At 71.5% G+C, this 57,343-nt stretch carries 49 protein-coding genes (2 of these 49 running past the window's edge); 11 read left to right on the top strand and 38 right to left on the bottom strand.

The genetic code is table 11. The annotated features are described in order from the left end of the window. Together AC1DPN_RS06175 and AC1DPN_RS06170 are read right to left on the bottom strand one after the other, a co-directional pair. Positions 1-2,002: the 5' portion of an ABC transporter permease gene (locus AC1DPN_RS06175; RefSeq protein ID WP_477083813.1), read on the bottom strand. The gene continues 545 nt to the left of window position 1, outside the view; 2,002 of the gene's 2,547 nt are visible here — the first part of the coding sequence; its start codon is at positions 2,000-2,002; its stop codon lies off the left edge, out of view. Further along, positions 2,002-2,742, bottom strand: coding sequence for an ABC transporter ATP-binding protein (locus AC1DPN_RS06170; RefSeq protein WP_477083812.1), 741 nt, complete (start codon positions 2,740-2,742; stop codon positions 2,002-2,004). Before AC1DPN_RS06170 ends, AC1DPN_RS06175 begins: the two co-directional genes overlap by 1 nt. 233 nt (positions 2,743-2,975) lie before the next feature. Between AC1DPN_RS06170 and AC1DPN_RS06165 the strand changes: the two genes are divergently transcribed. From AC1DPN_RS06165 to AC1DPN_RS06145, 5 genes are all read left to right on the top strand, one after another. Further along, entirely contained in the window at positions 2,976-4,358 is a 1,383-nt protein-coding gene (locus AC1DPN_RS06165) for a DEAD/DEAH box helicase (RefSeq protein WP_477083811.1), read from the top strand. A 109-nt stretch (positions 4,359-4,467) separates the two neighbouring features. Continuing rightward, a complete protein-coding gene (locus AC1DPN_RS06160) occupies positions 4,468-5,070 on the top strand; it encodes a sulfite oxidase-like oxidoreductase (RefSeq protein ID WP_477083810.1) in 603 nt (200 codons plus the stop codon). Next, positions 5,063-5,818, top strand: coding sequence for a ferredoxin reductase (locus tag AC1DPN_RS06155; protein ID WP_477083809.1), 756 nt, complete (start codon positions 5,063-5,065; stop codon positions 5,816-5,818). The genes AC1DPN_RS06160 and AC1DPN_RS06155 overlap by 8 nt, the downstream gene beginning before the upstream one ends. A gap of 48 nt (positions 5,819-5,866) precedes the next feature. After that, positions 5,867-6,391, top strand: coding sequence for a hypothetical protein (locus AC1DPN_RS06150; RefSeq protein ID WP_477083808.1), 525 nt, complete (start codon positions 5,867-5,869; stop codon positions 6,389-6,391). After that, the gene (locus AC1DPN_RS06145; protein WP_477083807.1) at positions 6,388-6,576 is read left to right on the top strand and encodes a hypothetical protein; all 189 of its coding nucleotides are present in this window, start codon (positions 6,388-6,390) and stop codon (positions 6,574-6,576) included. The genes AC1DPN_RS06150 and AC1DPN_RS06145 overlap by 4 nt, the downstream gene beginning before the upstream one ends. Positions 6,577-6,640: 64 nt before the next feature. On the opposite strand, the gene AC1DPN_RS06140 is transcribed toward AC1DPN_RS06145, so the two are convergent. Both AC1DPN_RS06140 and AC1DPN_RS06135 read right to left on the bottom strand, forming a co-directional pair. Further along, entirely contained in the window at positions 6,641-9,304 is a 2,664-nt protein-coding gene (locus AC1DPN_RS06140) for a phosphoenolpyruvate carboxylase (protein ID WP_477083806.1), read from the bottom strand. A gap of 73 nt (positions 9,305-9,377) precedes the next feature. Then, the gene (locus AC1DPN_RS06135) at positions 9,378-10,232 is read right to left on the bottom strand and encodes an NAD-dependent epimerase/dehydratase family protein (RefSeq protein ID WP_477083805.1); all 855 of its coding nucleotides are present in this window, start codon (positions 10,230-10,232) and stop codon (positions 9,378-9,380) included. Between the two features lie 100 nt (positions 10,233-10,332). Between AC1DPN_RS06135 and AC1DPN_RS06130 the strand changes: the two genes are divergently transcribed. Next, complete coding sequence (locus AC1DPN_RS06130) at positions 10,333-10,704, top strand: winged helix-turn-helix transcriptional regulator (protein ID WP_477083804.1); 372 nt, start codon at positions 10,333-10,335, stop codon at positions 10,702-10,704. 170 nt (positions 10,705-10,874) lie between these two features. After that, positions 10,875-11,702, top strand: coding sequence for an alpha/beta fold hydrolase (locus tag AC1DPN_RS06125; protein ID WP_477083803.1), 828 nt, complete (start codon positions 10,875-10,877; stop codon positions 11,700-11,702). Positions 11,703-11,747: 45 nt separating this feature from the next. Here AC1DPN_RS06125 and AC1DPN_RS06120 read toward each other — a convergent pair whose 3' ends face one another. The 6 genes from AC1DPN_RS06120 to AC1DPN_RS06095 form a co-directional block, all read right to left on the bottom strand. Next, positions 11,748-12,110, bottom strand: a complete 363-nt coding sequence (locus AC1DPN_RS06120) for a DNA polymerase ligase N-terminal domain-containing protein (RefSeq protein ID WP_477083802.1) — start codon at positions 12,108-12,110, stop codon at positions 11,748-11,750. A gap of 2 nt (positions 12,111-12,112) precedes the next feature. Then, a complete protein-coding gene (locus AC1DPN_RS06115) occupies positions 12,113-12,760 on the bottom strand; it encodes a response regulator (RefSeq protein ID WP_477083801.1) in 648 nt (215 codons plus the stop codon). Next, positions 12,753-14,138 (bottom strand): sensor histidine kinase, encoded by a 1,386-nt coding sequence (locus AC1DPN_RS06110; protein WP_477083800.1) that lies wholly within the window; start codon positions 14,136-14,138, stop codon positions 12,753-12,755. The genes AC1DPN_RS06115 and AC1DPN_RS06110 overlap by 8 nt, the downstream gene beginning before the upstream one ends. 55 nt (positions 14,139-14,193) lie before the next feature. Further along, the gene (locus AC1DPN_RS06105) at positions 14,194-14,694 is read right to left on the bottom strand and encodes a hypothetical protein (RefSeq protein WP_477083799.1); all 501 of its coding nucleotides are present in this window, start codon (positions 14,692-14,694) and stop codon (positions 14,194-14,196) included. A 145-nt stretch (positions 14,695-14,839) separates the two neighbouring features. After that, positions 14,840-15,013, bottom strand: a complete 174-nt coding sequence (locus tag AC1DPN_RS06100; RefSeq protein WP_477083798.1) for a hypothetical protein — start codon at positions 15,011-15,013, stop codon at positions 14,840-14,842. Between the two features lie 128 nt (positions 15,014-15,141). Next, positions 15,142-16,629, bottom strand: coding sequence for a helix-turn-helix domain-containing protein (locus AC1DPN_RS06095; protein ID WP_477083797.1), 1,488 nt, complete (start codon positions 16,627-16,629; stop codon positions 15,142-15,144). A 130-nt stretch (positions 16,630-16,759) separates the two neighbouring features. Between AC1DPN_RS06095 and AC1DPN_RS06090 the strand changes: the two genes are divergently transcribed. After that, positions 16,760-18,625: a phosphoenolpyruvate carboxykinase (GTP) gene (locus AC1DPN_RS06090; protein WP_477083796.1), complete on the top strand. Its 1,866-nt coding sequence runs from the start codon at positions 16,760-16,762 to the stop codon at positions 18,623-18,625. Between the two features lie 76 nt (positions 18,626-18,701). Here AC1DPN_RS06090 and AC1DPN_RS06085 read toward each other — a convergent pair whose 3' ends face one another. The 9 genes from AC1DPN_RS06085 to AC1DPN_RS06045 form a co-directional block, all read right to left on the bottom strand. Further along, complete coding sequence (locus AC1DPN_RS06085; RefSeq protein WP_477083795.1) at positions 18,702-18,908, bottom strand: chemotaxis protein CheW; 207 nt, start codon at positions 18,906-18,908, stop codon at positions 18,702-18,704. 183 nt (positions 18,909-19,091) lie between these two features. After that, complete coding sequence (locus AC1DPN_RS06080) at positions 19,092-19,919, bottom strand: class II aldolase/adducin family protein (protein ID WP_477083794.1); 828 nt, start codon at positions 19,917-19,919, stop codon at positions 19,092-19,094. Between the two features lie 9 nt (positions 19,920-19,928). After that, positions 19,929-21,398: a rhamnulokinase gene (locus tag AC1DPN_RS06075; RefSeq protein ID WP_477083793.1), complete on the bottom strand. Its 1,470-nt coding sequence runs from the start codon at positions 21,396-21,398 to the stop codon at positions 19,929-19,931. Between the two features lie 28 nt (positions 21,399-21,426). Beyond that, positions 21,427-22,587 carry an L-rhamnose isomerase gene (gene rhaI / locus AC1DPN_RS06070; protein ID WP_477083792.1) on the bottom strand — a complete coding sequence of 387 codons (1,161 nt, stop codon included), beginning with the start codon at positions 22,585-22,587 and terminating at the stop codon, positions 21,427-21,429. 110 nt (positions 22,588-22,697) lie between these two features. Beyond that, positions 22,698-23,726 carry a LacI family DNA-binding transcriptional regulator gene (locus tag AC1DPN_RS06065; RefSeq protein ID WP_477083791.1) on the bottom strand — a complete coding sequence of 343 codons (1,029 nt, stop codon included), beginning with the start codon at positions 23,724-23,726 and terminating at the stop codon, positions 22,698-22,700. A gap of 25 nt (positions 23,727-23,751) precedes the next feature. Next, positions 23,752-24,963, bottom strand: coding sequence for an alpha-hydroxy acid oxidase (locus tag AC1DPN_RS06060; protein ID WP_477083790.1), 1,212 nt, complete (start codon positions 24,961-24,963; stop codon positions 23,752-23,754). 31 nt (positions 24,964-24,994) lie between these two features. After that, positions 24,995-27,031 (bottom strand): bifunctional aldolase/short-chain dehydrogenase, encoded by a 2,037-nt coding sequence (locus AC1DPN_RS06055; RefSeq protein ID WP_477083789.1) that lies wholly within the window; start codon positions 27,029-27,031, stop codon positions 24,995-24,997. Between the two features lie 140 nt (positions 27,032-27,171). Continuing rightward, on the bottom strand, positions 27,172-29,406 hold the full coding sequence (locus AC1DPN_RS06050) for a beta-glucosidase (protein WP_477083788.1): 2,235 nt from the start codon (positions 29,404-29,406) through the stop codon (positions 27,172-27,174). Positions 29,407-29,624: 218 nt separating this feature from the next. After that, complete coding sequence (locus AC1DPN_RS06045; RefSeq protein WP_477083787.1) at positions 29,625-32,276, bottom strand: alpha-L-rhamnosidase; 2,652 nt, start codon at positions 32,274-32,276, stop codon at positions 29,625-29,627. A 338-nt stretch (positions 32,277-32,614) separates the two neighbouring features. On the opposite strand from AC1DPN_RS06045, the gene AC1DPN_RS06040 reads away from it, so the two are divergent. Then, a complete protein-coding gene (locus AC1DPN_RS06040) occupies positions 32,615-33,667 on the top strand; it encodes a LacI family DNA-binding transcriptional regulator (protein WP_477083786.1) in 1,053 nt (350 codons plus the stop codon). On the opposite strand, the gene AC1DPN_RS06035 is transcribed toward AC1DPN_RS06040, so the two are convergent. The 4 genes from AC1DPN_RS06035 to AC1DPN_RS06020 all read right to left on the bottom strand — a co-directional run bounded on the left by AC1DPN_RS06035 (position 33,664) and on the right by AC1DPN_RS06020 (position 37,907). Further along, a complete protein-coding gene (locus tag AC1DPN_RS06035; RefSeq protein WP_477083785.1) occupies positions 33,664-34,641 on the bottom strand; it encodes a LacI family DNA-binding transcriptional regulator in 978 nt (325 codons plus the stop codon). The genes AC1DPN_RS06040 and AC1DPN_RS06035 overlap by 4 nt on opposite strands. A gap of 53 nt (positions 34,642-34,694) precedes the next feature. Beyond that, positions 34,695-35,591 (bottom strand): carbohydrate ABC transporter permease, encoded by an 897-nt coding sequence (locus tag AC1DPN_RS06030; protein WP_477083784.1) that lies wholly within the window; start codon positions 35,589-35,591, stop codon positions 34,695-34,697. A gap of 13 nt (positions 35,592-35,604) precedes the next feature. After that, positions 35,605-36,486 carry a carbohydrate ABC transporter permease gene (locus AC1DPN_RS06025; RefSeq protein ID WP_477083783.1) on the bottom strand — a complete coding sequence of 294 codons (882 nt, stop codon included), beginning with the start codon at positions 36,484-36,486 and terminating at the stop codon, positions 35,605-35,607. Between the two features lie 83 nt (positions 36,487-36,569). Further along, positions 36,570-37,907, bottom strand: a complete 1,338-nt coding sequence (locus AC1DPN_RS06020) for an ABC transporter substrate-binding protein (protein ID WP_477083782.1) — start codon at positions 37,905-37,907, stop codon at positions 36,570-36,572. 358 nt (positions 37,908-38,265) lie between these two features. Here AC1DPN_RS06020 and AC1DPN_RS06015 point away from each other — a divergent pair, with 358 nt between their 5' ends. Beyond that, a complete protein-coding gene (locus AC1DPN_RS06015; RefSeq protein WP_477083781.1) occupies positions 38,266-39,321 on the top strand; it encodes a family 43 glycosylhydrolase in 1,056 nt (351 codons plus the stop codon). A gap of 55 nt (positions 39,322-39,376) precedes the next feature. Here the strand turns inward: AC1DPN_RS06015 and AC1DPN_RS06010 are convergent, their stop codons facing one another. From AC1DPN_RS06010 to AC1DPN_RS05945, 14 genes are all read right to left on the bottom strand, one after another. Further along, positions 39,377-41,587, bottom strand: a complete 2,211-nt coding sequence (locus AC1DPN_RS06010) for a hypothetical protein (protein WP_477083780.1) — start codon at positions 41,585-41,587, stop codon at positions 39,377-39,379. 190 nt (positions 41,588-41,777) lie between these two features. Further along, positions 41,778-42,161, bottom strand: coding sequence for an L-rhamnose mutarotase (locus AC1DPN_RS06005; RefSeq protein WP_477083779.1), 384 nt, complete (start codon positions 42,159-42,161; stop codon positions 41,778-41,780). A 70-nt stretch (positions 42,162-42,231) separates the two neighbouring features. Then, positions 42,232-43,281, bottom strand: coding sequence for a rhamnose ABC transporter substrate-binding protein (rhaS, locus tag AC1DPN_RS06000; RefSeq protein ID WP_477083778.1), 1,050 nt, complete (start codon positions 43,279-43,281; stop codon positions 42,232-42,234). 30 nt (positions 43,282-43,311) lie between these two features. Next, positions 43,312-44,352: an ABC transporter permease gene (locus AC1DPN_RS05995; RefSeq protein ID WP_477083777.1), complete on the bottom strand. Its 1,041-nt coding sequence runs from the start codon at positions 44,350-44,352 to the stop codon at positions 43,312-43,314. Then, the gene (locus tag AC1DPN_RS05990) at positions 44,349-45,368 is read right to left on the bottom strand and encodes an ABC transporter permease (protein ID WP_477083867.1); all 1,020 of its coding nucleotides are present in this window, start codon (positions 45,366-45,368) and stop codon (positions 44,349-44,351) included. The genes AC1DPN_RS05995 and AC1DPN_RS05990 overlap by 4 nt, the downstream gene beginning before the upstream one ends. Continuing rightward, complete coding sequence (locus AC1DPN_RS05985) at positions 45,368-46,894, bottom strand: sugar ABC transporter ATP-binding protein (protein ID WP_477083776.1); 1,527 nt, start codon at positions 46,892-46,894, stop codon at positions 45,368-45,370. The genes AC1DPN_RS05990 and AC1DPN_RS05985 overlap by 1 nt, the downstream gene beginning before the upstream one ends. A gap of 218 nt (positions 46,895-47,112) precedes the next feature. Then, a complete protein-coding gene (locus AC1DPN_RS05980) occupies positions 47,113-48,054 on the bottom strand; it encodes an alpha/beta hydrolase fold domain-containing protein (protein ID WP_477083775.1) in 942 nt (313 codons plus the stop codon). After that, positions 48,051-49,295, bottom strand: coding sequence for a glycoside hydrolase family 1 protein (locus AC1DPN_RS05975; RefSeq protein ID WP_477083774.1), 1,245 nt, complete (start codon positions 49,293-49,295; stop codon positions 48,051-48,053). Before AC1DPN_RS05975 ends, AC1DPN_RS05980 begins: the two co-directional genes overlap by 4 nt. Continuing rightward, entirely contained in the window at positions 49,292-50,515 is a 1,224-nt protein-coding gene (locus AC1DPN_RS05970; protein ID WP_477083773.1) for a multidrug effflux MFS transporter, read from the bottom strand. Before AC1DPN_RS05970 ends, AC1DPN_RS05975 begins: the two co-directional genes overlap by 4 nt. Beyond that, positions 50,512-50,934, bottom strand: a complete 423-nt coding sequence (locus AC1DPN_RS05965) for a VOC family protein (protein WP_477083772.1) — start codon at positions 50,932-50,934, stop codon at positions 50,512-50,514. Before AC1DPN_RS05965 ends, AC1DPN_RS05970 begins: the two co-directional genes overlap by 4 nt. After that, positions 50,927-52,300, bottom strand: a complete 1,374-nt coding sequence (locus AC1DPN_RS05960) for an FAD-binding oxidoreductase (protein WP_477083771.1) — start codon at positions 52,298-52,300, stop codon at positions 50,927-50,929. Before AC1DPN_RS05960 ends, AC1DPN_RS05965 begins: the two co-directional genes overlap by 8 nt. Next, a complete protein-coding gene (locus AC1DPN_RS05955) occupies positions 52,297-53,067 on the bottom strand; it encodes an SDR family NAD(P)-dependent oxidoreductase (protein ID WP_477083770.1) in 771 nt (256 codons plus the stop codon). Before AC1DPN_RS05955 ends, AC1DPN_RS05960 begins: the two co-directional genes overlap by 4 nt. Beyond that, positions 53,064-54,305 (bottom strand): FAD-dependent oxidoreductase, encoded by a 1,242-nt coding sequence (locus AC1DPN_RS05950; RefSeq protein WP_477083769.1) that lies wholly within the window; start codon positions 54,303-54,305, stop codon positions 53,064-53,066. The genes AC1DPN_RS05955 and AC1DPN_RS05950 overlap by 4 nt, the downstream gene beginning before the upstream one ends. A gap of 95 nt (positions 54,306-54,400) precedes the next feature. Beyond that, positions 54,401-54,940: a VOC family protein gene (locus AC1DPN_RS05945; protein WP_477083768.1), complete on the bottom strand. Its 540-nt coding sequence runs from the start codon at positions 54,938-54,940 to the stop codon at positions 54,401-54,403. A gap of 48 nt (positions 54,941-54,988) precedes the next feature. Between AC1DPN_RS05945 and AC1DPN_RS05940 the strand changes: the two genes are divergently transcribed. Further along, complete coding sequence (locus AC1DPN_RS05940; protein ID WP_477083767.1) at positions 54,989-55,618, top strand: MBL fold metallo-hydrolase; 630 nt, start codon at positions 54,989-54,991, stop codon at positions 55,616-55,618. On the opposite strand, the gene AC1DPN_RS05935 is transcribed toward AC1DPN_RS05940, so the two are convergent. Further along, positions 55,593-57,343: the 3' portion of a family 78 glycoside hydrolase catalytic domain gene (locus tag AC1DPN_RS05935; RefSeq protein WP_477083766.1), read on the bottom strand. Its footprint extends 850 nt past the window's final position; only the last 1,751 of its 2,601 coding nucleotides appear in the window; the start codon falls outside the window, past its right edge; its stop codon occupies positions 55,593-55,595. The two genes, AC1DPN_RS05940 and AC1DPN_RS05935, sit on opposite strands and share 26 nt — an antisense overlap.

Below are 57,343 nucleotides of genomic sequence, written 5' to 3'. Positions count from 1 at the left end.
GCTGCTGGTCAGGAGGCACCAGAGCGTCGAGCACGGTCTGGCCGACGACGAGGGGCACGCCGAAAGCCGGCGAGTCGATGACGGCACCGATCTCGACGTCCTGCGACCCGCTCGGACCGGTCAGGGCGATCGTGTCGCCGACGGCCCACTCCTCGTCGTCCATGGTCGTGCGCTGGACGGCGACCCCACCGGTGGCCAGCGCCTCGTGGAACGACCCCTCGACGACCTCCGTGTCGATGCTGCGGCCGATCGCGTCGGGGTCGATCGCGGTGATCGCGAACGAGTTCCTGCCGACGAGCACCGAGGCACTCGCGAACGTGTCCGCGGCACGCACGTCGGGCAGGGCACGCACGTCCTCGATGGCCTGCTTCGGCACAGGACCCTGCGCCGCGCCGCGCAGGATGTAGTCGGTCGTCGCCTCCTGCGCGACGATCGCACTGGTCGACGCCTGCGTGGTCGCCGCGATCACGGCCGCGGCACCCACGAGCGCCATGCCGATCATCAGGGCGCCGGCGGTGTTCGCGGTACGGCGCGGGTTGCGGGTCACGTTGCCGCGGGCCAGCCGGCCCACCGGCCGCCACCGCACGAACGGCACGGCGAGCACGCGCAGCATCCCGCGCGCCAGCACCGGCGACGCGGCGAGCACGCCGATCACCACGGCACCCGCGCCGTACCCGAGCAGCGCGCCGGCATGGTCGCCGGTCGGGTCGAGCAGAGCGGCCGCCACCGCGGCGACCCCCGCCAGGACGAGGGCACAGCCCACGACCGCACGCCTGCGCAGCGACCGTTCCGGAACGGTCATCTCGTCGCGCAGCGCCTCGACCGGTGGGACCAGGGCCGCACGTCGGGCGGGCAGCGCCGCCGCGAGGACGCTCACAAGCGTCCCGACCAGGACGGACACGACGATGGTGAACCCGTCGACAGGAACCTGGCCCGTGAGCTGCATGCCGGCGGTGCCGAGCACGCCGCGCAGGACCACGACCAGCCCGAGCCCCGCCAGGACACCCAGCACGCTGCCGATCACGCCGACGATCGCCGCCTGCAGCACGATCGAGGTGAACACCTGTGCCGGCGACGCCCCGACGGCCCGCAGGAGCGCGAACTCGCGCATCCGCTGGCGCACCCACATGGAGAACGTGTTGGAGATGATGAAGGCGCCGACGAACAGCGAGATCCCGGCGAAGACCAGCAGGAACGTGGTGATGAAGCCGAGGACCTTCAGCACGCTGGCGATCGCCTCGTCGCGCATCGCGTCGCCCGTGATCACCTCGGCCCGTGGGTCGTCCTGCCCCACCACGGGGGTCAGCCGGTCCACGAGCTCCTGCTCGGAGATGCCGTCGTCGGCCAGCACCGAGATGGCCGGGACGGTGCCCTCGGGCGCGAAGGCCGCACGTGCGGTCGCCGGGTCGACGAAGACCACCGTCGCGCCCGCGAGCGCAGAACCGAGCCCGACCTCGCCGACCACGGTGACGGGACGGACCTCACCGCCGATCACGACGGTCGTCGCGTCGCCGAGCGCGAGCCCGGAGGCTTCCAGGGTCGTCGACTCGAGGGCGATCTCGTCGGCAGACGTCGGTGCGTGGCCGTCGACGAGGTCGACCGCTCGGCTGCGCGCGTCGTAGACGAACCCGAGGCTCGGTGCCTGGGTGCTCTGCACCGCGGTCCCGTCGGCGCCGACCAGCACCACCGGCCCGGACAGCTCGGGCAGCGCCGCCTCGACTCCGGGAACGTCCTCGAGCTGTGGGACGAGCGTGAGCGAGACCGGGTTGCGCGGCGTCCCGGCGACCACGTTCTGCTCGTCCACCCCTCCGACGACGTCGGCACCCCGGACGTAGGCGTCGCCGAGCGTGGTCGTCGCGACGATGTCCGAGAACGTCGAGCCGAGCATGGTCCGCAGCGCGAACGTGCCCGCGACGAACGCGACACCCAGCGCGACGGCGAGCACCGACAGGCAGAAGCGCACCAGGTGCGCCCGCACCCCGCGCAGCGCGACGCGGACCACTAGGGAGCCACCGGGCGAAGCGTGGCCAGCCGCTCGAGGACCGCCTCCGGGGTCGGATCGCGCAGCTCGCCGACCAGCCTGCCGTCCGCCAGGAACAGGACCCGGTGCGCGTAGCCGGCCGAGGTCGGGTCGTGCGTGACCATCACGACCGACTGCCCCAGCTCGTCGACGCTGCGGCGCAGGAAGCCGAGCACCTCACCGGACGCGGTGCTGTCGAGGTTTCCCGTCGGCTCGTCGGCGAAGACGACGGCAGGCCTGCTCACGAGGGCACGCGCGCACGCCACGCGCTGCTGCTGCCCGCCGGACAGCTCGCTCGGCTTGTGGTTCAGCCGGTCGCCCAGGCCGAGCGTCGCGACGACGACGTCCAGGTGAGCGCGGTCGACGGGCTTGCGGGCGATGTCGAGAGGCAGCGTGATGTTCTCGAGCGCCGTGAGCGTCGGCACGAGGTTGTACGCCTGGAAGATGAACCCGACGCGCGTGCGACGCAGCGCGGTCAACCGTCGCTCCGACATCGCGCTGACCGTCTCCCCGTCGACCACGACCGTGCCCGACGTGGGCTTGTCCAGACCGGCCAGGCAGTGCATGAGGGTCGACTTGCCCGAGCCCGACGGCCCCATGATCGCGGTCAGCTCGCCGCGCACCAGATCGACGTCGACACCGTCCAGCGCGCGTACCGCCGTCGGGCCCGATCCGTAGACCTTGCGCAGGTCACGTGCCGAGGCGATCACGGTGCTCGTCATGCCTGATCTTCCCCCCGACGTGCACGTATGGATTCGATGGTCCCTTGTGATGCTCACCACCGCGAGCCGGTTCCGATACACCTGTATGAGAGACTGAGGACACCACGGGCTGCGCGAACCTGCGCGCCCCGCGTCGTGGAGGTCCCCCGAGCACTCGCTCAGGTTGCTCTGGCGGCGGACCCCGACCACTTAGCCCGAGAGGCTCTACCTTGACTTCGTTCGCCACGCTTGGCGTGCCTGCTGCCCTGTCCTCCGCACTGACGGAGCAGGGCATCACAGCCCCCTTCCCCATCCAGACCGCCACCCTGCCCGACTCCCTGGCGGGCCGCGACGTCCTCGGCCGCGGCCGCACGGGCTCCGGCAAGACGCTCGCGTTCGCCCTCCCGCTGGTCACGCGCACTGCCGCGGCCGGCAAGGGCAAGGTCGCCCGCCGCCCCCGTGCGCTGGTGCTGGCCCCGACCCGCGAGCTAGCCACCCAGATCGACGCGACGATCGCGCCGCTGGCCAAGGTGCTCGGCCTGAACACCACCGTGATCTTCGGCGGCGTGTCCCAGGGTCGTCAGGTCTCCGCACTCAACGGCGGCGTCGACATCGTCGTCGCCTGCCCGGGGCGCCTCGAGGACCTGATGAAGCAGAAGCTCATCTCGCTCGAGGACGTCCAGATCACCGTGCTCGACGAGGCCGACCACATGGCCGACCTGGGCTTCCTGCCCGTCGTCAAGCGCATCCTCGACCAGACGCCCCCGCGCGGCCAGCGCCTGCTGTTCTCGGCCACGCTGGACAAGGGCGTCGACCAGCTGGTCAAGCGCTACCTGTCCAGCCCGGTCGAGCACTCCGTGGACAGCGCCGAGTCGCCCGTTGCCGCGATGACGCACCACCTGTTCGAGGTCCGCGACGCCGAGGCCAAGAAGGCCGTCGTGCACCACCTCGCCTCCGGCACGGGCCGTCGCGTGCTGTTCATGCGCACCAAGCACCAGGCCAAGAAGCTGGCCAAGCAGCTGACCATGGACGGCATCCCCGCCGTGGACCTGCACGGCAACCTCGCGCAGGCTGCGCGTGAGCGGAACCTCGAGGCGTTCTCGTCGGGCACCGTGCGCGTGCTGGTCGCCACCGACATCGCGGCCCGCGGCATCCACGTGGACGACATCGAGCTCGTCGTGCACGTCGACCCGCCGGCCGAGCACAAGGCGTACCTGCACCGCTCCGGCCGGACCGCGCGTGCCGGCTCCGGCGGCGACGTCGTCACGGTCATCCTGCCCGAGCAGCGCGGCGACGTCCGTCAGCTCACCCGCGCCGCCAAGATCACGGCCACCCCGAGGCCCGTGAACGCGGGCGACGCGACCCTGACCCGCCTGGTCGGCGAGCAGGCCGCACCGGTCCGCTACGTCGCACCGCCGGCCACCCAGCAGCAGTCCTCGGGCGGCGGCGGCGGAAGCCGGCGCGGCTCGGGCCGCGGCAACGGGTCGAGCCGCCAGGCGTCGGCTGCGGCCGGTGGCGCGGCGGCACCTGCGGGCGGCCAGCGTCGTCGTCGTGGCGGATCGGGCCGTGGCGGCTCCGGTGGCGGCTCGGGCGCGTCGTCGTCCGGCGGACCCCGCGTCGTCTACTCGCGCGGCTGACAGGCTCAGACCCAGCTCCGGGGGCCGGTCCGACTCGTCGGGCCGGCCTCTGGCGTATCCGCAGGTAGGGCCCGATGATGGGATCTTCCGACGTACCTGGGAGTCCTGCATGGCGATCATCTCCCGCGGTTTTCGCGGCAAGCGTGAGACCGACCCCCGCATCCCACCCGGCCAGTACCTGGAACGCGGGTTCCCCGTGCTCTCGGCCGGCCCGACGCCCCGCGCCGACCTGTCGACCTGGACGTTCTCGATCACGGCCGACGGCGGCACCCTGAAGACCTGGACGTGGTCGGAGCTCACGCACCTGCCGCACGAGGACGTGGTCAAGGACATCCACTGCGTCACCAAGTGGTCGAAGCTCGACTCGGTCTGGCGCGGCATCTCCCTGGACACGCTCCTGGCGGACGTGCCGATCGACCCGGAGCACGCCTACGTCATGGCGCACTGCGACGGCGGCTACACCACCAACGTGCCGCTCGTGGACCTGCAGGGTGGCAAGGCCTGGATCGCCTACCAGTACGACGGCGCGCCCCTGCCGCCCGAGCACGGTGGCCCGGCCCGCCTGCTCGTCCCGCACCTGTACTTCTGGAAGTCCGCCAAGTGGGTGCGCAGCCTGGAGCTTATGACCGAGAACACGTGGGGATTCTGGGAGCGGCTCGGCTACCACGAGTACGGCGACCCGTGGAAGGAACAGCGGTACTGGGGTGACTGACTCCTACGCACTCCCCTGGCTCGTGGGCACGCTCGCCGCCCGCACCACGGAGACCCCGACCGCCATGACCCTCGAGCTCGACGTACCCGGCTGGCGCGGCGCCATGGCGGGTCAGCACGTCGACGTGCGGCTCACCGCCGAGGACGGCTACTCGACGCAGCGGTCGTACTCGCTGGCCTCTGCCGGAACGATGCCTGCGGGCCCCGTGATGAACGAGCGGATCGCGCTCACGGTGCAGGTGGTCGAGGACGGCGAGGTCTCCCCGTACCTGACCGAGGACCTGCAGATCGGCGACGAGCTCGAGCTCCGCGGCCCCGTCGGGCACTGGTTCGTGTGGCAGTCGAACGACCCGCACCCTGTGCAGCTCATCGGCGGCGGCTCGGGCCTGGTCCCGCTCATGTCCATGCTGCGCACCCGTCGCGCCGTCGGGTCCGTGTCGCCGTTCCGGCTGCTCGTGTCGGTCCGCACGCCGCAGGACGCGCTCTACGCGGACGAGCTGGCCACGCTCGAACCGGACGTGGCGATCACCCGCGTCTACACGCGGACCGGTCCGTCGGACTGGGACGGTCCGGTCGGCCGCGTGAGCGCCGACATCCTGCGCGAGTCGTGCTTCCCACCGGAGGAGAACGCGCACGTCTTCGTCTGCGGTCCGACGCCGTTCGTCGAGGTCGTCGCCGACACGCTGGTCGACCTGGGCCACGACCCCGACCGCATCCGGACGGAGCGCTTCGGACCGACCGGTCCCTGACCGCGCGTCGCCCAGCACCCGACCACGGCCCCCGGCAGACTGAGGCCCATGTTCGGCTGGAGCACGCACCGTGACGTCACCGTCACCACTCTCCCGACCCCGGGCGCCGACGAGCTGGTGCTCGACGAGGCACGGCGCACGGAGGCGTCCGTGCTGGCCCTGCACTCGAACCTGGACCAGAAGGCCGGCGTCCTGCTGGGGTTCGCGGGCGTCCTGGTGACGCTGCTCGCCGGTACCAGCACCGTGCTGCCCGCCTGGGCACGGGTCGCGGCAGCGCTGGTCGCTACCCTCGCGGGGGTCAGCGCGGCGGTGCCGATCAGCGCACGCCCGCCGGGGCTCGTCGCGCCCGTCGCACTGCTCACCGAGGGCGTCGCGGAGCGCGAGCGCGCGGACGCCGTCTCCGTGGTCACCAACGCGATCGCGTTCCTCGTCGTGGACTCGATGGAGAAGCTGCGGACGAAGAACCGCTGGCTCCGCGCGGCGGCGGTGCTGCTGGGGGTGGCGGTCTTCGTCGTCCTGGTCGGGCTTATCGTGGTATCGGTCGAGGGAGGCACGAGATGGGCGGCGGTATGAGCAAGGACAAGCCGGTCGTGCGCAAGCTCGTCATCGACCCCAAGCTCTTCGCGCTGACGGGCGGCACCAAGCGCGACCGCGAGCGGCTCCAGGAGCGCGTCGACAAGGCCGAGCAGGACGGCCTGGTCACCGTCGTCGACCTCTCGACCTCCGCGCCGACCGTGAGCAAGCCTTCCCGCCGCTAGAGCGTCGCCAGAGACGCAGGACGGCCCGGCCGCCGGCCGAGCCGTCCTGTCGTTCGAGCAGGTCTCAGCCGGTGTTTTGCAGGCCGGCCGCGACACCGTTGACGCTCAGCAGGAGCAACCGTCGCAGGTCGTCCACCTGCTCGGGCTCCACACCCGTGCGCAGTGCGCGCAGCGCCCGCAGCTGCAGGAGCGAGAGCGCGTCGACGTACGGGCTGCGCAGCTGGACGGCGCGGCCCAGGATGCGCCGACGCGACAGGATCGCGTCGCTGTTGGTGATGAGCAGGACCCACTTGCGGGTCAACGACATCTCCTCGAGCACCTGGCCGGCCAGGTCGGCGCGGTCACCGAGAGCGAGGTAACGCTCGGCAATGCGCTGGTCCGTCTTGGCGAGCGACATCTCGACGTTGTCGATCATCGTCCCGAACAGCGGCCACTCCGCGTAGGCAGCCCGCAGCTCCTCGAGGTCGGCGACCTGCTCGAGCGCGGTGCCGAGGCCGTACCAGCCGGCCAGGTTGATGCGCGCCTGCGACCACGAGAACACCCACGGGATCGCGCGCAGGTCGTCGAGCGACTCGACCGACAGCCCGCGACGGGCCGGCCGCGAGCCGATCGGCAGCAGGCCGAGCTCCTCCAGAGGCGTGACCTCGGCGAACCACTGCGGGAAGCCCGGAGACTTCACCAGCTCGTGGAACCGCACGCGCGACACCTCGTCCAGGCGCGCAGCGAGTCCCGTGAACCGGTCCGTGGCGGCGGCGTTGCGCTTCTCGACCGACGGCGCACCGGCCAGCAGGGTCGCAGCGGCGACCTGCTCGATGTGCCGCGCGGCGATGGTGGGGTCGCCGTAGCGCGCGAAGATGACCTCACCCTGCTCGGTGAGCTTGAAGCGGCCGTCCACCGAGCCCGGGGGCTGGGCGAGGAGCGCACGGTTGGCGGGGCCGCCCCCGCGACCGAGCGCGCCGCCGCGGCCGTGGAACAAGGTCAGGACGATGTTGTTGCGGTGCGCCCACTCGGTGATGTGACGCTGCGCCGTGTCGAGCGTGAGCGTCGCGGAGACCGGCCCGACATCCTTGGACGAGTCGGAGTAGCCGAGCATGATCTCGACGCGGCGCCCGTTCTCGGCGAGCCGACGCTGCACCTGCGGGAACTCGAGCGCTGCCTCGAGGATGCCGACGCTCGCCTCCAGGTCCGCGAAGGTCTCGAACAGCGGGATGGCGTCGATGACCGGGGTGAAGTCCGACCCGGCGAACGCGAGCTCTGCCAGCTCGTAGACGGCCGACAGGTGCTCGGGCGACTGCGTGAACGAGACGATGTAGCGACGGGCCGCCTCCGGACCGAACCGGCGCTGGACCTCGCCGAGGGCGCGGAACGTGGCCAGAACCTCGAGCGTGCGCGGCTCCAGGTCGCCGTCGATGCCGTTCGTCGCGATGTCCGCGAGCGCCGCGGCGTGCACCTGCGAGTGCTGCCGGACCTCGAGCTCGGCCAGGTGGAACCCGAAGGTCTGCACCTGCCAGACGAGCCGCTGCAGGTCGCCGTACGCGGACCGTGTCGCGCCCGCCTCGGCCAGCGAGCGCTGCACGACGCCGAGGTCGGACTCGAACTCGTCGGCGCTCGCGTACGCCAGCGCGGACCGCACGCGCGTCGCTGCGAGTCGTTCGGCCAGGAAGTAGACGACCCGGCGGTGCGGCTCGTTGGGTGCGTCGATCGCGATGCGGCTGGAGAGCGGCTCTGAGAGCGCGACCTGAGCGGCCCAGAGCGCGGCGAGCTCCGCGGAGGCAGGGGTGTCGTCCGCGGAGAGCGTGAGGCCGCCCGCCGTCCGGCGGGTGGAGTCCTCGAGCTCGGTGAGCACCTTGTCCGACGACAGCTGCGCGGCCTGCAGGGTGATCTCGGCGGTGACGTTCGGGTTACCGTCCCGGTCGCCACCGATCCACGACCCGAGCCGCGCGAACGCGCGGACGGCCGGAGCGGTCGTGCCGGCGGCGTCGGCCAGGAGCCAGTCGTCCAGGCGCCGGTACACGTCCGGAAGGGTGTCCGCGAGGGTCGACTCGAAGACGCTCAGCACCGTGCGGACCTCGTCGAGGACCGTCGGCTTGGACTCGCGCAGCGGCGCCGTGCGCCACAGCGTGTCGATCTCCCCGAGCAGCTTCCGGTCGTTCTCCGCGAGCGACATCCCGCCGATGCTGCGCGAGTCGCGCTCCGCGACGAGCTCGGCGATCCGCCGGATGGACGCCGAGACCGCGCGCCGACGGGCCTCCGTGGGGTGCGCGGTCAGGACCGGGCGGAACTCCATGTCGGCGAGCCGCTGACGTGCGACGTCCTCGCCGACCTCCTGGGCCAGCTGCGCGACGGCCGCCGGCAGCGAGTCGTCAGGCGCGAGGTGGTGCGGCAGGAGGCTCGCCTCACGCTCGCGGAGAACCCGCACGCGGTGGTACTCCTCGGCCGTGTTGGCCAGGTGGAAGTAGCACGTGAACGCGCGGGCCACCTGCTCGGCACGCGTGAGCGTGAAGCCCGCCACGAGCTCCTCGGCCTGCGCGAGCGCCTCGGCGTCCGGCCCGTTGTGCGCGCGGATGGCGAGCTCGCGCAGACGCTCGACGTCGGCCAGCAGGTCGTCGCCGCCCGCCTCGCGCAGCACCCTGCCGAGGAACTCGCCCAGCACGCGGACGTCGTTGCGCAGCGGTTCGGGCACTTCGTGGTTGGCCAGGCCCTGCGGGGCGTCGCTCGGTGCAGTCACGGGCCAAAAGTAAGGCACGTTCGGCGATCCGTGCCCAGAGCGTCCAAGGCTGTTACATGCAGGACACGTCGCATCACGCCGAGAGCTCGCGCAGGAGACCGGGTCGGCTCGGCGCCCAGGCCCACCCCGTGGCGTCGGACGAGGCGTCGACCCGCTGGTCGAGCAGCAGAGCGTCGGCGAACCCCGCGCCGAGCCGGGCCCGCGACTCGGCAGCGGTCTCCGGCAGCAGCACACCCTCGGGCCCGACGACGGCGCGAGCGATCTCCCGGACGGTCGGGTTGTCGCTCGACGCCGCCAGCACGCGTCGACCGCGCGGGGCGTCCGTGAGGGCGAGGACGTAGGCGTCGGCGACGTCCTCGACGTGCACCGTGGTCCAGCGCTGCTCACCCGAGCCGACCAGCCGCAGCGCCCCGTCGGCAGTCCGCGAGCCTGCACCGAACACGCCGGCGACGATGCCGCGCCCCTGCCCGTACACGACACCGGGCGCCAGGATCGTCGCCCGGACGTCCGAGGCGAGCAGCCTCGCCTCGCGCTCGATGCGCCACGCGACGATGGCCGGCGGGTCCAGCGGTCCAGCCTCGTCGACCGCGCCGGCCCCCCAGATCCAGACGCCGCTGGTGTGCACGAAGGGCTTCTCCGTGCCCGCGAACGCCGTGATCACCGCGTCGATGACCGCGTCGTCGAACGCAGGGTTCTCCGAGTCACCCGTGGCTGCCGCGTGGATCGCCGCGTCGACGCCTTCGAGCTGCTCGACGAGCCACGGGGTGTCGGTCAGGTCGTGCACCACGGCCGTCGCCCCCGAGGCGCCCACCTGGTCGGCGGACGACGAGCTGCGGGTCACCGCGAGGACGTCGTGGCCCGCGGCGACGAGGGACGCCAGGACGTTCGAGCCGATATAGCCGGTGGCACCGGTGAGAAGGACGCGCATGTGAGCTCCCGCGGATCGTTGTGGTGACGTGTGTCGTCGCTGTGTCGTCGCCGATAGTATGAATTCGATACCAGTCACTTCAACGGAAGTCGGTCACCCCGTGGGAACCGTGCCCTACGACGTCCTCGACGTCGCGTGCCCCAGCCGGATGGTGCTCGCTCGCGTCGGCGAGAAGTGGACCGTGCGCATCCTGCTCTCGCTCGACCGCTCCGTGCTGCGGTTCTCGGAGTTGCGTGCACTGCTCACGGACATCACCCCGAAGGTGCTCACCGAGACGCTCCGGGCGCTCGAGCGCGATGGTCTGGTGTCGCGGCAGGCCTTCGCCGAGGTGCCGCCCCGCGTCGAGTACCGGCTGACTCCGCTCGGCACGTCCCTGCTCGACGCGCTGCAGACGATGCGCTCGTGGTCCGAGGCGAACGCGCCCCTGATCCTGGAGTCGCGGGCACGGGCCGACGCCGCTGCGGTCGTCTGACCCACCTCGGCAGGGGCGGAGCGTCCCAGCGCCTCGAGGGCACGACTACGCGGACCACGTGATTCGGACGGCCACCGTGCGTGCGGACGATGGAGGCGATCCGCAGGCGACCCGGCCGACATCCCGGTGCCGACGGCGACACCTGCCCTCACCCCACCCGAGGAGAAGCCATGCCACGCCGGACGCATCGGAGCCTGTTCGCCGCCATCGCGGCGATGTTCCTGGTCCTCGTCTCACTCGGCGGCGCCACCCTGCCCGCCACCGCGGACGGCCGGCACGGGCCGCCGACCAGCGCACCCAAGCCGACCGTCGTGATGGTGCACGGCGCGTTCGCCGACTCCAGCGGCTGGACGGCCGTGGGCACCGCGCTGCAGGCCGAGGGCTACCCCGTGCTCGCGTTCTCCAACCCGCTGCGCGGAGTGCAGTACGACAGCGCCTACCTGCGCGACTACCTCGGCACGATCAGCGGGCCCATCGTGCTCGTCGGCCACTCCTACGGAGGTGCCGTCATCACCAACGCCGCGACCGGCAACGCGAACGTCCGGTCGCTCGTGTACATCGCCGCGTACGCCCTCGACGAGGGCGAGTCCGTCGCGGCGGCGAACGGGCTCGGCGGCGGGCACACCGAGGTCACCGACCACCTCGTCATCCGCCCGTTCCCGGGCGCCAGCGAGGGAGACGCCGACGCGTACATCGACCCGGTGTGGTTCCCGCGGCTCTTCGCCCAGGACGTGCCGTCGTTCCTGGCCAGGTCCATGGCGGGCAGCCAACGGCCGGGCGCCTTCGCCTCGCTCGTGACCCCGTCGGGCGTCCCGGCGTGGAAGACGATCCCGAGCTGGTACATGGTGGCGTCGAACGACCGGATCATCCCGCCGGAGGCGGAGCGCGCCATGGCCGCCCGGGCCGGGGCCACGACCATCGAGGTGAAGAGCTCGCACGTCCCGATGATCAGCCAGCCCCTCAAGGTGGTCGCCCTCATCCGCGCCGCGGCGAGGTAGTCGTCCCACCGAGCAGGCTCCCTCGCCGGAGCCTGCTCGGTGAGGTCAGCGAGGTTGCTCCTTCGTGCGGCTGAGCAGGAGGCCGTCGCCCGTGGTGACGAGCGCGTAGCGGACCGGGGCGGACCGGCCGTGCAGCACGAACACGGTCCGGTGCTCGTCGCGGTCGACGAGCTCCCACCAGCCGATGTCGGCGATCAGCTTGGTGTCGTCCGTGTACGTCAGGTGGTCGAGCTCGTGGTCCGGCACCGCGATGGCGAGCCGCGGACGGCCGACCTCGGTGGGCAGCCCGCGCGGCACGGCCCACGACCGCAGGACTCCGTCCTCCTCGAGCCGCAGGTCGAAGTGCGGCCGGGGCACGCGGTGGTCGTGCAGGACGAACGCCGGGTGCCCGTCCTTCGGCGCCTTCACGGTCACCCCGCGGACGACGACGCGTCGCCCAGGTGCTTCTGACCCCACAGCGCCGCGCTCGTGCGGTCGTTGACACCGATCTGCCGGAACAGGTGGCCGGCGTGCACCTTCACGGTGCGCTCGCTGATGCCCAGCGACCTGGCGATCTGCTTGTTCGCCAGCCCCTGGCAGATGAGCTCCAGGACCTGCCGCTCACGCTGGCTGAGCCGGTCGACCGGCGACGCGGTCGCGGTCGGCAGCAGCGCCGTGGCCACCCGCGGGTCGAGCGGAGCGTGGCCCAGGGCGGCCGACCGGACGGCGGCGACGAGGTCTCGCGGGTCACAGTCCTTGAGCTGGTAGCCGATCGCCCCGGCAGCGAGTGCCTCCCCGACCCGACGCGTGTCCGAGAAGGAGGTCAGGACGACGACGCGGACCCCCGGCTGCGCGGCCACGATGCGCCGGGTCGCCTCGACACCGTCGAGCACCGGCATCGAGAGGTCCATGAGGACGACGTCGGGCTGGAGCTCCGCCGCGAGGGTGACCGCGGCCTCGCCGTCGGCCGCCTGACCGACGACGCGCATGCCGTCCGCGCCGTCCACGAGCGTCGCCAGGCCCGAGCGGAGCAGGTGGTGGTCGTCGACCAGCAGGACCGTGACGTCGTCGTCACTCATGCGCCCTCCCCTCCTCGACGGTCAGCCGCCACCGGCACCCCGCGCCCGGCGCGGAGCTGACCTCGAGCTGGGCACCGGCCGCCGACGCGAGGTCGGAGAGCAGCCGCAGGCCGAAGTGTCCCTCCGCCGGTGCGGCGAGCACCGCGTCCACGTCGAACCCCGCGCCGTCGTCCTGCACCTCGAGGACGACGGTTCCACCGTCGCGGTCCACGCGCACGACCACCTCGCTCGCCTGCGCGTGGGTGACCGCGTTGCGCAGCGTCTCGCGCGCCACCCCGTAGACGAGCTGCGACGTCTCGGACGTCAGTCCCGCCTCGACGTCGTCGGCGAGGTCGAGGCGGATGTCGACACCGCGTGCGGCGAGCCCACCCACCAGGTCCTGCAGCGCGGCGCCCAGGCCTGCGGTCCCCAGGCTCGCGGGATAGATGTCGACGAGCAGCGACCGCAGTCCCTTGATGCTCGCGCGGACCGTCTCGGCCGCTCCTCGTACGGGCTCGGCCAGCTCGGGTGCCGCGGACCGCTCCGCCCGATCGGCAACCCCCGCGAGCGCGAACGACGACGCGGCGAGCTCCTGGACCACGCCGTCGTGCAGCGTCGCAGCGATCCGGCGGCGCTCGTCGTCGGAGGCCTCGACCGCGTGCTGCAGCAGGACCTCACGCTGCTTCTGGGAGCGGCGGAGCCGGTCGAGCAGGGTCCAGAGCACGGGGAGCATGAGGACGAGCAGCAGCAGGAGGCTCGTCATCGTGATGCCGGCGAAGCCGCGCCACAGCGCGGTGGACCGCTCGGTGACAGCGTCGTACCGGCTGTACGTCTCGAACAGCAGCGGGGTGCCGTCGGGTGTCCAGACCGGCCGGTAGACCTCCAGGAGCTTGCCCTGCCCGCGCTCGTACACGTTCTCCGGCTTGTCGAGATCGCTCACCTCGGCCTCCGTGGACGGGTCCGTGAGGACGGCTCGCTCGTCGTCACCCAGGGCGAACCCCTGGCCCACGAGCCGCGGGTCGTCCGAGTAGACGATCGTGCCGTCGCCGTCCCAGATCTTCACCCGGACGACCGAGTCGCTGAGCACGCCCGCGCGCACCGCGTCGTCGACCGCCGCCAGCGCCGCAGCATCGCCGGTCGTGAGCCCGTCCTGCAGCACCGGCTGCACCACCGCGTCGGCGAGGAGGTCCGTGAGCCTGGCGGCGTCGTTGACCGACTCCTGCTCGGCGATGCGGCGGCTGGCCGACAGGCCCAGGACCGCCACGACCACCAGCACCAGCGCGGCCGCGGCGACCAGCCGTCCGAACACGCGCCACGGCCGGACCGGACGCAGCTCGGCACCTGCGCCCGACCCTCGCAGTCGGGTCAGCGTCGTCCACTGCGGACCGGGTGAGGGCACGGCGCCCACCCTATGCGGGTGGGCGCCGCCGTCCTCCTCGCCTGGTGCCCGCGGTTCAGTCGTCGCTGCCATGGCCACCGTGGTCGTCACCCGCGTCGTGCCCCGAACCGTCGTCCGACCCGCCGTGCGAGCTGTCGTCGTCGTGGCCCGAGTCGTCGCTCGTCGCCGACGGGGCAGGAGCCGGCGCCGGGGCCGGGGCGCTGCTGGGCTCGTCGCGGTCGTCGCCCTGCTCGACGCGGTCGTCACGGTCCACGAGGCCGCCGTGGTCGTCGACCGTGGTGCTCGTCGGCGAGGCGCTGGACGACGGCGAGGCGTCGGAGGTGGGCGAGGCGCTGGACGTCGGCGTCGGCGTCACGACGCCACCCTGCACCGCCCGGTCGTCGCCGACCTCCGTCCGGTCGTCCCGGTCGGTGGCACCACCGTTGTCGTCGACCACCGCCTGCGTCGGCGGAGCGACGGGGACGGTGGGGCTGAGGCTGCTGTTCCCGGCCAGGCCTACCGCCGCCGGCGCCGCGGCCACGAGCAGGGCGGCGGTGAACACGATCATGCGCTTCATCGGAACTCCTCGGTCTCCTGGGTGAGGACTCCTTTCTCCCCTGTCGCCGGTACGGCGCACCATCGGACCTTGGTACTAGTACCACCGCGTCCAGGGCGCGACGGTTGTCCGCGATGGGCGCTGCACCCGTCCGCGCGAGCTCGGCTCAGCCGCGTTCCTGGGAGTAGCAGGGCCCGGTGTCGCCGGCACCCATCCAGAACCTCGAGTTGTCGTAGACCAGGCGGACGCCGTGCGTCAGCTCGCACTCGCGCGCGAGTCGGCCGACGGGGTAGCGGGTCCGGCACTCACCGCAGTGCAACGGGGTGTCGTCCTGGGCCATGGCACACCTCCCACGGGGGTGGCGGCCAGCGGGGCGTCGGGCCGCTTGCGGTTCATGGTGAGACCTGGACGCACCTGATCGGCGCAAAGGTGAGACAGATCACGCCGGGTGCGAGGACGCCCTGAGCGTCATGCCTGGGGCTCCTGCGGGGCGTGCCGGTCGAGGAACCCGTACACCTCGCGCGCGTCCACACCGGGGAACGCCCCGGTGGGCAGCGCGCTGAACACCTGCTGGTGGATGCGCGCGCTCGGCCACGACGCGTCCTGCCAGCGGGCGGTCGCGGCGGCGCGCGGGCGGCGGCAGCACGCCTCGTCGGGGCACGTCGACTTGTGCCGGTCCGTCGTGTCGCGGCCGCGGAACCAGGTCGCCGACGAGAACGGCACGCCGATCGCGAGCGCCATCTGCCCGCCGGAGCCGGAGCCCGTCTGGGTCGAGCACCAGAACGTGCCGGCCGGGGTGTCGGTGTACTGGTAGGACTCCGACGATCGGTCACGCCGGGTGAGTGCTCGGCGCACACCCCAGCTGCGGCAGACGAGCTGGCCCTCGATCGCGCCCGTGACGTCGGTCGGCATCGGCAGCCCGTCGTTCGCGTACCCGCGGTAGATCGCTCCGTCACCGCCGATGCGCAGGAAGTGCACCGGGATCCCGAGATGCTGGGTGGCCAGGCTGGTGAAGCGCTGCGCCGCGGCCTCGTGCGTGACGCCGAACGCGTCGCGCATGTCCTCGATCGCCAGGTCCTTCTCGCGCTTGTGCTGCTGCAGGTGCTCGACCGCGGCCGACTCGGGCATGAGGCAGCAGGACGCGAAGTAGGTGATCTCCATCCTCTGGCGCAGGAAGTCGTCGTAGGACGTGGGCCGCTCGTGGCCGAGCACGCGGTGCGCGATCGCCTGCAGGGCCAGCGAGCGGAGCCCGTGGCCGCCGGGGATCGACGCGGGCGGCAGGTAGATGCGGCCGTTCGCCAGGTCGGTCACCGTGCGGGTCGAGCTCGGCAGGTCGTCGACGTAGAGGATCGAGAAGCCGAGCTGCTCGGCCATGCGGGACACGGCCCGGTGCGTGAGCGCCCCCGCGGTGTACCCGGCCTTGCGCGCCATGGACTCCGCGAGGCGCTCGATCTCGGGCAGGTAGTTGTCGCGCGCCTGACGCTCGAGGCGGATCTGCGTGTTGGCGCGGCGCGCCTCCTCCGGCGTCGCGACGGCCTCCAGGTCGCGCCGGGCGAGCTCGGCGTGCAGGCCGACGAGCTGTTCGAGCAGCGGCAGGGGCAGCGTGCGTCCCGGGCGGACGGTCGGGAGAGAGAGCCGCTCGAAGCCCGGAGACCGTTGCGCACGGTCGAGGGCGATCTCGAGCGCGGCCCGCCGCGACGGCGGCTCGGCGTCGAGCAGGTCGGCCACGGTCACGTCGAGCGCGTCGGCCAGGCCCCGCAGCAGCGTGAGACGCGGCTCCCGGCGCCCGTTCTCGATCAGCGACAGCAGGCTCGGGGTGACCCCGACGCGCTGGCCGAGGTCGTCGAGCGTGAGCCCCCGCGCCGTGCGCAGGTGCCGCACACGACGCCCCACCGTGAGCGCGTCGGGTTCGCCTTGCGCGGCTTCGTCGCCCGGCAGGCGACCTGAGATCGTCATGACGTGACTCTATGTCAAGAATCGCGATTCTTGTCGTGCGATTCGGCCCCGAGAACCCGACTGCTTGACGACACGATGGTCATATCGACGAGCGCGGCCACCGGAGGCCGTGCTGAAGGAGACCGCAGAGATGACCACCCTGTTCGATCCCGCCCCGCAGACCCGCACCGTCACGCTCGCCGACGTGACCGCGGTCGCCGTCACGGGTGACGTCCGCGCCTGGGTCGCCGCGGTCGCCGAGCTGACGCAGCCCGACGCGGTCGAGTGGTGCGACGGGTCGGACGCCGAGCGGACCGCGCTGATCGCCCAGATGGTGCGCACGGGCACGTTGCTCCCGCTGGACCCCACGCTCCGTCCGGGGAGCTACCTGGCCCGGTCCGACCCCGACGACGTCGCACGCATCGAGTCGCGGACGTTCGTGTGCCCGCGCGACGAGTCCGACGCGGGCCCGACCAACAACTGGCGCGAGCCCGGGGCCATGCGGGCCGAGCTCGACGGGGTGTTCGCCGGCAGCATGCGCGGACGGACCATGTACGTCGTGCCGTTCTCGATGGGGCCGGTCGGCGGGCCGATGTCGCGGGTCGGTGTGCAGGTGACGGACTCGCCGTACGTCGTCGTGAGCATGCACGTGATGACGCGCGTCGGGAGCGACGTGCTGCGCCTCGTCGAGGCAGGCGAGCCGTTCGTGCCGGCCGTGCACTCGGTCGGCGCACCCCTGGAACGCGGCGAGCACGACGTGCCGTGGCCGTGCAGCTCCACGAAGTACGTCTCCCACTTCCCGGACACGCGCGAGATCTGGTCCTACGGCTCGGGCTACGGCGGCAACGCGCTGCTCGGCAAGAAGTGCTTCGCGCTGCGCATCGCCTCGGTCATGGGTCGCGACGAGGGGTGGCTCGCCGAGCACATGCTGCTGGTCCGCCTCACCTCACCGCACGGGCGCCGCTACCACGTCGCCGCCGCGTTCCCCTCGGCGTGCGGCAAGACGAACCTCGCGATGCTGCGCCCGACGCTGCCCGGCTGGACGGTCGAGACGATCGGCGACGACATCGCCTGGCTGCGCCCGGGGGCCGACGGGGCGCTGCGTGCCATCAACCCCGAGGCCGGGTTCTTCGGGGTCGCGCCGGGCACCGGCACCTCCACCAACCCCGCGGCCATCGAGACGCTCAGCCACGACACGATCTTCACCAACGTCGCGCTCACGCCCGAAGGTGACGTCTGGTGGGAGGGCCTCACCGACGAGCCTCCCGCCCACCTCACCGACTGGCGGGGCCGCGCCTGGACCCCGTCGTCCGACGAGCCTGCCGCGCACCCCAACAGCCGGTTCACGGTCGCGGCAGCTCAGTGCCCGACGATCGCGGACGGCTGGGACGACCCCGAGGGCGTGGTGCTCGACGCGATCGTGTTCGGCGGCCGTCGGGCCACCAACGTGCCGCTCGTGGCCCAGGCCGAGAGCTGGGAGCACGGGGTGTTCATGGGCGCGACGATCTCGTCGGAGCGGACCGCGGCGGCCGAGGGACTGGTCGGCGAGCTGCGGCGCGACCCGTTCGCGATGCTGCCGTTCTGCGGCTACGACATGGCCGACCACTGGGCCCACTGGCTGCGGATCGGGGAACGGCTCGACCGCGACCGCCGGCCGCTCGTCTTCCAGGTCAACTGGTTCCGCAAGGACGACGACGGGCGCTTCCTGTGGCCCGGGTTCGGTGAGAACTCGCGGGTGCTCGCCTGGGTCGTCGACCAGGTCGACCGGGCGCGCGGGCTGCGCACCGACGTCGGCGCCGTGCCCAGCCCGGTGGGTCTGCTGCCGGCACCGGGCGCGCTGGACACGCGCGGGCTCGATCTCGACGACGAGACGCTCGCGCGGCTGTTCCACGTCGACCCCGACTCATGGCTGCTCGAGGCTGACCTGACCGAGGAGTTCTTCGCGACGTTCGGTGACCGCGTGCCGCCCGCACTGCACGACCGCCTCGCCCGGATGCGGGCTGCGCTCGAGCGCTGATCGGTCGTCGGCCCGGCTCAACGGCGAGCCGGGCCGATGACCAGCGGCCTCGTCGCCGCCCTGCGACCGAGGTGGGCTAGAGGATCACGCCGAGAGCTGCCGAGGCGAGCACGCCGATCGCGATCCAGGCGAGCATGCTGCCCAGGAGGTAGACGGCGTACGTGACGTGCTCGGCGGTCGTGCTGCCCCATCGCGGCGCGGGTGCCCAGCGGACGGTCTCGAAGAAACGGCTGGCGCGGGTCGAGAGCGACGGTGCCGGAGGTGCGTAGGTCGTGCTGGACATGGGGGCTCCTTGTGGGTGCAGACGAGTGCGCCGGGATCGCCGGCACCTCCCATGGTTCCACCGGGCGAACCCCCGAACCCGGGCCTTTGGGCCCCTTGTGGCCAACGGCACAGCTGTCGGTCACAACCCTCGTGCACGACCGTCGTCGACGGCCGTGCACGACCTCCGGGCGGACCGGCCGGGTCAGTGGACCCAGCGCGACGTGATGTCGAACTCGCGCGCGACCGCCCCGATCTCCTCCGGCTTCAACCCCTCGGCGCGTCCGCCGGCGACGAGGTCCATGTACTCGTACTTCGCGCCGGTCTCCGCGTACTCGATCCGGTCGACGGCACGTGTGACGGACAGGTCGGACCGCGCCATCACGCCGTGCTTGGACCAGAGCACGATCTCGAACTCCCGTAGTCCCTCGACGTTCGCCGCCATGAGCTCCGCAGAGCCCGGGATCATGAAGGCGAGCACCCCGATGCCTGCCGAGAGGGACACGATCGACTCCGGCTCCCAGCGCAGGATGCGGGTGTTCATCGACTCGGTGTCCTGGTACGCGGGCACGTGCGAGAGGTAGGTCAGGTTCATCGGCTGCGCATGGACGACGGCCTGGAACGTCACCCCGCGGAGCGCGACCTGGTCCTGGTGGACGGCGAGGTGCGAGTTGAACTCGCTGGTCAGCCGCTCGAACAGGCGGCGGGGCGACGTGTACATCGTGCCGGTCAGACCGCCCTCGTGGACGACGACAGCGCCGACGTTGGCCTCGGGGTCCTCGTGGATCTGACGGAGGCGCCGCCCCGAACCGGTGACGAGGATGGTGTGCCCCGCGAGCGCGGGCGCCGGGACGGGGAGCGTGATCTCCTCGGCGATCGGGAAGCGACGTCGCACCTCGATGTCCCAGCCGGCGTACACCGAAATGTTGCCGGCACCGGCCTCCGAGGCGTCGATCTCGCAGATGCGGTGACCGCCCGCGCCCATCGAGGTGAGCAGCTCGTCGAGCTCAGGGTGCACAACGGTGTCGAGCATCGTCCGTCCTCACTGTCGGGCCGCGGACAGGTCCGACAGCCGGGATTCGGCCTGTTCCCAGGCCTTCGGGTCTCCGGTGGGTTCCCACCGGAGCGGTTCGGTCGAGCGTCGGACGACGTCGCGGATCGCGGGCAGACCGCCGACGAGGTCCCCGGTGGCCCATGCCTGGACGAGGAGGTTCCCCATCGCGGTTCCCTCGGCAGGTCCCGCGAGCACGGGCAGCCCTACCGCGTCGGCCGTGAGCTGGCACAGCAGGGCGTTGCGGGACCCACCTCCGACGACGTGCACGACGTCGAGGTCGAGCCCGGCCAGCCCGACGACCTGACGCAGAGCGCGCCGGTAGGCCAGGGCGAGCGAGTCGAGGATGCAGCGGGTCACGGTCGCCTCGTCGTCGGGCACCGGCTGCCCGCTCGCCCGAGCGACCTCCGCGATGCGCTCGGGCATGTCCCCGGGGGCGGCGAACCTCGGGTCGTCGACGTCGACGACGGTCCGGAGGGCGGGGACGTCGGCTGCGGCTGCGAGGAGCGCGGTCAGGCCGGTGGTGGCGCCGCGGTCGTGCCACGTGCGCTGCGACTCGGTGAGCAGCCAGAGCCCGGCGACGTTCTTGAGGTAGCGCACCGTCCCGTCGATGCCGAGCTCGTTGGTCAGGTTCGCCGCCCGGGACTGCGGGGTCAGGACCGGCTCGCGCAGCTCGACGCCCACCAGCGACCACGTCCCCGACGAGATGTAGGCCGCTCGGCTCGGGTCGACCATCGGTACCGCCGCGACCGCCGACGCCGTGTCGTGCGACCCGACGGCCACGACCTTCGCTGCCCCCAGCCGCAGCTCCGGGCGCAGGGCACCGACCACGGCACCGGGTTCGACGACGTCCGCGAGCAGCCCGCGCACGTCGACCCCCGTGAGGCCCGTGAGGGTCCGCAGGACCTCGGGGCTCCACTGCCGCGACCGCACGTCGAGCATCCCGGTCGTCGACGCGTTGGTCACCTCGGTGACGTCCCGGCCGGACAGCCACGAGGTCAGGAGGTCGGGGATCAGCAGAAGTCGACGCGCCTGTCCGAGCCGTGCCTCCGCCATGAGCTGGAACACCGTGTTGAACGGCTGCACCTGGGCGCCGGTGACGGCGTAGTGCCGGGCGGCGGGCATCGCGTCGAAGAACCGGTCGGGCATGCCCTGGGTCCGTGGGTCGCGGTAGTGCACCGGGTCGCCGAGCAGCGCCCCGTCGGCGTCCAGCAGCCCGTAGTCCACGGCCCAGCTGTCGACGCCGACGGACGTCAGCGACCCCGAGCGACTTGCGGCGGCCAGGCCGGCGCGGACCTCGGACCAGAGCGCGTCGACGTCCCACCGGAGCCCCTCGCGATCGCCGACCTGCGCGGGCCCGTTCGTGAAGCGCGCGACCTCGACGGTCTCGAGCCGACCGTCCGCCAGGCGACCGGTGATGACGCGCCCGCTCGTGGCGCCGAGGTCGACTGCTGCGTACATGGGTTGGTCGTCGTTCGCCGGCGCGCGCCTAAGCGCCCCAGCCGGCTTGCGTCCCGCCGACGCGGTCGCCGGCGATGGCCTGCGCGTACCCGGAGGCCGCGTACGCCGCCATGGGGTCGGCCGGCAGGCCGCGCTCCTCGCGCCACTGCGCGAGCGCCGGACGCACGTCGGTGTAGAACGCGTCCATGAACAGCCCGTTCGCGCCGAGCACGTCCCCCTGCTCCTGAGCCACCGCGAGCGCCTCGCGGTCCACGAGCAGCGCCCGGGCGGTCATCTCCTGCACGTTGAGCACGGAGCGGATCTGGCCGGGGATCTTGTCCTCGATGTTGTGGCACTGGTCGAGCATGAAGCGCACCGGCGAGCCGGCCTCCAGCCCTCCCCCGCGCACGACCTCGTACAGGATCCGGAACAGCTGGAACGGGTCGGCGGCGCCGACGATCAGGTCGTCGTCCGCGTAGAACCGCGAGTTGAAGTCGAACGACCCGAGCCGACCCAGGCGCAGCAGCTGCGCGACGATGAACTCGATGTTGGTGCTCGGCGCGTGGTGCCCGGTGTCCAGGCAGACCATCGCCCGCTCCCCCAGCGCGGTCACGTGCGCGTACGAGGTGCCCCAGTCCGGCACGTCCATCGTGTAGAAGTACGGCTCGAAGATCTTGTACTCGAGCACCAGACGCTGCTTCTCGGACAGGCGCGCGTAGATCTTCTCGAGCGAGTCCGCCAGCCGGTCCTGCCGCCCCCGGATGTCACCCTGCCCCGGGTAGTTCGTGCCGTCGGGCAGCCAGATCTTCAGGTCCTGCGAGCCCGTCGCGTCCATGACGTCGATGCACGCGAAGTGGTGGTCGATCGCCTTCTGGCGGATGCGCGGGTCCACGTGGGTCAGGGACCCGAGCTTGTAGTCGTCGTCCTGGAACGTGTTCGAGTTGATCGTCCCCAGGCCCACGCCCAGCGAGTGCGCGTACTCCGACAGCGCGACGTAGTCGTCCACCAGGTCCCACGGGATGTGCAGCGCCACCGTCGGCGCCAGACCCGTCAGCTCGTGCACCTTCGCGGCGTCGGCCAGCTTCTCCTGGATCGTGCGTGGCGTGCCGGGTGTGGTGAACACCTTGAAGCGGGTCCCGGCGTTCCCGAAGGCCCACGACGGGAGCTCGATCGCCTGCGTGGCGAGCAGCTCAAGGGTGGCCTGGTCCATCGTGCGCATCTCTCGTGTCCCCTCGTTGGGCGCTGGATGAATCGTTTCATTCAACTAGGATGGTGTCAACCTGACCGACCGTCGGGGCCTGACCGGACGTCTGCGGCGTGCTACCGCCGCGGAGTGCTCGACGCCCGGACCACGAGTTCGGGCTGGAACACCGTGTGCCTCGCGTCCTCACCGTTCGCGCGGCGCATGAGCAGCTCGGCGGCCTCGAAGCCCATCTCGTGCGTCGGCTGACGCACCGACGTCAGCGGTTGCGCGAGCTCGGCCGCGATGTCGATGTCGTCGTACCCGACGATCGCCGTGCGGGTGAGCAGGTCCGTGCCGCCGGCACGCCGCAGGCACCGTTGCGCACCGACGGCCACCAGGTCGTTCACGCAGAACAGCGCCGCAGGCGCCGCCCCGTCGTGCGCCGCGATCCACGCGCCCAGGGCCCGGTCTCCCCCGGCAGCGTCGAGCGTGCTCAGCAGGACCTCCTCCACGACGTCGTCGGGGACCAGACCCGCGGCGCGCACCGCTCGGTCGACGCCCGCGCGCCGCGCCTCGCACTGGCGGATGGAGTGCGGCCCGTTCAGGAACACGATGCGTCGGTGTCCCTCGGCGAGAAGGTGGGCGGCCGCGAGCTCGCCGCCCGCCTCGTCGTCGACGGACACCGACGACATCCCGGGGACGTTCGACGGCGAGTCGAGCAGCACCACGGGCACCCCGCGCTGCTGGATCTCCGCCAGGTGCTCGGTGGAGTGGCTGGTCGGGACGACGAGCAGCCCGAGCACGCCGTGCTCCTCGAACAGCCGCAGGTATTTGTCCTCCCGCTCCGGGTCGTCGTCGGAGCTCGCCAGCATCAGCGTGTGGTCGTCGCGGGCGAGGCGGTCCTCGATGCCCCGCGCCACCTCGGTGAAGAACGGGTTGCGGATGTCCAGCAGGAGCGCGCCGACGGTGGTGATCGACCCCTGCCGCAGCTGCCTGGCCGAGCCGTTCCGGACGAACGACAGGCGGTGGATGGCGTCCTCGACCCGCTCGCGCGTGGCCGGCAGGACGCGGTCCGGCCGGTTCAGCACGTTGGACACCGTGCCGACGGAGACACCCGCCAGCTTCGCCACGTCGGTGACCGACGGACGGCGCGACGCGCTGGTCACCAGGGCACACTCCCTACCGGTGGTTTCACGGCAGGCGGACCTGCTGGGGGCCGAGCTCGTCGACGCTGGAGACGCCGAGCAGCGCCATGGTACGGCGGATCTCGCGCTCGAGGATCTGAACCGCCCGCTCCACCCCGCGCTCCCCGCCGGCCATGAGCCCGTACAGGTAGGCACGCCCGACGAGGGCCGCGTCCGCGCCCAGCGCGAGGGCCGCCACGACGTCGGCGCCGGACATGATGCCCGTGTCGACCCAGACCTGGGTGCGGTCGCCGACCGCCTCCGCGACGTCCGGCAGAAGCCGCAGCGGCACGGGTGCCCGGTCGAGCTGGCGTCCTCCGTGGTTGGACAGCACGACCGCGTCGGCCCCGGCATCGGTGACCCGTCGCGCGTCCTCGACCGTCTGGATCCCCTTGATGATCAGGGGCCCGTCCCACGACGCGCGGATCCACTCCAGGTCCGCGAGCGTCATCGTCGGGTCGAACAGCTTGTCCAGCAGGTCCGCGACGGTCCCCGACCACGAGCTCAGCGACGCGAACGTCAACGGCTCCGTGGTCAGCAGGTTCAACCACCACGCGGGGTGGGTGGCCGCGTCCAGGACGGTCTTGACCGTGAGGGCCGGCGGGATCGAGAAGCCGTTGCGGGCGTCACGCAGCCGGGCGCCCGCGACCGGGACGTCCACCGTGAGCATGAGCGCCTCGTAGCCCGCCGCCTTCGCGCGCGCCATGAGGTCCTCGCCTGCCGAGCGGTCCTTCCACACGTAGAGCTGGAACCACTTGCGGGCGTCGGGTCCCGCGGCGGCGACGTCCTCGATCGAGGTGGTGCCCATCGTCGAGAGCGCGTACGGGATGCCGTGGCGCTGGGCCACCCGGACCACGGCGCGCTCGCCCTCGTGGTTCATCATCCGCGTGAACCCGGTGGGCGCGAACGCGAAGGGCAGCGACGACCGGGTGCCGAGCATGTCCGTCGACGGGTCCACGTGCGAGACGTCGTGCAGGATCGACGGCTGGAACTCGAGCTGCCGGAACAGCGAGCGCGCGCGGCGCAGGCTGATCTCGGCCTCGGCGGCGCCGTCGGTGTAGTCGAACACCGAGCGCGGGGTCCGCTTGCGGGCCAGGCTGCGCAGGTCGTCGATGGTCAGCGCGTCGGCCAGCCGCCGGTCGGTGGCGTTCAGCACGATCGGCTTCGGCCGCATCAACGGCTTGAGCTCGGACCACGAGGGGATCTGACGGTGGGTCACGGTGGCGTCGTCTCTTCTCTCTTCGGTGCGCTCAGCGCAGGAACGCTGCGGCGACGCCGGAGTCGACCGGGACGTGCAGGCCGGTGGTCTGCACCAGGTCGGGGCCCGTCAGCGCGAAGACGGCCGCGGCTACGTGCTCGGGGAGAACCTCGCGCTTGAGGAGCGTGCGCTGGGCATAGTAGGCACCCAGCTCGGCCTCGGGCACGCCGTAGGTCGCGGCGCGCTGCGCACCCCAGCCCCCGGCGAAGATCCCGGACCCGCGCACCACGCCGTCCGGGTTGACGCCGTTGACCCGGATGCCGAACGCGCCCAGCTCTGCCGCGAGCAGACGCACCTGGTGCGCCTGGTCGGCCTTCGTCGCGGAGTACGCGATGTTGTTCGGCCCGGCGAACAGCGAGTTCTTCGAGGCGATGTAGACGATGTCACCGCCCATGTCCTGCGCGATCATGGCCCGCGCCGCCTCGCGCGCCACGAGGAACGACCCGCGCGCCATGACGTCGTGCTGCAGGTCCCAGTCGCGCGTCGTCGTCTCGAGCAGCGGCTTGGAGATGGACAGGCCCGCGTTGTTCACGACGAGGTCGACGCCCCCGAACGCGAGGACCGTCTCCTGGACCAGGCGCGCGATGTCCTCCTCTGAGGTGACGTCCGCCCGCACGGCGATCGCGACGTCCGGTCCGCCGAGGGCGGTGGCGACCTCGGAGGCACCCTCCAGGTTCAGGTCCGCGACGACGACGCACGCGCCCTCGGCCGCGAGGCGCTCGGCGATCGCGCGACCGATGCCCGAGCCCGCCCCTGTCACCAGCGCGACCCGCGTGGCCAGCGGCTTGGGCTTCGGCATGCGTGCGAGCTTGGCCTCCTCGAGCGCCCAGTACTCGATGCGGAACTTCTCCGACTCGTCGATCGGCACGTAGGTGCTGATCGCCTCGGCGCCCCGCATCACGTTGATCGCGTTGACGTAGAACTCGCCGGCCACGCGCGCAGTCTGCTTGTCCTTGCCGAACGAGAACATCCCCACGCCCGGGACCAGCACGATCGCGGGGTCCGCACCGCGGATCGCAGGGCTGTCGGGCGTCGCGTTCCGGTCGTAGTAGCCCTGGTAGTCGGCGCGGTAGAGCTCGTGCAGCTCCTTGAGCCGGCCCACGACGTCCTCGATCGGTGCGTCGGCCGGCAGGTCGACGACGAGCGGCTTGACCTTGGTGCGCAGGAAGTGGTCCGGGCACGACGTCCCCAGCTCGGCCAGCCGGCCCAGCTCCGCGCGGGACACGAAGTCCAGCACGACGTCCGAGTCCGTGTAGTGGCCGACCTGCGGCCGGTCGGTCGAGGCCAGGCCCCGGATGACGGGGGCGAGCTCGGCGGCTCGGGCGCGGCGCTCGTCGTCCGACAACGGGGTCACGACGACGTCACCGAACGGGTGCGGGCCGGCCGCGGTCCTCTCCGCGATGAACGCCTCGGCGGTCCGGATGATCTCGAGCGAGCGCTGCTCGGCCTCCTCCGACGTCGCGCCCCAGGCCGTGATGCCGTGCCCGCCGAGGATGCAGCCGATCGCCTGCGGGTTCGCGGTCTTGATCGCGGCGATGTCGAGCCCGAGCTGGAACCCCGGGCGACGCCAGGGCACCCACACGACCGAGTCACCGAAGACCTCGGCGGTCAGCGCCTCGCCGTCGGCCGCGGTAGCGAACGCGATGCCCGAGTCCGGGTGCAGGTGGTCGACGTGGGCCGCGTCGACCAGCGCGTGCATCGCGGTGTCGATCGACGGCGCCGCACCACCCTTGCCGTGCAGGCAGTAGTCGAACGCGGCGACCATCTCGTCCTCGCGGTCGACACCCGGGTAGACGTCGACGAGCGCGCGCAGCCGGTCGAGGCGCAGCACCGCGAGGTTCTTCTCCGTCAGGGTGCCGAGGTCCCCGCCCGAGCCCTTGACCCAGAGCAGGTCCACGTCGTCGCCGGTGACCGGGTCGGTCGCCGTTCCCTTGGCGGAGGTGTTGCCGCCCGCGTAGTTCGTCGTGCGGGGGTCCGCTCCGAGGCGGTTGGACCGGGCGACCAGGGCCTCGGCTGTGGGGCTCGACATCATCGTCTCCTTCGTGAATGAATCGATTCAGACGGTACCTGCGACCTCGGTCGAGGTCAAGCGCGCGGGTACATCGCGGGCCTCTGTCAGCACACGGGGAGCGCCCGCCCCGGGTGCGGGACGGGCGCTCCCCGTGCTGGTCAGCCGACCGTGAAGGTGCCCGTCAGCGCGGTGTCCTGCGCGGACGTCGCGACCTCGACCGTGTACGTGCCCGGTGCGATGGTCCAGGCGTGGCTCGCCGTGTCGTAGTACGACAGCGGCAGGTCGGCGCCCTGCGGGTCGATCGTGACCGTGACCTTCTCCCCGCGGCCCACCTTCGGGGAGACCTTGGCATAGCCGACGAGGCGCTTGGGCTCGCCGGTGGCCGACGGGAGCGTCAGGTACACCTGCGCCGTCTCCGTGCCGATCCTCGGACCCGTGTTGGTGACGAGGAACGACACGTCGACCGCCTTCGTGCCGTTGGTCTTCGCGGTGACCTTGAGGTTGTCGTACGCGAAGCCCGTGTAGGACAGGCCGTAGCCGAAGGGGAACAGCGGCTCGATGCTCTTGGCCGAGTACCACTTGTACCCGACGAGCAGGCCCTCGCTGTAGCCCACCTGACGGATCTCGCTCGTGCCCGCCGGACGCGTCGTCGTGCCGTTCGAGAACGTCCCCGGGTACTGCTGCGGCGTGCTGGTCGGCGTGTCGGCCAGCGACTTCGGGAACGTCATCGGGAGCCTGCCGACGAAGTCGTCGTCCCCGTAGAGCAGCCGCGCGAACGCCGTGCCCTGCTGCTCACCGGGGTACCAGGCCTCGATGACGCTCGCGACGCTGCCGAGCCACGGCATGGGCGTCGCGGTGCCGGTCTCGAGGATCGCCACGGTCTTCGGGTTGGCGGCCGCGACCGCCGCGATGAGGGCGTCGCCTCCGTTGTCCAGGTCGAGCGTCGTCCGGTCGGCGAACTCACCCTGCCTGGAGTAGCCGAACACGATGGCGACGTCGGCCGCCGCGGCCACGGTCGCCGCCGACGTGAGGTCGGCGCCGTTGTCGTACGTGACGGTCGCCCCGACCTGTGCCGCACGTGCCGTGATGGCGTCCAGGGGCGCGACCGGGTTGGGGCACGCGTTGCCGCTGCCACCGAACGGCCCGGCCGCCTGGGCGCACACGGTCCCGGCGCTGACGCCGTTCGTCGGTGTGTTGGACGCCGTCGGACCGATGATCGCGATCGTCTTCGTGGCCGCCGTCAGCGGGAGCACGTCGCCGTCGTTCTTCAGGAGCACGGACCCCTCGGACGCGATCTTCGCGGCGAGCGCCTTGTGCGCGTCCGTGGACGACGACGTCGACGGCGTGGCCGGCAGCGGGTGGTCGAAGAGGCCGGCCGCGATGTAGGCGCGCACGACCCGGAACGCGGCCTGGTCGATCTGCGCCACGGTCACCGATCCGTTGTCGATCGCCGCCGCGATGTTCGCCGGCGTGTAGAAGCGCGGACGGTTCAGCTCCTGGTCGAGGCCCGCCGCCAGCGACGCGCCCGTCGAGTGCACCGACCCGAAGTCGGACACGACGTACCCGTCGAAGCCGTCCTCGGACTTCAGGAGGTTGTTCAGGATCGGGCTCTCGCAGGCGTACACGCCGTTGACCTGGTTGTACGAGCACATCACGCCGCCCGGGTCCGACTTCCCGACGATGATGCGGAACGGCAGGTCGTACACCTCGCGCAGCGTCCGCCCGTCGATGTTCGACGAGGACGTCTGGCGGTCGAGCTCCTGCTCGTTGGCCACGTAGTGCTTGATGACGGCCATCACGGGCTGGCTGGGGTTGCCCTTCTGGATGCCGTTCGTGGTCGCTGCGGCCAGGTTCCCGGACAGGAGCGAGTCCTCGCCGAGGTACTCCGGCGTGCGTCCCGCGAGCGGGGTCCGGCTGGAGGAGACGCCCGGCCCGAGGATCACGTTCTTGCCGGAGCGGAAGGCCTCGTCCGCCTGGGCGGCGCCCTTGTCGTAGGCGAGCTGGTCGTCGAACGACGCCGCCAGGCCGATCTGGTCGGGGAAGATCGTGACGCCGGCCGAGCCCCGGACGTAGTCGGGACCGTCGGTGTACACGACCTTCGGCGTGCAGGGCACCTGGACGGGGTACGTGACGCCGTTGAACGTCGTCTGGGTGGGATTGTTGGCCGCCTGCTCGTCGAGCCAGCGGAGCTTCTGCTCGAGGGTGCTGGCCTTCAGGAGCAGGGTCGCGCGCTGGTCGGGCGTCTTCTTCGTGCTCATCCACGCGCACTGCGGGTCGGTGGCCGTCGGCGCTGCCTGTGCCGCCGCGACCGGAAGGGCCGCCCCGAGCGGCAGTGCGACCGCGAGAGCGGCCAGGAGGACGACGGACCTGCGGGCCTTGAGTCTGACGTGCATGCGTTTCTCCTCGTTGAGAGCGGCGGTTCTACCGTGGTCGACGAAACGATGTGAAGCGTTTCAATTGCGACGAATGTCACCCTGCCATCCGAGAGAAGACTCAGTCAATGCCTAGCGGAGAGCCAGAAATCGGACCGCGTCAGACCTTCTGAGGGCACGCCGGATTGAGGCGTTTCACGACGCCTGGAAGCCCCCACCGGGCCGGCCGTGCTCGTCCCTCAGCCGAGCGACAGATCGCTCACGAAGACGTGGCTGCCGTGCCCGACCTCGACAGGCGGCAGGCCCGGCAGGTCGACCACCGCGGTCGCGCCCACGGGAACGAGCGCCTCGACCTCGAGCTTGGACTCCTCGATGCGCCACGACACCGTGGCGAGCCCGTACGGCGTCACATGGCCCACCGTCGCCTGGTTGATCCCGCCACCGGGCCGAGGTGCGACCAGGAGGCGTCGGTACCCGGGCGCCGCGGGCGCGAGCCCGCCGACGCAGCGGTGCAGCCAGTCGGCGACGGCGCCGAGCGCGTAGTGGTTGAAGGACGTCATCCCGCCGGGGTTCACCGTGCCGTCCTCGAGGAGCGAGTCCCAGCGTTCCCACGTGGTGGTCGCGCCGCTGAGCACCTGGTAGAGCCAGGACGGCGACTCGGTCTGCAGCAGGAGCTGGTAGGCCTGGTCGAGGTGTCCCGTCGATGCCAGTGCGGGCGCGACCGCGGGCGTGCCGGCGAACCCCGTCGCGATCCGCCCGTCGGCCTCGTGGACCAGCGTGGCCAGGCGAGCGCCGGCGACCGCCGTCTCGTCCGGGTCCAGCAGCCCGAACTGGAGCGCCAGGGCGTATGCCGTCTGCGCGTCGTCGGTCATCAGCCCGCCGGGACGGACCCATCGCCGACGGAAGCCCGCGCGTACGCGCCCGGCGGCAGCGCCGTAGTGCGCTGACTCGGCGGGCCGTCCCAGGATCTCGGCCATCTCGCCGACCAGCCGGAGCGACTGGACCGCGTACGAGGTGGCGACGAGGTACTTGTCGGTGCGCGCCGCACCGGGATCCTCGGGCGGGGCCGCCGGGTCGAGCCAGTCGCCCAGCTGCAGGCCCGAGTCCCACACGTCGTCCGGGCCGATGAGCGACAGCACCTGGTCCACCCACGCCTGGGCGCTGGCGAAGCGCCGCCGCAGGATGCCGCGGTCCCCCGTGCGCTGGTACAGCACCCACGGGACGAGGACCGCCGCGTCGCCCCAGAGTGCGATCGGCTGAGCGTCGCCCCAGAAGCCGAGCGGCAGGTACGGGACGTAGTACGGCACGGTGCCGAGCCGCTCCTGCTCGAGGGCGAGATCGTCCAGCCAGCCGTCGAGCATGCCGGTGACATCCCCCAGGAAGGCGGCCGTGGGCGTGAACGCCGCGAGGTCGCCGGTCCAGCCCAGCCGTTCGTCGCGCTGCGGGCAGTCGGTCGGCACGTCGACGAAGTTCGACCGCATGCTCCACACGACGTTCTCGTGCAGCTTGCTGACCAGGGGGTTCGAGCACTCGAACCAGCCGACGCGCTCGAAGTCCGTGTGGTGCACGCGAGCGACCACGTCCTGCGGGTCGAGCTCGGCAGGCAGGCCGGTGACCTCGGCGTAGCGGAAGCCGTGCATCGTGAACCGCGGCTCCCAGGTCTGGTCGCCGTCGACGCACGTGTACGTGTCCTGCGAGATCGCGTCGCGCAGGGGTCGGGTGCACAGGCGCCCGTCCTGAAGGACCTCGGCGTGCCGCAGGACGATCGTCTGCCCGGCGCTGGCCCCTCGCAGGCTGATCCGCAGCCGCCCGGCGTGGTTCTGCCCGAAGTCGAACAACCACGTCCCGTCGTCGAACCGCTCGCTCTCGACCGGAACCAGCTCCTGCGTGCAGCGCACCGGCGGCCCGGTGGGCGCGACGAGCAGGTGCGGGTCGACGGGCTCGGCGGACACACGCGCCCACCGTGAGTCGTCGAATCCCGGGGCCGACCATCCCGCAGGCAGCGCGCGGGCGTCGTAGGTCTCCCCCTCGTAGAGGCCGCTGCCGAGGATCGGACCCTCGAGCGCGGTCCACGAGTCGTCGGAGACGACCGTCACGAGCGCGCCGTCGGCCGTGACGACCTCGAGCTGGGCGATGACGCCGATCCGGGTGCCGTAGACGTCGTAGGCGCCGCCGTCGAACCCGACCTTCCCGCGCCACCAACCGTCGCCGAGCCAGGCTCCGAGGACGTTCTCCCCCGCGGCGACCAGGCTCGTGACGTCGTAGGTCGTGTACTTGAGCCTGCTCGGGTACACGCTCCAGCCCGGCGTGAGGACGTCGTCGGCGACGGCCGAGCCGTTGAGCTCGGCCTCGACCAGTCCGTGCGCGCTCAGGTAGAGCCGCGCCTGGACGACCCGTGCCGGCAGCTCGAACCGGCGCCGCAGGAGCGGCAGCCGGTACAGACCGTCTGCCCGCCGCTCCTCGAGCGGCGCGAGCGTCACGGCCGCCGACCAGTCCTGGGCCGTCAGGAGTCCCGCCTCGACGACGACGGGTTCGCTCCAGTCGCTCTCGCCGAGCTCACCGACCACCTGGACGCGGACCTCGGCCCACTCGCGCGAGCGGAGCGCGGCGAACGGCCACGGCACGAGCACCTGCTCGGCGCTGGTCACGACGACCTCGAGGTCGTCCTCGACGACGTCGTGCAGACGGCGCGAGACACGGATGCGGTACCCGCTCTGCACCCAGTCCCCCGGCGCGCTCGGGATGGTCCAGGACAGTCGAGGGCTGGGCTCGCCGATCCCGAGGACGTCGCCGACGCGGTGGTGCTCGAACCTGAGCCTCGTGGGCGCCGCCGGGCCGTCCGTCGAGCCGCCGTCCACGTCCGCCTCGTCCACGCTGTGTGCCCTGCTCATTGCCCACCCTCTCGACCGCCGATGCCCGGGAGACGCGTCGATCGCCGGTGTCTCGTGAGAACCACCCGGACGAGCGTCGTCCAGCGCCCCGCCCGCCGTTGGGCCGACGTGCCGGTGCGCACCGCGCCCGACACCCGAGGACTGCTGCCTCCCGCTCGCCGGCAGCCGGCGAATGAAGCGTTTCAATCTGGTCGTACCTTGTCATCCCGGGGCGGCGGGGTCAACCGTGCCGCCCCGCCGGTCTGCACCTGTTCACTGACTCGCGGTCCCCCCTGTGAGACGCTCCAACATCGCGGGAGACTCAGCTGACCTGCCAGCACGTCGAGGAGACGCATCACATGACACGGCCCGGGCCGGCCACCGGCCAGCAGCGTCCGAGCGTCAACGACGTCGCGACGCTCGCAGGCGTCTCGCTGGGGACCGTCTCCAACGTCCTGAACCGGCCCGAGCGCGTCACCGAGGCGACGCGGGCCCGCGTCGAGCGGGCGATCGAGATGCTCGGCTACGTGCCCAACGCGGCCGCCCGCTCGCTCAAGCTCGGCACCGCGGCGACCATCGGCCTCATCGTGGGCGACCTGACGAACTCGCTGTTCGTCGACATCGCCCGCGGTGCCGAAGGGGGTGCCGAGGACGGTCGGCTCCACCTCATGCTGGCGAACAGCGACACCCGCATCGACCGGGAGCAGTCCTACCTGTCGGTGTTCGCGCAGGCGCGCGTCACCGGCATCCTCATGACGCTCAACGACGAGGCCCACTTCCGCACCATCGCGGCCTCGGCCCCGCGTTCGATCCCGCTCATCGTCCTGAACTACACCGCTCCGACGTCCCAGTTCTGCAGCGTGAACGTCGACAACGAGCTCGGCGGGTACCTCGCCGGACGGCACCTCGTCGAGACGGGCCGCAAGCGTCTGGTCTACGTCGGTGGCCCGTCGCAGCTGCAGGCCGTCGTCGACCGTGGTCGGGGCTTCGCGCGTGCGGTGGGAGAGTCCCCGGGTGTGACGGTGACGACCATGACGCCGGACTGGATCAACCGCGCCGACGGATGGGCGATCGGACGGACGCTCTCAGCCCAGGTGGAGTCCGGTGAGGTCGACGGGATCTTCGCCGCGTCCGACCTGCTCGCCGCGGGCATCGTCCAGGCGCTCAGCGTCTCGCCTCAGATCCGCATCCCGCACGACGTCGCGGTCGTCGGGTACGACAACAACCAGGCCGCGTGGGACAGCCCGATCCCGATCTCGACGATCGCGCAGCCCGGGGAGGACCTCGGCCGGCTGGCGGCGCTGCTGGTGCAGGAGGAGGCGGCGGAGAGCCCGGGGCACGTGCACGAGCACGTCGCGGTCGTCCTGCCCCCGCGCCTGATCGAGCGGCAGAGCTCCGCCCCGCAGCCCTAGGGCGTCGAGTCGCGAGCGGTGACGTGCAGCTCGCTCGGGAGCACGGGGAGCTCGAACGTCCTGCCGTTCGAGGCCGCCTCGATCGCGTCGGCCATCAGCACGACGAACTCCGACAGGTCCGCGCGCACCGACGTCAGCGCCGGCACCGCGCGAGCGGCCGCGTCGGAGTCGTCGGCGCCGATGACCGCGAGGTCGTCCGGGACCGCCAGCCCGGCGTCGTGCGCTCCGGCGAGGACGCAGACCGCGACGTCGTCGTTGAACGCACAGACCAGCGTCCCCGCGCCGTGCCGACGACGCCAGGCCGCAGCCTGAGCGGCCCACACGTCACGGTCGGCACCGAGCGTCGTCGACTCGACCACCGAGATGCCCCTCTGGCTGGCCTTCGACGCGAGCGCCGTCTCGCGCAGCCGGGACATCGCCCCGAGCCCCGGCTCCCCCGGCCCGACGTAGACCACACGGTCGCACCCGCGTGCCGCCGCAAAGTCGACCTGGGCGCGCGCGGCCGCCGAGATGTGGGCGTCGCGCCCCGGGAACACCGGCAGGACCGGCACCCGGAACCCCGCACCCAGGGCAGCGAACTCCGGGTCGTCGACCGTCGCCTGGGTCAGCACGACCGCCGGGGACAGGTGGCCGGCAGGGTCGAGCCCACGCGGATGCCCGGTCAGCTGGACGAGCCCGAGGTCGCGCGCCTCGAGCTCGCGCGCGATCGCGTCGATGACCAGCGCTCCCTGGACGCCGTGGCTGACGGGCGAGGACGCGAGCACGAGCACGAACCGCGCGCTCGCGCCGCGAAGCAGTCGCGCGGCGGCCGACGGCACGTAGCCGAGGGCCGCCGCGGCGTCGCGCACCCGCTGTGCGGTCGCCGGGCGGACGACTCCCCCGGGGTCACCGTTGAGCACGTTGCTGACCGTGCCGCGGGACACACGAGCCAGCCTGGCGACATCCATCGACGTCGGGCGGCTGTCGTCGTTCACGAGCGCGACCGTATCGCGACCGCATCTGCCTCACGGGACGGCACGGCCGGCGCTCAGCCCTTGACGGAACCCGCTGTCAGGCCCCGCATGATCCGCTGGTTGAGGACCAGGAAGATCGCCAGCATGCCGAACACGTTGATGCAGATCGCCGCGAACGTCGGCCCGTAGTCGATGGCCCCGTAGCGCCCCGTGAAGTTCAGGAGGCCCACCTGGATCGTCTGCAGGTTCGTGCTGTTGGTGAACGTCAGTGCGATCAGCAGGTCGTTCCAGATGAAGAAGAACTGGACGAGCGCGACCGTGAAGATCGCGTTGCGGACCATGGGGAACCCGATGGACCAGAACGACCTGAGGATCGACGCGCCGTCGAGAGTCGACGCCTCGAACATCTCCTTCGGGATCGCCCGGAAGAACGTGGCCATCATGAACACCGTCAGCGGGAGTCCGATGGCCGTGTAGGTGATGATCAGCGGCAGGAGCGTCCCCGTGAGGTGCGTCCGGAAGTAGATGGTGAAGAGGGGAAGCAGGATCATCTGCCCGGGCACCATGATTCCGGCCAGGAAGAGGAGCAGCACCGCCGCTCGCCCCTTGAACACCATGACCTCGAGCGCGAACCCGGCGGCGACTCCGAAGACCACGATGAAGAACAGCGCGGGAAAGACGGCCACGATGCTGTTGCGGACGAAGACGTCGAGGCCACCGGTCGTCCACGCCTCGACGTAGTTGGTGAAGCTCCACGACGAGGGCAGCGACCAGAACGGGTCGTTGAGGAACTCCTCCTGCGTCTTGAAGGAGCCGAGCGTCAGCCAGATCAGCGGGTAGACGACGACCACCAGCAGGATGGTCAGCACGATCGCTCGCGTGATGCGGCTCGCGCGCTTGCGTCTGCGTGCCGAGGCGGCCGACGGAGGAGCCGCGACGGTGCGGCCCGCGGTCAGGGTCTGAGAGGTCATGATCGGCTCACCCTCACTTCGTCAGATCTTGCCGCGTGGAGCGGAAGATGAAGACCGTCACGATCAGGCACAGGATGGTCAACATCAGGGCGATCGTGCTGCCGTAGCCGAAGTCGCCGTACGTGAACGACGTCTGGAACATGTACAGGGTCAGGGGCGTCGTCGCGTTCCCTGGGCCACCGTTGGTCAGGGCGACGACTGAGTCGAACACCTTGAGCGTGCCGTTGATGCTGAAGATCAGCGACGAGAGGAGCACCGGGAGGGACAACGGGATGATGATGTGCCGGATGAGGCGGAGCCCCTTGGCGCCGTCGACCCGTGCGCTCTCGATGAGCTCCTCGGGGATGTCGACCAGGCCGGCGTAGAGCAGCACGGCGTAGAAGCCCATGGACCGCCAGAGGTCCATCAGGATGATCACCCAGAACGACGCGCTGGGGTTCCCGAACCAGTCGATCGGCGCCACGCCGAACCACCCGAGGATCGAGTTGACAGGGCCCACGGTCGGTGCGGCCTCGAAGAACTTCCGGAACAGCAGCGAGACCGCGACGGTGGGAAGGATGACGGGGAAGAACACCATCGTCCGGACCAGCGACGACGCGTTGCGCAGCCAGAAGACGTACATCAGGGACAACCCGTAGCCGAGCGCGACCTGCAGGACGGTGAGCACGAGGGCGTACCGGAGCGTGTAGGAGACGGCGGTCCACGCGGCGGGGTCTTGGAAGAACGTCTTGAAGTTGTCGAGGCCGACGAACTCGAAGCCGGTGACGACGTTGCCCGAGTAGACGGTGTAGACCATCGACCAGACGATCGGGACCAGCATCACGAGCGTGTAGATCGCCAGTGCCGGGCCGAGCAGGATCGCTATCGCCCTGCGGTCACCCAGAACGCTTTTCATGGGAACTCCTTGTCGGAGCCGATGGAGACGCGCCGAGGGGTGCGGTCGGCGTGCACCGCACCCCTCGGACGACGATCTACCACTCAGCTGGCGTTGGCATCCTGCACGAGCTTCATGAACTCTTCGCCCGAGATCTGCCCGCTAATCAAGGGAACCGCGTTGTTCTGGCTGACCGTGGTGCCCTTGGCCGAGAACAGCGCCTCGAACCACAGCACGCTCTCCGTGGCGTCGGCCATGGTCTGCTGGACGCTCGTGGTCAGCTCCGGCAGGTCAGCCGGGGCGTCGGTGATCTTGAAGCCCGAGATGACGCCCTCGCTGTTCAGCACCGTGTCGCCGTAGTTCTCGGTGATGCAGCCGACCCAGTCCGCGTTCGTGGTGCCGAAGTCCTTGGCGCCGAACGCGATCGGGACGCCGACGTTGGCCGGGATCTGGTCGATGCTGCCCTTGCCGCCCTCGACGGCGGGGAACGGCATGAAGCCGATGTTCTCGGCGCCGATCTTGTTCTGCTCGGGGTCGTTGAAGTTCCCGAGCGCCCAGCTGCCCATGTAGAGCATCGCGGCGTCGCCCGTGAGGAACTGGTTCATCGCGCCGTTGTAGTCGATCGAGCTCGGGGCGGGCCCGTACGCCTTGAGCGTGCCCAGCTCGGCGACCGCGTCGGCGGCCTTGACGTACTCGGGGTCGGTGAGCTTCGCGTCACCGTCGGCGACCGCCTGGAGCGCGTCGGGGCCGAGGTCACGGAAGATGTAGGCGCCGACGAGCCGGGTGATGTTCCAGCCGTTGTCCTTGCCGGGGGTGGTCAGCGGCTGGACGCCCGCGTCGTTGAGCTGTCCGACGACGTCGATGAAGCCGTCCCACGTGTCCGGGACGTCGATGCCGTTGTCGGCGAAGATCTGCTTGTTGTACCAGATGCCCTCAATGTTGAACTCGGTGGGCAGCGCGTAGAAGCCGCCGTAGAGCGCCTCGATCGTCGAGCGGGCTGCCGGCAGGACGTCGTCCGCGACACCCTGCTCGTCGAGCACCGGAGCGAGGTCCTCGAGCTGCCCTGCCTCGATGAACTGCTTGTTCAGCGCGGGCGTGCCGGCCGCCATGATGACCTGCGGGAGCGCGCCCTGGCCCGCGAGCAGCTGGAGCTTCTGGTCGAACTGCGCTCCGGGCGAGGTCTGGTGGCTGTACGGCGCCGCTGTGTTCTCGGCGGTGCACTGGTCCTTGGACAGTGCGGCGAGCGTGGCGTCGATGGTCGTGTTCTCGGTCTGCCCGAGGAACTCGAACTTCGACGTGCCGGCACCGCCACCGCCCGAGGTGGCGCCGTCGGAGCTGTTGTCGGACGAGCTTCCGGAACAGGCGCTGAGTGCGAGGGCCGCGGCACCGGTCAGGGCAATGAACGAGACCAGGCGACGACTGCGCCGAGATGTCGTGTTCACACTTCCTCCTTGAAGTGACGTTCGCGATTGGAACGTTTCAATACGGATGTTAGTCACGTTTCAATGGCAGCGTCAACCGTGCCGGACGGCCAGTTTGGTAACAGTCCGGACTCGGTCCTGGAGCTCGTCAGCGGCGCCTCGCCTGTGCGCACCGACAGCATCTATGCAGGTCACAGCGTTTCCAGCAGCCCGGGCTCTCCCTTTCGCCTCAGTGCCACGACGCTCTCGAGCCAGCGGCTGCGTGATCCGACGGCGGTCGGCAGTACGGCGATCGCTTGAATCGTTTCGATTCGACACGGCTCGAGGTTGACACGTGTCAAAGCACTGCCCACACTGCTGGCATCGAGAAGGGACTCCCATGAGCGCAACGCGGCGCACCAGCATCACCCCAGGTCAGGTCTGGCTCGACACCGGGGGCAACCGGATCCACGCGCACGGCGGTTCGATCCTCACGGTCGACGGCGTCTACTACTGGTACGGCGAGAACAAGGAGAGGTCGACGCCCGGCAGCGGGATCTGGCACTGGGGAGTGCGCTGCTACTCCTCGACCGACCTCTACAACTGGGAGGACCGCGGCCTGATCATCCCGCCGGACCTCGACGACCCGACCTCACCGCTGCACCCGTCGCAATACACGGACCGCCCGCACATCGTCTACAACGCGCGGACCCAGCAGTACGTGTGCTGGATCAAGGTCATGACCATGGGCGAGCTCGCCCAGCGCTCGACCGTGCTGGTCGCCGACTCCCTGCTCGGGCCGTACCGGGTGGTCAACGAGTGGCTGCGGCCGCTGAGCATGCACGCCGGCGACTTCGACCTGGTCGTCGACCCCGAGGACGGCAAGGGGTACTACTACTTCGAGCGCGTCCACTCCGAGCTGATCTGCGCGGACCTCACCGACGACTACACCGACGTCACGGGCTACTACTCGACGCACTTCCCGCTCGAGCAGCCCCCGTACGTGCGGGAGGCGCCGGCGTACTTCCGACGAGACCGTCGCCACTACCTGCTCACGTCCGGGACCACCGGGTACTACCCCAACCCCTCCGAGGTGGCGACCGCGCCGTCGTACCACGGGCCGTGGCAGGTGCTCGGCGACCCGCACCCCACCGACCCGACGCGCACGTCCTTCCGGTCGCAGATCTCGTCCGTGTTCAAGCATCCGGGCAAGAAGGACCTGTACATCGCGCTCGGCGACCGCTGGCTCCCCCGCTACGAGGCCGACAGCACCGAGGCGATCGACGCGTTCGCCGCGCACTTCGGGCCCCAGGGCGAGGGCGGCACCGTGGCGATCCCCGAGTTCGCGCACGTCGACAGCTCGATCGCGGACTACGTCTGGCTCCCGATCCGGTTCGACGGCCCGATGGCCTACATCGACTGGCACGACGAGTGGCGCGTCGAGGACTACGACTGACGCACGAGGCCGCGCTGCCCACCCGGACGGGTGCGCAGCGCGGCCCCTCGAGGGCCTACTCGATGCAGAACCCGATGTCGACCGCCACGGTGCGCCCGGTCCAGGTCGAGTTCACGACCGCGCGGTCCGACACCGAGAGGCGCAGGACGTAGCCGCACGGGTCGAGGTTGGTCGTGTTGAGCGACCAGGTCGAGCCCACGGGTGCCTCCGAGATGCTCGAGAGCACGGACGTGGTCAGCGCCATCGACGGCAGCGGGAACGGCATGAGCGAGAAGCCCCAGGAGCCGAACCAGGTGTCGCGCGCGTCGTACGTACCGTGGATCGTGATGCCCTGCGTGAACTTCCCGCAGTTCTGCTGGGCGATCTGGCCCGGGTCGAAGGCCAGGTGTGCCGCGTTGGCCGGGTCGACCGACGCGGTGTTGAGCGTGTTGTCGAGCTGGAACCGCTGCGTGTCGACGATGCCGGACCCCGACACCTCGAGGCTCGTCACCCAGAGGTCGTCGCCGCTCGTGTCGATGTAGCCGAGCGTGCCCAGCGTGTTCGACGTCCAGACGGGCCAGGTGGTCCACCCAGCCGGGTCAGGGGTCACCCAGGACCCGTTGCCCATGTTGTCGACCACGAAGAACGGGGTCGTCAGCGGGGCGTCCGTGCCGCCGGCCGTCACGTTGCGCACCAGGAGCCGGTACGAGGTCCCGGCGAGCGCCGGGTCCGTCGGGCCGTGCACGGTGACACGACCGGCGAACGGGCATCCCCGCGTGTCGAGCACCGAGCCGTTGTAGGCGATGTGCGCGACCGGCTCGGTCACACCGGTGCTCGGGTCGATCTCGCCGGTGGCGACGCCACCCACGATCGTCAGTCGGGCGACGCCGTCGTACGGGCGGCCCGGCAGGACGTGCACGTGCGCGTCGAGGCGGTTCCCCCAGTGCGGGACGGCGTCCGGATCGACCTTCGACGGCGGCGTGTTCCAGGACAGCACCGCGCGGACGCGGTGCAGGCCGGGATCCTTGCACAGGCGTCGGTAGGCGGTCAGGTCGAGCGGCAGCACCGCCGCGTAGGACAGGCCCGTCCCCGGCATGGTGATGTAGTCGTGCGCCGTGACGGCGACGGTGCCGAGGTAGGTCGAGACGCAGTCGTCGTCGAAGTCCGCCCAGAACGCGACGTACTCGGTCGAGCCCGCGCTGCAGGGCGGCCCGGAGAACCCCGTCGGGCGCTTCACGCGATACGTGGCGACCAGCTGGGCCGCCGCGTCGTCGAGACCGAGGCACTCGAGCTCTTCGTAGGTCGTGTCGCCCTTGCCCTCGTCGAGGATGTCGAGCAGATCACCCCAGCTGACGTCGAGCTCCTTGTACGTGAGCGAGGTCTTGGCCAGGGAGATCGGCGAGACGTTGCCGCTCAGGGCGGCGCTCGCCTCCGCTGCCACCATGCGGTGCGGCGGCACGGGGTCCAGGGCGAGCTTCGCGATCGTGCGGTCGACGGCCTTCTGGGACAGGACCTTCAGCTTGTCCGGCGCGTACAGGCGGACGAGCTTGTCGAGCGAGAACGGCACCTGGGCCGCCGCCTTCGGCGGAAGCGGCTGCGGGTTGAGCGCCACCGGTCCGATCGGGTCGGGCTCGGGGATCGGGATCGGGAGCACCTCGTCGTCGACGAGCTGCTTGAGGACGTCCGGGTCGATCTTGAGGACCGGCTCGAGGAAGTCCAGGACGTCGTGCGGGAAGAACCACCGACGGGGCCGGATCTGGATCGTGTCCTCCTGGACCTCGCCCCAGACCGGGACGAAGCCCGGGTCCCCCGCGGTCGGCTCGTGCTCCCACGAGAGGATCGCGCGCACGCGTGGCAGGACCGGCGTGGCGCAGAACTTGCGCAACGGGGTCAGGACGACGCCGGCCACCAGGATGTACGGGTGGTCGGCGTCACCGGCACAGTCCTTGCCCTCGGGCACGTCGAAGACCCGCGCCGCGGCCGAGCCGGCATCGACCCAGCCGGCTCCGAAGTCGACGAAGAACCGGACCCACTCGGAGGACCCCGGCTCGCACGGGTCGCCCTTGTAGCCGAAGGACCGTCTGATGACGATCGTGGCCTCGAGCCGATCTCGCTCGGGGCTGTACGAGACGCAGCCGATCTCCTCGTAGGCGGTGTCCGACTGCTTGGCGTCGGACACCGGGAAGAGCTCGGCAAGGACCTTGTCCTGCAAGGTCCCGAAATGGTTCGGGTTCGCGGCGATGAGCTTCCGGAACGCGCGACGAGACAGCTCGACATCGGTAGGCATGTCATTCCCCCTGGCACAAAGCCGGACGCCTGGTGCACCCAGCACCTGAGTCACGCCGATGGGCGTGTCGCTTGGGCCGCCGTGCACGTGACGCCTCTGCGCTGCGCTGCGCGATGGCTCGACGAGAGCGACGATAGACCCGAAACGAATCCACCCAAAAGGGGTACTTGCGACTTTTAGCCCGCTGTGTTCACGAAGTGCCCCCAGAGGTCGGCCGTGGTTCATCTCGATGCTCCGGCAGGCCGGCGGAACGTAGCTGGTCCTCCAGGTGGAACACCTCCTCGAGGACGCGGAAGCCCTCGTCCGGGTTGCCGTCCGTGACGAAGAACTCGCTCATCTCGGCCTGCCAGCGAGGGTTCACGGCCGTGCGGGTCATCGCCTCCTGGGCGGCCGCGTAGTCGTCGGTCTCGAGGTAGCCGACGAGCAGCCCGTCGTCGGCGAGGAACAGGGAGTAGTCCCGCCAGCCGGTGTCCCGCAGCGCCTCGAGCATCTCGGGCCAGACGGCGGCGTGCCGAGACCGGTACTCGTCCAGACGGTCGGGCCGGACGCGGGAGACGAAGCACACGCGAGTCATGGGGTGCCCTTCTCGAAGAGTGCGGACGAGGGGGCCGGGCGCAGCCAGGCGCCCGGCCCCCCAGGAGACCTCAGAAGTCGAAGTCCCCGATGTTGTCCTTGTTGAACACGTACGGCTCACCGAGGAGCACGGTCGCGTCTGCGCCGACCGTGTACTCACCGAGGTCACCAGCCGTGAAGGTGTCGCCCTCCTTGCCGGTGATCGTGCCGTCGACGAGCGCACCCGCCGCGTACGCGGCGAGCGAGCCGAGCTCCTCCGGGTTCCACAGTGCGAAGGCCGTGACGGTGCCGTCCTCGACGTAGTCGCGCATGTCGTTCGGGGTCCCCAGACCCGTGAGCGCGACCGTGCCCTTGGCCGACGAGGTCGACAGGTAGCGGGCAGCAGCGGCGATGCCGACGGTCGTGGGCGAGATGATGCCCTTGAGGTCGGGGTACGACTGCAGCAGCGCCGCGGTCTTGTCGAACGACGTCTGGTCGTCGTCGTCGCCGTAGACCACGTCCACCAGCTCGATGTTCGGGTGGTTGTCCGCGAGGTCCGTCTTCATCATGTCGATCCAGGCGTTCTGGTTCGTCGCGTTGGCGGTCGCCGACAGGATCGCGATCTTCCCGGCGTCCCCGATCTGCTCGGAGATGAGGTCCACCTGGGCCTTGGCGATGCCCTCGGCGGTGGCCTGGTTGATGAACAGGTCGCGGCACTCCGCGTCGACGTCCGAGTCGAACGTGACGATCTTGATGCCCGCCGACTTGGCCGCGTCGAGCGAGCTGCACAGCGCCGACGGGTCGTTGGCGCTCAGCACGATCGCGCTGACCTTCTGCTGCGTGAGCGTGTTGATGAAGCTGACCTGGCCGTCGGCCGTGGCCTCGGTCGGGCCGACCTCCTTGAAGGTGCCGCCCATCGCCTCGACGGCTGCCTTGCCACCCTTGCTGGAGGTGTCGAAGTAGGGGTTGCCGAGGTTCTTGGGCAGGAACGTGATGGACAGGTCCCCGCTTCCGCCGGCCCCTTCGGACGAGCCGGCGGAGTCGGACGAGTCCGGCGAGCCCGACGTGCAGGCCGCGAGGACGAGGACAAGAGCGGTGGCCGCGGTCACCAGACCGGCCGAACGACGTGCGAACCACGTCATCGTGGTGCTCCTTTCGAGGTGGTGCACGGGTCAGTCGGCGGCGCCGACCGACGAGCGGGTGCCGGGGCGGCGCGTGGCCCCCCGGGCGCGGGCGACGAGGCCGGGACCGACCACCGTCGCGATGAGCAGGACGCCGGTGACGACGTTGATCACGTCGGACGACACGTCCGCGAGGCGCAGCGCGCTGCGCAGAGCCCCGATGAGCAGGACCCCGGCGATCACGCCGGGGAGGGCACCCCGGCCGCCGAAGATGGAGACGCCGCCGACGAGCACCGCGGCGATCACGGACAGCTCCAGGCCGACCGCGTTGTCACCTCGCGCCGAGCCGTACCGCAGCGTCCAGTAGACGCCCGCGAGCGCCGACATCACGCCGCTGGCGACGAAGAGCCAGAAGGTCAGGCGGTTGACCCGCGCCCCGGCGAACCGGGCGGCATCGGCGTTCAGCCCGGTCGCGTAGACGACCCGGCCCGTCGCCGTCGCGTGGAGCACGACCCCGAACGCCAGCGCGGCGACGACGAAGACGGCCATCACCACCGGTATGCCGCTCCCGGCGAAGCGCGCGCTGACCAGGTCCTGCGCACCCTGGGGGAAACCCGTGACGGCACGCGTGCCCAGGGTGCCGACGGCGAGCCCGCGGAACAGGGCGAGCGTGCCGATGGTGACCGCGAGCGACGGAAGACCGACGACCGTGACCAGGAACCCGTTGAGCGCGCCGCCGAGCGCGCCGACCACCAGCGCCGCCAGGGCGGCGAGGCCGAGCGGCCAGCCCTTCTCGTACAGCGAACCCACGAGCACGCTGCTCAGTCCGAGCATGCTGGCCACGGAGAGGTCGATGTGCGCCGCGATGATGATCAGGGTCATCGGCAGGGCGATGAGCAGGATCGGGAAGACGTCGAGGAACAGGAAGTACCAGGTGGTCGACGTCGCGAAGTTGTCGACCGTGAGAGACGCGACGATCACGACGCCGATGAGCAGCGCGATGATCGCGGCGTCACGGCCGAGCAGCAGCCTGGTGATGCGGTCCCGGGTCGAGGGTGCGGCGGGGACGGTGCGGACCTGGTCGACGGTCATGCCACACCTCCCGTCACGGTCGCGGCGGGCAACGGCCTGACCTTCGCGGCGACGTGCGTGGACCGCAGCCGCTTCGCCGTGCGAAGGGCGAGCACCCGGTCGAGGACGATCGCGCCGATGATCAGCACGCCGACCACCGCCTGCTGCCAGAAGTCGGGGATCCCGAGGATCGGCAGCGCACGGTCGATCGTCGCGAGCAGCACCGCCCCCAGTGCCGCGCCGGCGACCGTGCCGCTGCCGCCGAAGATCGCCACACCTCCGATCACCGCGGCCGCCACGGCCTGCAGCTCGAGGCCGGTCCCGGCGTTCGACGCGATGGTCGCGTACCGGGCGGCGAACAGGACGCCCGCGAGCCCGGCGAGCGTCCCCGACAGGACGAACGCGAAGAAGACGCGTCGCCCCACGGACAACCCGCTGAGCCGTGCCGCGTCGGGCTCGGAGCCGATCGCGTAGAACTCCCGCCCGGAGCGGGCGTAGCCGAGGTAGACGCCGACGGCGACGACGACCGCGAGAGCGATGATCGCCAGGACGGGGATGCCGAACCACCGGGCGGTACCGAGCGCCAGGAAGCGCGCAGGCATGTCGCCGGCGCTGATGCGGTCGCTCCCGGCCCAGATCACGGTGATCCCGCGGTACGCGTACAGCGTGCCCAGCGTGATGACCAGGGACGGCACGCCCGCGCTGGTCACCAGCGCGCCGTTGACCGCACCGAGCACAGCACCGAGCAGGATCCCCAGCGGGATCACGGCCACCATGGGAAGCCCCGCGACGAACATGGACCCGGTGGCGAACGCGACGAGGCCGAGCGTGCTGCTCACGGAGAGGTCGACGTTGCGCGTGATGATCACCGCGGCCTGACCGACCGCGAGCAGGACCAGGAGCGAGGGCGCCAGGAGCAGGTCGCGGAACCCGTCGGTGCTCACCAGGAAGGCGTCGTTCTTGGCCGTCGTGACGACGATGACCAGCACGAGCGCGAGCGCGATGCTCGTCTCGCGGCGCCGGAGCAGCCGGCCGATCACGCGGCGGCCCCCGTCGAACCCGTCGACCCGGTCGCCGCTGCCATCACGGTCTCCGCGTCGGCGTCCGCCCTGTCGAGCACGGCCGTGACGCGGCCCTCGTGCATGACCAGGACGCGGTCGCTCATGCCCAGGACCTCGGGCAGCTCCGAGGAGATCATCACGACCGCGACGCCCTCACCGGCCAGGCTGTCGAGCAGCTTGTGCACCTCGGCCTTGGTGCCGACGTCGATGCCGCGCGTCGGCTCGTCGATGATCAGCACCCGGGGCTTGGTCGACAACCACTTGGCCAGGACGACCTTCTGCTGGTTGCCACCGGACAGGGTGCCGGCGACGGTGTCGAGGTCGCGCGCCTTGACCTGCAGCGTCGCGGCCCACTCGTGCGCGACGCGGTACTCGGCCGAACTCGTGAGGATGCCTCCGCGGCTCAGCGAGCGCCGCAGGGTCAGCGCGATGTTCCGCGCGACCGACAGGTCGGTGTGCAGCCCCTGCTTGCGGCGGTCCTCCGGGACCAGGGCAAGGCCGCGTCGCATGGCCAGCTCGGGGTCGCCCGAGGCGAGCTCGCGGCCGTCGATGCGGACGGTCCCGGCGTCGTACGGGTCGATGCCGAAGACCGCGCGCACCACCTCGCTGCGCCCGGAGCCGACGAGCCCCGCGATGCCGAGGATCTCCCCGGCGCGCACGTGCAGGTCGATGCCGTCGAACGTGCCGGCCCGCGTCAGTCCCTCCACCTCGAGCACGACGTCGCCCGGGGTCCGGTCGGTGCGCGGGAACATCGTGTCGACGGAGCGCCCGACCATCTGCCGCACGATCGTCGCGACGTCGGTCTCCGCGGTGACCTGCGTGCTCACGTGCTCGCCGTCGCGCATCACCGTGATCCGGTCGCACAGCGCGAAGATCTCGTCGAACCGGTGCGAGATGAAGACCACTCCCGCGCCGCCGTCCCGCAGCTGCCGAGCCACCGCGAACAGGCGGTCCACCTCGACGCCGCTCAGAGCCGCCGTCGGCTCGTCCATGATCAGCACCTTCGCGTCGAGGCTGACGGCCTTGACGATCTCCACCAGCTGCTGGTCCGCGATCGACAGCCCCAGGGCCGGGCGGTCGGGGTCGATCTCGACGCCGAGCGTGGCCAGCAGCTCACGGGTGCGCTCGCGCATCGCCTTCCGGGAGACCAGCCCGCCACGGCCGGTGAGCAGGCGGCCCATGAAGACGTTCTCCGCCACGCTCAGGTCCGGGAACAGCGTCGGCTCCTGGTAGATCACGGCGATCCCGGCGTCGCGGGCGTCGGCCGGCGTGCGGGGCGTCATCGGCTGACCGCGCAGGAGCATCTCCCCCGACGTCGGCTGGTAGACGCCCGCGAGGAGCTTGACCAGCGTCGACTTGCCCGCGCCGTTCTCGCCGACGAGCGCGTGGATCTCGCCCGGCCGGACCTCGAGCTCTGCGCGCGCCAGGGCGATCACCGGGCCGAAGTGCTTGACCAGGTTGTGCACCGCGAGCAGCGGCTCGGCTGCGGCTACCGCGGTCACGGAGCACACCGCCAGCGGGACATCGACAACGACATGCGGGGCCTCTCCATTGAGGGTGAATCGATTCAAAGAAATATAGCCGCGCTGGGCCGATCGATGCAACCACAAGGGGCGAACGTCCTGAATCGTTACATTCGATGTCGGACCGCGGCTCACCGCGTGAGGCACGCGCACCGGCCGGACGCCTAGCGGGGCGTCCGGCCGGAGGGGTCCGGAGGTCAGGACGTGCGCTGCAGCAGGTCGCTCATCACCGCGAGCGTGGCCGTGGCGGCCGGCAGCCCCGGCATGTTCAGGTGCCCGTGCGGCACACCCGCGACGTCGTCCTCGACCACGTCGACGCCGGCCGCGCGGAGGTCGGCCAGCAGCCGCTCCCCCGACGGACGCAGGTCGTCGTACTCGCACAGCGACACGAGCGTCGTCGGCAGGCCGTCCAGGCGTCCCATGCCCGGGAACGCGTAGGGGACGTCGCACGGGTTCGGGCCGAGGTAGTTGCTGTTCAGGAACCGCGTGGACTCGTCGGTGAACCGGAGGGCCGCGGGCAGGCTCGCCATCCGCTCGGCGTGCTCCGCGGGGCCGGTCGGGACCGGGTCGTGCGCGACGGGGTACGCCAGCAGCACCGCGCGCGGGACCACCCCGCCCTCGTCGCGCAGCCGCTCGGCCACGCCGAGCGCCAGGTTGGCCCCCGCGCTCGCGCCGCCGATCGCCCACGGCGACCCGTCGGGCACCAGGCCGGCCGTGGCCGCCCACGTGAAGGCGGCGTGCACGTCGTCGTGCGGCACCGGGAAGTGGATGCCGCCGTGGCACAGCCGGTAGTCCACCGAGACGACCGTCGCTCCCGTACGGCTCGCGAGCTCGCGCGCCACGACGTCGGCCTCCGGCATGTCGAGGTGGCCCCCGACGAATGCCCCGCCGTGCATCCAGACGAGCCCGCGGTCCGTCGCCGGGCGGTCCGCGGGTCGGTAGACGCGGACGGGGACCGGTCCGTGGGGGCCGGGTGCCTCGTGCGCCTCGACCAGCGCCGCGGGGATCGTGTACCCGTCGATCGGCGCGAAGAAGGCCTCGAACCGGGCCATGTCCTGCGGCGACGGCGCCCCGCCGCCGAGGTCCGGGAGCCCGTCGAGCAGCGACAGACGGTCCGCGAGCACCGCGACGAGCGTCATGACTGCACCCCGTTCGCTCGAGCGATCGCCGCGTAGACGCCGGCGCTGGGCTTGGCGGTGCGGACGAACGTCTCGCGGTCGACCGAGTGCAGGCCGAGCTGCTGTCCGTACCCGAAGATCCACTCGAAGTTGTCCATGAGCGTCCAGTGCAGGTAGCCCAGGACCGGGACGCCGTCGTCGATCGCGTCGAGCAGGCCCACCAGGGACGGCTCGATGAAGGCCGCGCGGTAGGTGTCGTCCTGCGTCGACATCCCGTGCTCGGTGACCAGCACCGGGATGCCCGCGACCTCGTAGGCGTAGCGCACCGCGCCGGCCAGGGAGAGCGGCTCGACCGCGGAGCCCATGTCGTTCACCGGCGTTCCCTCGGGCAGCGGCGCGGGGCCGTCGCCGTCGTAGACGATCCGCTCGTAGTTCTGCACCCCGACGAAGTCGTCCTCGCGGGCGAGCTCGAGCCATCGCGCGTAGACCTCCGCCCGCTTGCGGTCGCGCACCGAGGCGTCGTCACCGGCGACGAGGTCGTCGACGATCGCCAGGCTCATGCCCACGGGCAGGTCGGGCCGACGCGCCTTGATCGCGTCCCGCGCGGCGCGGTGTCCGGCCGCCATGCCGTCGGCCATCGCGTCCATCTCCTCGGGGAGCATGACGTTGCCCAGCCGGTACCGCGGCACGTCGGCGGCCTCGCTCGCCGCGACGAGCGTCGCGCGCTCGAGCTCGCGGATGACCTCGGGCAGCCCGATCCAGGTGAGGAGCCGTGCGAGGTTCGGCTCGTTCATCGTGACCCCGTAGGCGATGCGGTCACCGAACGCCGCCATGACGCGGTCGCAGTAGCGCGCGAACACCCGGGGCGCGTCCGCGTCGAGCCAGCCGCCGCGGGCGGCGAACCAGTGCGGCGACGTGAAGTGGTTGAACGTGACGACGGGAGCCAGGCCGAGCTCGACGCACCGGTCGACGATCGCCTCGTAGTGGGCCAGAGCGTCGTCGGAGAACTCGCCCTCGACGGGCTCGACCCTCGCCCACTCGACCGAGAACCGGTAGGCGTTCAGGCCCATCCCGGCCACGAGGTCGAGGTCACCACGCCACAGCTCGTAGCCCTTGCAGCCCGGGCCGGACGGCTCGCGGAACACCGTCGGGGTCACGTTCTCGGCGAACCAGGTGTCGCTCGTCGAGTTGTCGCCCTCGTTCTGGTGGCCGGCGGTCGCCACGCCCCAGGTGAAGCCGTCGGGGAACTCGCGCGTGGTCATGTGGTCCTCCTCGTGTCGGACGGGTAGGGATCTGTGCTGTCGATGGGTGTGGGGCGGCGAAGGATCCGCAGGAGCAGGGGGCCGGCGAGTGCGCTCACGGCGACGACCACGACGAGCGACCATGGCGAGCCGCCCGCACCCGCGAGCGGCGACGCGATCGCGCCGACGGTGAACTGGCAGATGCCGAGCACCCCGGACGCGGCGCCCGAGCGGTCCTCCGCGGCTGCCATGCCCAAGGTGGTGGCCGCGGGGATCACCAGACCGAGGCTCGCGACGGCCAGGAACAGGCCCGCCATCACGAGCGGCAGGCTGTGCAGGCCCACCCCGAACCCCAGGACGACGGCGCCGGCACCCGAGGTGACGTGCCCGGTCGTGAGCAGCCGACGCGAGCCGACCCTGCCCACCAGGTGCCTGCTCAGGTTGGACGCGACGAAGATGCCGACGGCGTTGAGCGCGAAGACGAGGCTGTACTGCTGCGGCGACAGGCCGAACGAGTCCTGCAGGACGAACGACGACGCCCCGATGTAGCCGAACAGAATGCCGCCGAACGCCGCGGTGACCGCGAGGTAGGCGAGGAACGTACGGATCCGCAGCACCGACCCCAGCCCGCCCACCACCGCGCGCAGGTGCGGCGGGATCCGGCGTTCCACGGGCAGCGTCTCGGGCAGGGCGCGCCAGCTGATGAGGGTGAGCAGCGTCGCCGCGACGGCGAGCACCACGAACATGCCGCGCCAGCTCATGACGTGCGCGAGCAGGCCGCCCGCGACCGGAGCGACGACCGGGGCGATCGCGGTCACCGCGCTCAGGGTGGCGAACGCGCGGGCCGCAGCGGCGCCGGGGTAGGCATCGGCGACCACAGCCCGCGTGACCACGATGCAGGCCGCGGTGGCGAACCCGGCCACCACCCGCAGCCCGAGCAGGACCCCGATCGACGGCGCGAGCGCGCTCAGGACGTGGGCGACCGCGTAGCCCAGCCCGCCGAGCAGGAGCGGTCCGCGTCGCCCGACCGCGTCGCTCAACGGTCCGATGACGACCTGGCCGATCGCGATGCCGACGAGCACGGCCGAGACGGTGCCCGCGGCGGCAGCGCTGGACGTGCCGAGGTCGGCGCCCAGCTGGGGCAGCACCGGCAGGTAGACATCGGTGGTGAACACGACGAGCGACGTGAAGGCGGCGAGCAGCGGGACGAGGTGCCGCGGGACCGGGACCGCCGACGTCACAGGGTCCCGCCCGAGCGGTCGAGCAGCTCGACGAGGTTGCCCTCGGGGTCGGCGACGAACGCCATGCGCACACCGGGCTCGGGCGACTGCTGCGGCTCCATGACGGCGCGGGCGCCGAGGGCCAGAAGGCGGTCGAACGTCGACTCCAGGCCGTCCACGTCGAACGCCACGTGCCCGAACCCGTGCGTCAGGGCTGCCTCGGCAGGGTTCGCGGCGCGCAGCCCGGGCCGCGACCGAGCCCGGTGCAGGAGCTCCAGGCGGTCGCCGTGCTCGGGGTGGACCAGCATGACGATGTCCAGGTCGATCGCGTCGACTCGCGTCCGGAGCTCGGGGACGTAGCCGAATGCGCCGACGTACCAGTCTGCCGCCGCGGCGAGGTCGGCGACGTTGAGCCCGACGTGGTCGAGACGCTCAGCCATGGACGTTCAGCCCCGCGGTGTCGACGGTCAGGTACGACGCGATCCGGCCCGTCGGGTCGCGCTCGGCCCGGACCGCCTCGAGCCGGTCGTAGTGCTCGGACGTGAGGAACCGGTCCTGGCGGCGCGTGAAGTCGGTGTCGCCGAGGTACACACCGACCCCGCCCGCCCGAGCGATGGCCGCCGTCCGGTCGTGCACCCGCGCGCGGTAGTGGTCGTCGTCAGCCGCGTCCTGGTAGATCAGGTACGTCGCGACGTAGACGTCGCCCTCGACCGAGAACGCCATGTCGGGCAGCGGTCGGGTCGGCGCCCAGCCGTACCAGATCGAGAACGAGTGGTCGGTGTCGAGCTCGCGCCAGATGTCCAGCAGCAGGGGTGCCAGCACGTCGGCCGGCGCGTTCGTCCAGGTGCAGTCGACCGCGTACCGGTAGCCCTCCGGGTTCTGGCCGGTCTGCGCGATGCTCTCGTCTGCCACCGACGTGGGCCAGGTGACATGACCGAGCTCGCGGCCGAGAACCGGGCAGTCGCCCAGGGCCGAGAGCAGCGCGACCGCCTCCTCGTCGGAGTCGGCCATGCACGTGGAGTGCAGCAGCAGGAGCGTGCCGCCCGGGTGCTCGACGCCGTCGTACAAGGGCACGTCGGGCAGCCGGGTCGCTGCCATGACCGGTTCGACGCGACGGTCCAGCCTGGGCAGCACCCCGTGCAGCCAGTGCACGACCGCCTCGGCGTCGTCGAGCCGGAACGTCCAGGTGTCCTGCCACATCACGGGCGGCTGCGGGTAGGTCTGCAGGTGGAACCGCGTGACGACGCCGGGGAATCCGGGACCGGCGCCGCGCGCGGCCCAGTACAGGTCGCTGTTCTGCTCGGCGTCGGCTCGCACGTGCTCGCCGTCGGCGGTGACGACGTCGACCGCGACGATGCTCTCGCACGCCCAGCCGCGCGCCCGACCGTTCCAGCCCTGGCCACCCTGCAGCAGGAAGCCGCCGATGCCGACGGTCGCGCAGTGGCCGACGGGGAACGCGCGGCCGCGCTCGGTGAGGAACGGAGCCAGCTCGAGCGCGCCCGTGGTCGCCGGGCCGGCCGCGACGACGCCGGTCGACTCGTCGTAGTCGATCGACCGGAGCGCGCCGAGGTCGATCAGCAGCACGTCGTCGCGCACGCTCCACGCCGCCCACGAGTGCCCGCCCGAGCGGACGCTGATCCCCCAGCCCCGCTCGACAGCGAGCCGCACGCCCTCGACGACGTCGTCCTCGTCGGCAGCCTCGAGGACCGCAGCAGGAAACCGGTCAGGCCGACGCGCATTGAACACCCGGCCGACCCGTGCTTCCTCGTAGCCCGCGTCGCCCCGCAGGACGAGGCTGCCCTTCATCCGACGACCGCCGCGCCGCCGTCGACCGGGATGTTCGCCCCCGAGACGTGCGACGACTCGTCTCCGGCCAGGAACAGCACGGCGTTCGCGACGTCCTCCGGCTGACCCCACCGGCGCAGCGGCACCCGGGACAGGATCTGCTCGGCGGGGCTGTCCGGGCCGTGCAGGAACGGGCTGGTCTGCGGGGTCTCGGTCATCGCCGGGCTGACCGCGTTCACGCGGATCCCGTGCGGGCCGCCCTCGACCACCAGCTGCGACGTGAGCGCGAGCACCCCGCCCTTGGCGGCGCCGTGCGCGTTCTGCGGCTCGAACCACGCGCCACGCGACCCGCTGATCGAGCCGATGTTGACGATCGACCCGCCTCCGCGCGCCACCAGGTGCGGCCACGCGGCGCGCGTCACGAGGAACACGATGTCGAGCTCGTTGCGGATCGTGAACGACCAGTCGGCGTACGAGAGCTGGTCGATCGCGCCGAACCGGATCGCCGACGCGTTGTTGACCAGGACGTCGATGCCGCCGGCGAGCGCGACCGCCTCCGTGACCCACGCATCGGCGCCCTCCTCGGTGGCCAGGTCGACCGGAGCGACCGCGTCCATCCGTCCGCCCGCCGCCCGGACGAGGTCCACCGTCTCCTGCGACGGACCGGGGTGCAGGTCGCAACCGACCACGTGCGCACCCTCCCGCGCGCACAGCAGCGCCGTGGCCCGGCCGATGCCGCCGCCCGTTCCGGTGACGAGGACGGCCCGGCCGGCGAGCCGCCCGGTCATCCCGCCTGCCGATCCTCGGTCGCCTCGGCGAGCGCCCCGCCGCCGAAGTTCTTGTCGTGGTCCACGGTCATGCGCAGGATCGGGTAGGCCGTCTCGCGCATCGTCGCCTCGTAGGCGCCGATCGCCTCGGTCAGGCTCGCCTCGCCGCGTGCGACACGGTCCAGCTGGTCGACGAGGACCGCGGCGTCGTTGAGCGCGAGGTTGGCACCCATGCCGAGCGTCGGGAGCATGCCGTGCGCCGCGTCGCCGATGATCGTCACGCGCGACGGCTCCCAGCTCTGCGCCGGCTCGAGGAAGCCGAACGGGATCGCGAACATCGACGCCGGGTCCAGGCCCGCGACGAGCGCGACGGCCGCGGGGTGCCAGCCGTCGATCGCGGTGAGCATCGAGTCGCGCAGGTCGAGCGCCGTCTGCTGGGTCCACTCGCCGGCCGGCGGGACCTCGGTTCCCGGGGCGAGGCTGCAGCTGATCATCGCGTAGGCGGGCACCGGGTCGAGCGTGATGTCCGGGGCGAGCTCGGCGGCGGCCTCGTCGGCGGGCTGCCTGGGCCGGAAGTTCGCGACGAGCAGGCGGGAGCCCTTGCGGTCCACGGCGATGAGGACGCCCTGGTCGAGGATGTCGGGGAGCTCGGCGTCGAGCTCGGGTGTGAGGAGCGTCCGGCCGTAGACCCCGATGCCGCGGATGCCCGTCGGGATGACCGGGACCTCGGGCAGGAGCTGGCGGCGGACCGCGGAGCGGATGCCGTCGGCGCCGATCAGCACGTCCCCGCGGGCGACGCTCCCGTCGGCGAGGGTCACGGTGACGCCGTCGGAGTCCTGGGCGTAGGAGACGACGGGCGCACCGGTGCGCATCGAGTCGCCGAGTCGGCCGGACAGGATCTGGCGCAGCGTCCGACGGTGCACGCCGGTGTGGGGCACCGGGCCGTCGTTCGGCGGGCCCATGTGCGGCTGCGAGCTCAGCTCGTTGAGCTGGTTGTCGAGCACGATCGACTCGGGGCGGTCGTAGGACTGGCGCGAGGTCTGCTGGTAGAGCGCGAAGAGGTCGTCCGGGAGGCAGCGGCGCAGCGCCTCGCCGCCGATCGCGTTGAAGTGCAGGTAGTAGCCCTGCTTACGGTCCAGATCGGCATCACGCTCGAACACCTCGACCGTGTGGCCGGACTTCAGCAGCCCCTGTGCGGTGGCGAGGCCGGCGAGACCTCCACCGGCGATCAGGACATGCAACGGTCGAGGATCGGTCACGGCAGCACTCCTTTGTGCGGATGTCCAACTTTCGTCCTGTGAAAGCGACTTTCGTGAATAGCGTATATCGCGGACGGACAGGAATCCAGCGCTCGTCAGCCCCGGATCGGCCGTCGGCGGTCGCGCCCGTCCCAGTCTGCTGCGAGCGCGGCGAGCCGACCGTGCATGCCGAGGATCGGCGCGCCGGCGCGGTGCACCTCGATGGGGTGGGGGAACAGCGCTCCCCCGTCGTGCCACGCGACGGCGACAGCCCCGGAGGACGCCGTGTGCAGGAGCCGGCACCCCTGCGCCTCGAGCCGGGCCGACTCGACGGCGAGGTCGTCGGCCACCCAGCTCACGTGCCCGAGGCCGCCCTTCCCGAGCCCGTACGCGTGCGCCAGCCACGGGTCGACCGTGTGCACGACGGCGAGCTCGATCACCATCGGCCCCCACGCGGCGAACGCGGCGGTGTGGTCGAGGTAGGCGGGGTCCTCGATCCGCGTGCCGTCGGCGAGCGTGAACTCGTCGAACCGCACGTGCTCGTCGACGAGGAACGGCCCGACGCCGAGCGCACGGACGGCACGGTCGATCCCCTCGTCGAGGTCGTCGACCCAGTACCCGAGGTGGTGGACAGGGCGTATCTGAGAAGGTGTCATGGTCCTCATTCTGTGGAAGTGATGTTCTGAGAGTGAGAGCATGGGTCCATGAAGCTCACGCACCTCGGCCACGCCTGCCTGCTCGTGGAGACGGCCGGCGCCCGCCTGCTCATCGACCCCGGGACGATGTCGACCTTCGAGGACGTGCGGGGGCTCGACGGCGTCCTCGTGACGCACCAGCACCCTGACCACGTCGACGTCGCTCGCCTGGGCGCGCTGCTGGAGGCGAACCCCGGGGCGGTGCTGGTGGTCGATGCCGACACCCGGGACGCCGTCGACGGGCTCACGGACTCGATCGTCGTCGCCTCCCCCGGCGACCGCCTGAGCCTCGGCGACAGCACGGTCGACGTGCTCGGCGGCCTGCACGCGGCCGTGTACGCGGACGTCCCGGGCTGCACCAACGCGGCGTACCTGGTCGACGACGGCGCGCTGCTGCACCCCGGCGACTCGTTCGTGCTCCCGGGACGCGCGGTCGACGTGCTCGCGGTCGCGATCGACGGCCCGTGGCTCAAGCTCGCCGAGGCGGTCGAGTACGTGCGCGCCGTCGGGCCGCGGGTCGCGGTGCCGATCCACGAGGGCGAGACGACCGACCCCGCGAAGTACGCCGGGATGCTCGGCGCATTCAGCCCCGAGGGCGTCGTGCGTCGGCTCGTCACCGGCGAGGCCACGACCCTGTGACCCTGTGCGCGCCCGGACCGACGTCCGTGCGCGTGCCGTCCGGCAGGACCACCTCGGCCGACGTGCCGGGCGGGACCTGCAGGTCGAGCTCGAAGGCGTGGTCGACGATCCGCCAGCGGACCTCGATCGGCCCGAACGGGCTGTCGTGCCGGAACATCGCCCAGGTCAGGCCACCGCCTGGCTGCGGCGCGACGCGGAACGTCCGGTAGCCCGGCGCGGTCGGCCGCAGTCCCGCGACGTGGCGGTGCAGGAACGATGCGACTGCCCCCTTGCTGTAGTGGTTGAGCGACCCGTGCGCCCCGCCCGCGTCGTCCACACCGTCCCACCGCTCCCAGACCGTCGTCGCACCGCGGTCGATCATCGTCAGCCACGACGGTTCGGTGTCCTGCTGGAGCAGCTCGTACGCGGTGCCCACGTGCCCCGCCTCGGCCAGCGTGGGCAGCAGGAGCCCGGTCGAGAGGAAGCCCGTGGCCAGATGCCCGTCAGCCTGGGCGACGAGCTCGACGAGCCGCTCGGCGACCGCCCCGCGCAGGTCCTCCGGAACGAGGTCGAAGGCGAGCGCGCGCACGTGTGACGCCTGCGTCTGGACGCGCAGGGTCCCGTCAGGTTCCACCCACTCGGCCCGCCACGCCGCGCGGGCGCCGTCGGCGACCCGGCGGTAGCGGGTCACGTCCTCGCCGAGCAGCTCGCCGACCCGCACGAGCGTGGCCGCCGAGCGGTGCAGGTACGCCGTCGCCACCTCGGACTTGTCGGCGCCGACGAACGCGCGGAAGTCGCCGACCTCGACGCCCGGCTCGAGCCACTCGCCCCAGTGGAACCCCGTGTCCCAGAGGAACTCCTCGTGGGGGGCGACGGGCTGATCGGCGCGGTCCGGGTGCCGGCCCCCCGCGGCGCTGCGGATCGCGAAGTCCAGCCAGCGGGTGGCCGACGGCCACGACTCCCGGAGCAGCGACACGTCGCCGTACGCCTCGTAGAGGTCCCAGGGCGTCGCGACGACCACGTCGCCCCAGCCGGCCGAGCCGTTGAGGAACGCGATCGGCCCGTCGAACCCCTCCGCGGGCGGGCACGGCGACATGTTGGCCACGCACCCGTCGTCGCGCTGGTCGAGCGCCACGTCCCGGAGCCACTTCCGGCTGAAGCCGAGCACGTCGAACAGGGCGGCGGCAGTCGGCGCGAAGACATGCCAGTCGCCGGACCAGCCGGCCCGCTCGCGCTGAGGGCAGTCCGTCGGGATGTCGCAGACGTTGCCGCGCAGCGAGCCGACGACCGCGTCGTGCAGTCGCTCCAGGCGCCCGTCGCTGCACGCGAACCAGCCGGTGCGGCGCAGGTCGGAGTGCACCACGACGCCGGTCACGTCATCCGGGTGCAGGACGCGAGGATGCCCCTCGATCCGCACGTAGCGAAATCCGTGGGTGGTGAACCGCGGTTCGAAGGAGTCGCCGGGCAGGCCCGCCGACGTCACGACGTCGACCTGCCCGAGGGGCAGCGGGGCCGGGAGCATCGGCAGGTCGACGTCGAGGTGGCTCGTGGTGAGGTCGCCATCGGGACCGACGTGCTCGCCGTGCCGCAGCACCAGCGTGGTCCCCGACGGCCCGAGGTCGTCGACCCGGACCCAGCCGTTGATGTTCTGACCGAGGTCCACGAGCGAGGAGCCGTCAGGCAGGCGGTTGACCGAGACGGGACGGAGCTCCTCGACACGACGCACGGGAGGAGCGACCGACCCCA

It is taken from the genome of Cellulomonas sp. P4_H4 (assembly GCF_056400865.1).
Note: the sequence above shows the minus strand (reverse complement) of the source record. Positions and strands in the feature narration are given on the sequence as shown.

What these genes read in the sequence shown, in the direction of transcription:
- AC1DPN_RS06040 (WP_477083786.1), top strand. Translation starts at nt 32,615, where the DNA reads ATGACACGGCCCGGGCCGGCCACCGGCCAGCAGCGTCCGAGCGTCAAC.
- AC1DPN_RS06150 (WP_477083808.1), top strand. Translation starts at nt 5,867, where the DNA reads ATGTTCGGCTGGAGCACGCACCGTGACGTCACCGTCACCACTCTCCCG.
- AC1DPN_RS06100 (WP_477083798.1), bottom strand. Translation starts at nt 15,013, where the DNA reads ATGGCCCAGGACGACACCCCGTTGCACTGCGGTGAGTGCCGGACCCGC.
- AC1DPN_RS06105 (WP_477083799.1), bottom strand. Translation starts at nt 14,694, where the DNA reads ATGAAGCGCATGATCGTGTTCACCGCCGCCCTGCTCGTGGCCGCGGCG.
- AC1DPN_RS06015 (WP_477083781.1), top strand. Translation starts at nt 38,266, where the DNA reads ATGAGCGCAACGCGGCGCACCAGCATCACCCCAGGTCAGGTCTGGCTC.
- AC1DPN_RS06170 (WP_477083812.1), bottom strand. Translation starts at nt 2,742, where the DNA reads ATGACGAGCACCGTGATCGCCTCGGCACGTGACCTGCGCAAGGTCTAC.
- AC1DPN_RS06115 (WP_477083801.1), bottom strand. Translation starts at nt 12,760, where the DNA reads ATGAGTGACGACGACGTCACGGTCCTGCTGGTCGACGACCACCACCTG.
- AC1DPN_RS05940 (WP_477083767.1), top strand. Translation starts at nt 54,989, where the DNA reads ATGAAGCTCACGCACCTCGGCCACGCCTGCCTGCTCGTGGAGACGGCC.
- AC1DPN_RS06025 (WP_477083783.1), bottom strand. Translation starts at nt 36,486, where the DNA reads ATGAAAAGCGTTCTGGGTGACCGCAGGGCGATAGCGATCCTGCTCGGC.
- AC1DPN_RS06055 (WP_477083789.1), bottom strand. Translation starts at nt 27,031, where the DNA reads ATGTCGAGCCCCACAGCCGAGGCCCTGGTCGCCCGGTCCAACCGCCTC.
- AC1DPN_RS06005 (WP_477083779.1), bottom strand. Translation starts at nt 42,161, where the DNA reads ATGACTCGCGTGTGCTTCGTCTCCCGCGTCCGGCCCGACCGTCTGGAC.
- AC1DPN_RS06160 (WP_477083810.1), top strand. Translation starts at nt 4,468, where the DNA reads ATGGCGATCATCTCCCGCGGTTTTCGCGGCAAGCGTGAGACCGACCCC.
- AC1DPN_RS05980 (WP_477083775.1), bottom strand. Translation starts at nt 48,054, where the DNA reads ATGACGCTCGTCGCGGTGCTCGCGGACCGTCTGTCGCTGCTCGACGGG.
- AC1DPN_RS06090 (WP_477083796.1), top strand. Translation starts at nt 16,760, where the DNA reads ATGACCACCCTGTTCGATCCCGCCCCGCAGACCCGCACCGTCACGCTC.
- AC1DPN_RS05995 (WP_477083777.1), bottom strand. Translation starts at nt 44,352, where the DNA reads ATGACCGTCGACCAGGTCCGCACCGTCCCCGCCGCACCCTCGACCCGG.
- AC1DPN_RS06080 (WP_477083794.1), bottom strand. Translation starts at nt 19,919, where the DNA reads ATGCTCGACACCGTTGTGCACCCTGAGCTCGACGAGCTGCTCACCTCG.
- AC1DPN_RS05955 (WP_477083770.1), bottom strand. Translation starts at nt 53,067, where the DNA reads ATGACCGGGCGGCTCGCCGGCCGGGCCGTCCTCGTCACCGGAACGGGC.
- AC1DPN_RS06135 (WP_477083805.1), bottom strand. Translation starts at nt 10,232, where the DNA reads ATGCGCGTCCTTCTCACCGGTGCCACCGGCTATATCGGCTCGAACGTC.
- AC1DPN_RS06145 (WP_477083807.1), top strand. Translation starts at nt 6,388, where the DNA reads ATGAGCAAGGACAAGCCGGTCGTGCGCAAGCTCGTCATCGACCCCAAG.
- AC1DPN_RS06085 (WP_477083795.1), bottom strand. Translation starts at nt 18,908, where the DNA reads ATGTCCAGCACGACCTACGCACCTCCGGCACCGTCGCTCTCGACCCGC.
- AC1DPN_RS06075 (WP_477083793.1), bottom strand. Translation starts at nt 21,398, where the DNA reads ATGTACGCAGCAGTCGACCTCGGCGCCACGAGCGGGCGCGTCATCACC.
- AC1DPN_RS06045 (WP_477083787.1), bottom strand. Translation starts at nt 32,276, where the DNA reads ATGAGCAGGGCACACAGCGTGGACGAGGCGGACGTGGACGGCGGCTCG.
- AC1DPN_RS05960 (WP_477083771.1), bottom strand. Translation starts at nt 52,300, where the DNA reads ATGAAGGGCAGCCTCGTCCTGCGGGGCGACGCGGGCTACGAGGAAGCA.
- AC1DPN_RS06125 (WP_477083803.1), top strand. Translation starts at nt 10,875, where the DNA reads ATGCCACGCCGGACGCATCGGAGCCTGTTCGCCGCCATCGCGGCGATG.
- rhaI (WP_477083792.1), bottom strand. Translation starts at nt 22,587, where the DNA reads ATGGACCAGGCCACCCTTGAGCTGCTCGCCACGCAGGCGATCGAGCTC.
- AC1DPN_RS06050 (WP_477083788.1), bottom strand. Translation starts at nt 29,406, where the DNA reads ATGCACGTCAGACTCAAGGCCCGCAGGTCCGTCGTCCTCCTGGCCGCT.
- AC1DPN_RS05975 (WP_477083774.1), bottom strand. Translation starts at nt 49,295, where the DNA reads ATGACCACGCGCGAGTTCCCCGACGGCTTCACCTGGGGCGTGGCGACC.
- AC1DPN_RS05945 (WP_477083768.1), bottom strand. Translation starts at nt 54,940, where the DNA reads ATGACACCTTCTCAGATACGCCCTGTCCACCACCTCGGGTACTGGGTC.
- rhaS (WP_477083778.1), bottom strand. Translation starts at nt 43,281, where the DNA reads ATGACGTGGTTCGCACGTCGTTCGGCCGGTCTGGTGACCGCGGCCACC.
- AC1DPN_RS06030 (WP_477083784.1), bottom strand. Translation starts at nt 35,591, where the DNA reads ATGACCTCTCAGACCCTGACCGCGGGCCGCACCGTCGCGGCTCCTCCG.
- AC1DPN_RS06010 (WP_477083780.1), bottom strand. Translation starts at nt 41,587, where the DNA reads ATGCCTACCGATGTCGAGCTGTCTCGTCGCGCGTTCCGGAAGCTCATC.
- AC1DPN_RS06095 (WP_477083797.1), bottom strand. Translation starts at nt 16,629, where the DNA reads ATGACGATCTCAGGTCGCCTGCCGGGCGACGAAGCCGCGCAAGGCGAA.
- AC1DPN_RS05965 (WP_477083772.1), bottom strand. Translation starts at nt 50,934, where the DNA reads ATGGCTGAGCGTCTCGACCACGTCGGGCTCAACGTCGCCGACCTCGCC.